The following is a 57,671-nucleotide window of genomic DNA, read 5'->3' on the forward strand; positions in this document are numbered from 1 at the left end:
ACAGCGCGCAGCCTTCTGTCACGGCGCGAGTCGCCACGACGCAACCGCCGAAGCGCCAAGCGCCGACGACAGTCGCGTCCATCGACAAACCCGCCGTCGCACAGAAAGCGGAAGCAAAAGAAACCCCGTCGCCAGCATTCGAGCGCACGCTCGCGGCGGCCGAGCAATCGCTGGCGGCGCGCGATCTGTCGTCCGCGCGTCGTCATATCCGCTCGTTGCGCGGCAGCGAAGCGCGCAGCACCGAAATCCAGCAAATCAATCGCCGCCGATCTGGCGAAGCAGGAACGCGCCCGCGATACGGCCATCGCCAGCGCGCGCGCCTGCAACCTGAAGCAGGAAGCATCGTGCGCGGTGCGTAACGCGCGTCGAGCCGTATCGCTCGATCCGCGCAATGCGCAAGCGCAGACGGTGCTGCGTCAGGCGATGGCCGTGCAGAACGACGCCAACGAGGACGTCTTCCGTCAGGCCAGCGCGATGCCCATGCCCGTCTCGCCCGCGATGACCTTCGACGGACGCTGGAGCGTCGGTCAGAAGCACAGCACATCGACGCGCGAACGCAGCGAGGGCAAGGCCTTCACGCTGTTCGGCCTGAGCGTGCCGATGGTCGCGAAGGGGCGCGGCGACGCGCATTGACGGCATCCGATACAAGCTGTCGGGAATGGCACCGGCATTGCCGCGACTTTGACGCGGAATAAGGGCACGAGCACATCCGTTTTGTGGTGACGATCGATCAGACGGCGCTGGCGCGTCGAGGAGACATCATCATGCAGAACGGATTGTTGAGCCGCGCGCGCTCGTGTGCCGCGATCGTCGTGGCGTTGACCGCGACCCTGACGGGCCTCGCGTCCTGTGGCGGTTCCGACGGCGGCATGCTGTCGCCGACGCGCTTCAAGGCCACGGCCGTCGTGTCCGATGGCGCGATCGCCGCGCCCCACACCGACCCGAATCTGAAGAACGCCTGGGGCGTCGCGTTCAATCCGCAGGGCTTCGTCTGGGTCGCGAATAACGGCTCGCAGACCGCGACGCTCTACGACGGCAACGGCGTCGTGCAGTCGCTCGTCGTGTCGATCCCCGCGACCGCGAGCGGCCCGGCGAATCCGACCGGCATCGTGTTCAACAACGGCGCGGACGTGACGATCGCGCGCAACGGCAAATCGGGCACGGCCGCGTTCATCTTCGCGGGCGAAGGCGGCTCGATCACGGCGTGGGCGCCGGCCGTCGACACGACGCACGCCTTCACCGTCGCCGATTCGAGCGCGTCCGGGGCGGTCTACAAGGGCCTCGCGATCGCCGCGACGGCAAGCGGCCATCGCTTCTACGCAAGCGATTTCCACAACAACAAGATCGACGTGTTCGACGCCACCTTCACGCCGATCACCGTATCCGGCGGTTTCCGCGATCCGCAGATCCCGGCCGGTTTCGCACCGTTCGGCATCCAGACGATCGGCGCGAAGATCTTCGTGACCTACGCGAAGCAGGACGCCGACATGCACGACGACGTGCCCGGCGCGGGCAACGGTTTCATCGACGTGTTCGATGTCGACGGCACGCTGCTGCAGCGCTTCGCGCAGAACGGCCAGCTGAACGCGTCGTGGGGCGTCGCGCTCGCGCCGGGCAACTTCGGCACCTTCAGCAACACGATTCTGGTCGGCAATTTCGGCGACGGCACCATCGACGCCTTCGATCCGACTACCGGCGCCTTCGTCGGCCAGCTGATGAACAGCGACGGCACGCCGCTCGTGCAGCGCGGGCTGTGGGGCATCGCCTTCGGCAACAACCTGAACGCGCAGCCGTCGAATACGCTGTTCTTCGCCGCCGGGCCGAATTTCGAGGCCGATGGCGTGTACGGCTGCATCGACATGCAATAGCGCATCCGCTTCCCCGGGCGATGATGCCGGCCACGGACGCCGTCTTGTCCGTAAGCGCATCGCCCGCTCGCGTCGTCCGCCTCGCGCGGACGGCGTTTTTTTGCCTGCATCGGATGGATCGGGACGACGCGTGCGGCTTGTTAAAATGCGCGCTTCACCTTCCGCTCATCCGATGGACCTCGAAACCCTCCTCTTCTCGCAAGGCTTCGGGTCGCGCCGCCAGTGCCGCGGCATCGTCGCCGAAGGCCGTGTGCGCATCGGCGGCATCGTGCGCGACGATCCGCATGCCGACGTCGATATCGCCGCGCCGCTCGACTTCGACGTCGACGGCCGGACGTGGACGTATCGCGAGAAAGCGTATCTCGCGCTGAACAAGCCGCCGGGCTACGAATGCTCGCGCGATCCGCAGCATCATCTGAGCGTGTTTCATCTGCCGCCGCCACTCGTCGAGCGCGGCGTGCAGGCGGTCGGGCGGCTCGATCAGGACACCACCGGCCTGCTGCTGCTGTCCGACGACGGCGCGTTCGTGCACGCCTTCACCTCGCCCAAGCGCAAGGTGCCGAAGGTCTATCTGGCGACGCTCAAACATCCGCTCGACGACGCGCAACTCGCCAAGCTCCGCGACGGCGTCCTGCTGCACGGCGAAAGCAAGCCGAGCGCGGCGCTCGGCGCCGAACGGCGCGATACGCATCTGCTCGAACTGACCGTGCTCGAAGGCAAATATCATCAGGTGAAGCGCATGGTCGCGGCGGCGGGCAACCGGGTGGAGAAACTGCATCGCAAGCGCGTCGGCGGTTATGCTTTGCCTGATACGCTCGCCGAAGGCGCATGGCGCTGGCTGGACGGCGACGACCTCGCGCTGCTGCGTCGGACATAGCGCGGGCATCGGCAACAGCGCGGCATCCGCGCGGCCGCATCGGATCAACGGGGACACCATGACCATTTCGACCAGACGGCGTTTGCTCGTGGCCGCCGGGCTCGTTGCGGGCGCGACGGCCATCGGCACGCTGCGCGTGCGCGCGAGCCTGAAAGACCAGCGCGCCGACGGCATTCCCTACGGCGATCACGCGCGCCAGGTGCTCGACGTCTACGCGCCCGAAGTCGACAGCGGCGGCGCGCGTCCGGTCGTCGTGTATCTGTACGGCGGCGGCTGGCAAGGCGGACAGCGCAAGGCGTCGCGGCCGATCGCGCAGACGCTGGCCGCGCACGGCATCGTGACGTTCGCGCCGGATTATCGCGTGTATCCGCAGACCGTTTTTCCGGGCTTTATCGAAGACGCGGCGGCCGCCGTTCGATGGACGCATCAGCATGCGCACGAATTCGGCGGCGATCCCGAGCGGATGATCATCATGGGCCATTCGGCGGGCGCGCATATCGCGGCGATGGTCGCGACCGCGCCGCAGTATCTTCAGGCCGACGGGTTGTCGAAGGCGTCGTTGCGCGGCATGGTCGGGCTGGCCGGGCCGTATTCGCAATTCACGACCGATCCGCACATGGCGGAAATTTTCCCCGCCGCGTCGCGCCCGCAGGCGATGCCGATCCGGATGTGCGCGAGCTGATCGATAACTTCATCGCAGAAGCGCCCGCGAGAAAGATGCAGGTGGAATGCCGCAAGTTTCCGCGCGTGGAAGCGGGGCTGAACGTGTCGAAGGTGCGGCGCAGTTTTCCGCGCATGACGCAGCAGTCGATGAGCACCGAGTAAGCCAATCAGCCGGGCGTCGTCGCTGTCAGTTGCGCATAGACGTCATGCGCGAGTTCCAGCATCGTCTTACGGTCGATGCCGCCCGACACCGCATAACCGAAATCCCCGTCGACCCAGTAGAACACGTTGACGGGGCCATCCTGATAGAGCTTGAACGCTGTCGTATTCGCGCTGACCTTGCGATGCGAAATGCACAAGGTCACGCGTTCGCCCTTCGCATCGCGATACATGAACTGCGCGACGGGACCGTCGTCGCCCGGCAGCAGACGGCCGCCCATCAGTTCGAAACCGTTCTTGTAGAGCATCGGCGGATGCACGTCGGTGCCGAGCCGATTGGTCAGAAAGCGCACGAAATCCTGCTCGCGATCGCGGCCGATATCCGCCGGACGATCGACTGCGGGCATATACACGACATGCGCGAGTGCGGCCTGTCGCACGAAGCCTTCAGTGACATCGTTCGCATCGCTGACAGATAGACCAGGCACGCGCGTGCCGATAACGCCGCCTGCACCGATGCCAATACCGATGCCCAGCACGAGCGCCGCCGCGATACCCGCAAACCGCGGCCAGCGCGTTTGCTTCACGACCCGCAGACGCTCGGGCACCGGCTCACTGAGCACGCGATCGTAGCGCTCATGGAACATATTGTTCAGCGAAAAATAATCGCTGACGCGCGCGGCCAGCGCCGGATTCATTTCGATCGCGCGTTCGACTTGCGCGCGACGTTCGCCGGACAACGCGCCATCGACATAGGCGTGAATTTCTTCCTCGCTGATCGGCAGCGGTCGCTCGTTCATCGCACCACCTTGAGTCTGGCGTGCGGCTGCGTGCCGGACATCAGCGTGCGCAGCCGTTCGCGTCCGCGCGACAGTCTCGACATCACCGTGCCGATCGGAATCTCCAGCGCCGATGCCACTTCGGCGTAACTCATATCCTCCAGCCCGATCAGCAGCACGACCTCGCGCTGATCGTCGGGCAGACGTTGCAGCGCGTAGTCGAGATCGAGCACTTCGAGCGAATGGCTCGAAGTGCTCGGGACCGCGAAATCGCTTTCGTTCATTTCATCGCTATCGACGGAAACGTGCTGCGCGCGGGCCGACGCGCGGCGCACCTGATTGACGAAGACGTTATGCATGATGGTGAAGAGCCACGCGCGCAGATCGCTGCCGAACTGGAACATCGCGGCGCGCGACAGGGCACGCTCGAGCGTGTCCTGCACGAGATCGTCGGCGAGCTCGCGATTGTTCAGCAGCGCGCGCGTAACGCCGCAGACGCGGCATATGCTCCATCAGTTGATCGCGAATGTCCATCGCATCCATCGCGCGTCAGGGCGACGTGAGCGCGTCGGCCGCGCGCATCAGGCCGTTCGTGCTCGCCTGGCCCGCTAGCACGTAGCGCTTGCCGTCGAGCGTCCAGGACAGCAGACGCAAGTCGCCCACGCGTCGCGCGCGCCAGTGCGGTGCATCGGCGGCGAGCGGATCGGGCGTGATCAGCAGCGCGATCGCATCGCCTTCGGCGTTCCGATACACGTATTCGTCGATACGCTCGAACGCGCCGGGGCGACGGCTGCGCGTATCGATCAATTCGAGACCGATCGGCGTGAGTTGCAGAAAATGCGGATCGTGCGCGATATTCGGCTTGTGTTCGGCCGTGCGCTGACGAGCCGTTTGCGTGAGCGCCATGACGGCCGCCGCGTCGAGCGTGTCGGCGGGGACGTGCGCCGCGTTCAGGCACGCGCCGAAGATCGCGAACAGCAATGCGCCGAGCTGCACCGTGCACCAGCCGCGCGGCGCGATGACCGTCGCGGGAGGCGGACGGCCAGGTGCCGCCGATGAGCGCGTCGAGCGCGTCGGGTGCATCGAGGGCATGGATATTTCGTCGGGCGAGGGTTTCACGCATGATGGGCGCATCGCTTTTTCAGGCTCTTGATGCGCTAACAGTTCCGGCACGCGATTTATTCCCACGCCGCTACGGAAAAAATCAATCGCCGATGGTATTCACGCGCGCCGGGTGATTGACTTGATCCACCGTCAGGCGAATCGCGTCGATCAGCACGCGCGCGGCCGGCGAGGGCGTGCCGCCCGCGCGCAAGGTCAGGCCGATATCGCGCCGCGTGTTCTGCATCGCGATATCGAGCACGACGATCTGTCCGGATTCGCATTCATAGTGCAATTGCTGCGCCGATACGGCGGCGAGCATGTCGGTATGCGTCAGCAGCCCGCGAATGACGGCGAGATCGGCGGTTTCGACGGTCGGCATCGGCGGCTTGAGCTTCCAGCGCTTGAACTGCGCTTCGAACATGCCGTGCGCGGGCGCGTGGCTGCGCGGCAAGACCCATTGCGCCGAACTCAACTCCTTAAGCGACAAGCCGCGCATTTGCGCCAGCGGATGATCGCGCCGCGCGATCACCACCATGTCTTCCGACATGAGCCGTTCGTTCGCGAGTCCGCTCGATGCATCGTTGGGGCGCAGCGCGCCGAGCACGAAATCGATATCGCCCGCGCGCAAACCGGCAACGAGCGTTTCATACGCGCTTTCATCGGTGACGATGCGCACGCCCGGATATTGCGCCGCGACCCGCGCGATCGCGCCGGGCAGGATCAGCGTGCGTCCGAGCGGCAAGGAGCCGACCGTCACGTCGCCCTGAATCGTGCCGCGCAGGGCCGCGAGATCGTCGGGAATATGCCGCAGCTCGTTCAGCGCGCGACGCACATGCAGCACGAAGGTTTCGCCTTCGCTGGTCAGCAACAGCCCGCGCGGGCTGCGATGAAACAACTGCATGCCCGCGCCCGTCTCCATGATGCGGATCGCGCTGCTGACGGCCGGTTGGCTCAGCCCGAGCGTCTGCGTGGCGCTCGGCATGTGCCGATGCCGCGCGAGCGCGGAGAACAGTTGCAGCCGGCGCGTGTTGAGCAGAAACGCGGGCAATGCGCCGCCGGTCGACGTGCGACGTCGCGACTGACGCGCGGCGCACCATTGGCCGAGTTCTTCCAGTTCCGCGAAGATGCGCTCGCAACGCTGCAAAACGGCGCGTCCGGCGGGCGTCGGCAGCATGCCGGACGGACGGCGCTCCAGCAGCGTTTCGCCGACCGCCGCTTCCAGTTCCTGCAACGATCGCGTGACGGCCGATTGCGCGCGAAACAGCGCGGCGGCGGCGCGCGTGGCGCTGCCGGTCTGCGCGACCAGACGGAAGGCGCGCAGATAGGCGAGATTGAGCAGTTCGCGAGGGTTCATGAAGTCGGGCGCGGAGAGGGCGGCGGTATCAGTTTAATTTATCGCGCGGCGCGTGCTCCGTGCTCACTCGCCGCTAATTCTTCGCGCGGATGATGCCTTCACTTACACAGCGCATCGTCGGAGGGAAAGATCATGATCAGGCATATTCTCGTCGCCGTCGGACCGAGTTTCAGCGAAGCGGCGTTGTCGGTCGCGATCAATCGCGCGCGGCGCGCGAAGGCGCGTCTGACCGTGCTGCATGTCATCGACGAAACGCCATGGTGGTCCGGCCCGTTCGCCGAAAGCGCCTGCGATACGCGCGCGATCACGCATCAGCTCGCGCTGGCGATTCGCGGCCATAGCGAAAAGATGCTTCGCGATGCCGGCATCGAAGCCGACTGGCGCACCCGCACGCGCGATGGCCGCAGCGTCGCGCGCGTGATCGCCGATATCGCGGCGCTGCTCGGCGCGGATCTGGTCGTGCTCGGCACACGGCGGCGCGGTTTGCTCGCGCTCGGCATTCATCATGTGCGCGCGATCGTGAGCCGCCATGCCCGATGCGATGTGTTGATCGCGACCGACCGCGCGCCGCAGAACGCACGCGTGATCGAGTGGCCGACGTCGGCGTGATCGCGCCTCAATCGTCGATGGTGCCGTGCACGCCTTGCTCGCCGCGTTTCCAGTACGCGGACGCGCGGATCCGCTTTTTATCGACGCCGCGCTCTTCGCACAGCAGCTGGCGTACCGCGCGCATCAGCGTGGCTTCGCCGGCGGCCCAGACATAGCCGTCGCCTTCGGGCACGAAGGTTTTGCGCAGCGCGAGCAGCAGTGCGCCGCCCGGATGGTCGCTTCCGTTCCAATAGCGCCATTGCGCGTAGAGATCGGCGCGCGTGTCGAACTCGATGCGCGCGTCGGCATCGGCGACTTCGATCAGCGTCGCCACGCGCGTCCCGGCGGGCAATTCCTCCAGACGACGGGCGATGGCGGGCAGCGCGGTTTCATCGCCGATCAGCAGATGCCAGTCGAATTGCGTCGGAATCACGAACGAGCCGCGCGGCCCGCCGATGCCGAGAAACTGGCCGGGCGCGGCCTGCATCGCCCATTCGGTGGCGGGGCCGGCGTCGTGCAGCGCGAAATCGAGGTCGAGTTCGCGGGCGGCGCGATCGAAGCGGCGCGGCGTGAAATCGCGCGCGATCGGACGCGGCTTGGCGGGATCGAAGACCGGGCCGTTGGGGCCGGCCGTCGGGACCGTGGGTTTCGTTTCGCCAGGCGCGGGGAAAAACACCTTTACGTGATCGTCGAACGAGGCGCTTTCGAAGTCGGAGAGCGCGTCGCCCGCGAGCGTCACCCGCACGAAATGCGGATTGAGCCGCTCGACGCGCGTCACTTCGAGCAGGCGGAACTTGAGCGCGTGACTTGGAGTTCGGGCCGGTCTTGCAGCACGGATGCGGTGGATTCGGTCATCGTCGTGTCGCTCCTGATGTCTTTAAGGCTTATTGTCTTTAAGGCTGTTTCGGATCGGCGTTCTGCTCGATCTCGGCGGTGGCGCGGGCGAGGATCGCGGCGATGCGGCGCTGCTCGTCCTGCGATGCATCGGTGCGCAGCAGCAGCGCGCGTTTCAGCGCACGGCGCGCGGCAATCAGCTCGGGCACCCAGCCGCCGTCGCCCGGTTGCTCCTCGACGTCCTCGCCCATATAGGCGCGGCGCACGAGGTCCATCTTGCGGGCGAAGTGCGTGAGCTTGGCGAGCATGATGTCGACGCGTTCGCGATTCGTCGCGAGGTACTCGCGGCCGGCATCGGACAGCGCATAACGCTTGCGATTGCCTTCGAGTTCGACGGTGGTATAGCCGAGTTCCTCGAGATAGGTCAGCGCCGGATACACCATGCCGGGACTGGGCGCGTAGAAACCGTTCGAGCGGTCTTCCAGCGCCTTGATCAGTTCGTAACCGTGACGCGGCGCTTCCGCGAGCATGGCGAGCAGCAGCAGTTGCAGATCGTCCGACGAAAACTTGCGGCCGCGCGGCATCATGCCGTCCTCGCCGAAACCGCCCATGCCACCCATGCCACCCATGCCACCCATGCCACCCATGCCGCCGGGGCCGCCAGGATCACCACCGAAGCGGCCACCGCCGCCGTGTCGATGACGGCCGATCATGCCCCAACGCTCGAAGGCGAATCGCTCGGCCCAGCGCGGTGCGTCGAAGGGAAAGTCGAAACCGAAGCGGCCGAACGTGTCGTCTCGGCCGCGGTGAAAGCATTTGGATCTCATGACAACACTCCTTTGGATATGTCGTAAAACATATCTAAAGATATGTATCGTAAGAGTGTCTGTCAAGGTGAATTTTGGGACGCGTGGGGCACACGCTGGTCCGGCGTCACGGCGCTTGTTAATTCAGGTCGAAACGCCTTATGTGCGACACCCCACATAAGGCTTTGTTGTGAGCATTTACTATCTGCGCGCCTGCCGCACCTTTTCAGATCTTTCCGGCTCTCGCGATTCGGGCAAACGTTTGCGGATCAACAAGCGACCAACAACAAATACTTATCTGGAGGGCTCATGCGCAGCCTGCACTCGCATTACGTTCGGCAATTTCGACGCTTCCCGTTGCGGCCTCTGTCCTTGCTCGTACCGCTCGTCGCGGGCATCTGCGCCACCGCCGCTCATGCAACGCCGGTCATTCCGCAAGGCGGACAGTTCGTAGCGGGAAGCGGAACGATCACGCCTTCGGGGCCGTCGGTTTCCGTGTATCAGTCGACGCCGCGCGGCATCATCGACTGGAAGAGTTTTTCGATCGGCAACGGCGCCACCGTGGTGATCAACAACGAGGGCGGTGCAACGCTGGCGCGCGTGACGGGCTCGGACATCTCGCGGATCGACGGCAGGCTCTCCGTCAACGGCAGCTTCTATCTCGTCAATCCGCAAGGCGTGGTGATCGGCACGAGCGGCGTGGTCACGACGGGCGGACGCTTCGTCGCCTCCGCGATCGATGTTAGCAACGCGAGCTTCATGCAGGGCGACACCATCGATTTCGCGGGCAGCGGAAAGGGGGCCGTCGTCAACCAGGGCAAGATCAGTTCGACCTTCGGCGACGTGCTGCTGATCTCGCGCACGCTCGCCGAGAACGACGGCACCATCAGCGCGCCGAACGGCTCCGCCGAACTCGCGACCGCCGACGAGGTGTATTTGCGCGATTCGACGTACTCGCCGCAACTCTATATCGAGCCTTCGACGAGCCACGGCGACGCCGTCAACAAAGGCAGCATCACGGCGGCGCAGATCGCGTTGCAGGCGGCGGACGGCAATGTGTTCGCGCTCGCGGGCAACAACTCGGCCATGCGGGCCACCGGCACGTCCTTGCGCGATGGCCATGTCTGGCTCGTCGCCAACAAGGGTACGGCGGGCGCACGTGCACGATGCGATCTACGCCAGGAACGCCGACGGCAGCGGCGGCACCGTGGAGACGATGGGCAACGCGCTCCATCTCGACAACGCGGACATCCATGCCGGAATGTGGGATATCACCACGCCGGTGTTCAACGTCGGTCCTTCCACGGCCGCGACGCTGCTGAAGCAGTTGAATCAGGGCACCTCGCTGATGCTCTACGGATCGAACGGCGACGTCACGCTCGAGCAGACGATGCGCTGGACCGGCGACGCATCGCTGTCCGTCAACTCCGGTTATTCGGTGATCGTCGGGCCGATGGCGACGATCGGCAACACGGGCGCGGGCAATCTCACCTTGCGCGCGGACCTGACCGGAGCCGACTACGGCAGCAGCGTGACCAACCGTGGCACGATCGACTGGTCCAAAAGCACGCCTTCGCACTCAGCGTTCGCGACGACCGGCATCACCGGCGTTTTCGCAAGGCGCTGATCGAGCACGTCAACGACCGCACCACGCGCGGCTTGCCGCTGATGTCCTTCGCCACGCCGCCGCTTCCCGATGACGGGCCGCTCAGCATCGTGAATCCCGGCCAGCCGCTTGCCATCGTCACGCTTTATACGCCGAATGTGGCGAGTTACGGGCGCATCGCCGAGGCCAATTTCAGGCGGTATTGCGAGCGTCATGGCTACACGCTTTATGTGCATCGCGAGATTCCCGCGCATCTGAACGACGGCAAGACCGCCGGCAACTGGCTCAAGCCCGCGTTGCTGCGCGAATACTTGCCGCATCACGAATGGACTTTCTGGGTCGATGCCGATGTGCTCTTCAACGACATGGACCGCAGACTCGAATCCATCGTCGACGGTCGCGATGCCGTCTTCGCGCGCGATGTCGGCAATTGGTGGTTCAACTCGGGCATCATGGGTTTCCGCCGCACGCAACCCAGCTACGACGCGTTCCATTATTTGCTGGACGACTGCGCCAAGCTCGACGACAAATCCTCCGTCTACGCGAACAAGGGCGATCAGTTCTATTTCGGCCGCCAGTTCAGTCAGCATCCGGATTGGGATCCCGCGCGCGTGTCGTCGTTCATCGAATGGAATACGCCGTGGATTTACCGGCGGCCGGATAGCTTCATGGTGCATTACATCGGCATGTGGGAAGATCACAAAGCCCTGCAAATGGATTACGACATCGGTCAATCCGCTTTGGAATAAAAGACTTAACGATCGTCAAAACACGGCCGCGTCAACACAAGTATGATGTTCGCGGCGTGTTTTCAAGCCCTTTTCTTCGCGGCATCGCGCTTGCTTCAAGGGCCACGCGCAATAAATGCCGCACGCACGCCGAACGTATTCGGCGCTTGCCAACAAAGCGCCACGAAGCTTTCCGATCATAGACATCTCACCGCGAATGCCACGACGCATTCGCCGCCGCACGCACGACGCTCGACCCATTCTCACTGCGCAAGGAGAAGCAATTGAACGACGACGTCCAAGGCACGATTCCGGCCGGCACGCCATTGAGCACCGAACTGCTCGCCGATATGCACGCGTACTGGCGCGCCTGCAATTACCTCTCGGTCGGCATGATTTACTTGCGCGCCAATCCGCTGTTGCGCGAACCGCTGCAGGCCGAGCACATCAAGCGGCGTCTGCTCGGACATTGTGGTTCCGATCCGGGGCAATCCTTCGTGTGGGTGCATCTGAACTGGCTGATCAAGCGCGACGATCTGAACGTGATGTTCGTCTCCGGTCCCGGCCACGGCGCGCCCGCGACGCTCTCCAATGCGTATCTCGAAGGCCATTACTCGGAAATCTATCCCGATCGCAGCGCCGACGAGCGCGGCATGCTGAAGCTGTTCCGCGCGTTTTCATCGCCTGGCAGGATCGGCTCGCACTGCACACCGGAGACGCCCGGATCGATCCACGAAGGCGGCGAACTCGGCTACAGCCTGTCGCATTCGTTCGGCGCGGCGTTCGACAATCCCGATCTGATCGTCGCGACGATGGTCGGCGACGGCGAAGCGGAAACCGGTCCGCTCGCGACCTCGTGGCATTCCAACAAGTTTCTCAATCCGGCGACGGACGGCGCGGTGTTGCCGATTCTGCATCTGAACGGCTACAAGATCGCCAACCCAACGATTCTCGCGCGCATTCCGCACGACGAACTCGAAGCGCTGATGAAGGGCTACGGCTACGCGCCGCATTTCGTCGAAGGCGACGAGCCCGAGGCGATGCATCAGCGCATGGCGGCCGTGCTGGAGCGCTGTATCGCCGATATCCGCGCGATTCAGACGCATGCGCGCGCGCATCCCGACGATATCGAACGTCCGCGCTGGCCGATGATCGTGCTGCGATCGCCGAAGGGTTGGACCGGTCCGAAGGAAGTCGACGGCCACAAGGTGGAAAATTTCTGGCGCTCGCATCAGGTGCCGATTGCGGACCCGGCGACCAATCGCAAAAATCTCGCGGTGCTCGAACAATGGATGCGCAGCTACAAGCCCGAAGAACTGTTCGATGAGAACGGCACGCTGATCGAAAAACTGCGCGCGCTCGCGCCCGATGGCACGCGTCGCATCAGCGCCAATCCGCATGCGAACGGCGGCGTGTTGCGTCAATCGCTCGATCTGCCGGATATCCGCGAGTACGCGTTCGAGTTCAGGCATGCCGCGAGCGAGTATCAATCGCCGACGGCCGTGCTCGCCACGTTCCTACGCGATGTGATCCGCCGCAACATGACGCGCTTTCGCCTGTTCGGCCCCGATGAAACCGCGAGCAATAAACTCGACGGCGTGTACGAAGCATCGGACAAGCGCTGGCTCGCCGAGACCTTGCCCGAAGATGCGGATGGCGGCGCGTTGTCCATCGACGGACGCGTGATGGAAATGCTCTCGGAACACACGCTCGAAGGCTGGTTCGAAGGCTACGTGCTGACCGGTCGTCACGGCCTGTTCGCGACGTACGAAGCCTTTGTGCATGTGATCGACTCGATGTTCAACCAGCATACCAAGTGGCTCGAAAAAGCCAAGAACGAACTGGACTGGCGACAGCCCGTGCCGTCGATCAACCTGCTGATCACCTCGCTCGTCTGGCGTCAGGATCACAACGGCTTCACGCATCAGGACCCCGGTTTCCTCGATGTCGTCACCAATAAAAGTCCCGGCGTGGTGCGCATCTATTTGCCGCCCGATGCGAACTGTCTGCTGAGCGTGGCGGATCACTGTCTGCGCACGCACGATTACGTGAATGTGATCGTCGCGGACAAGCAGCCGCATCTGCAATATCTGAGCATGCAGGATGCGATCGTGCATTGCGCGAAGGGCATCGGTATCTGGGATTGGGCATCGACGGATCAGGGACATGAGCCGGACGTCGTGATCGCCTCCGCCGGCGATATCGCGACGATGGAAGCGCTCGCCGCAGTCGAGATCCTCAAGCAGCATTGCGCCGACCTGAAGATTCGCTTCGTCAACGTGGTCGATCTGTTCCGGCTGATGCCCGATACCGATCATCCGCACGGTCTGTCCGATCGCGACTTCGATTCGATTTTCACGCGCGACAAACCGGTCATCTTCAACTTCCATTCGTATCCGTCGTTGGTGCATAAGCTTACGTACAACCGCACCAATCACGCGAATATGCATGTGCATGGCTATCGCGAGCGCGGCAATATCAACACGCCAGTTCGAACTGGCGATCATCAATGGCGTGGATCGTTATTCGCTCGCCATCGACGTGATCGATCGCGTTCCGCGCATCCGCAATAGCGCCGCGCATACCAAGGACTCGCTCAAGAATCAGCAGATCGAAGCCGTGCGATATGCGCATGAGGAAGGCATCGACCGCGAGGAAATCCGCGCCTGGACCTGGAAGGCCTGAGCCCATGAAACAAGGCATTTTGGTGTTGAATAGCGGATCGTCGTCGCTGAAGTTCGGCGTGTTTTTGCCGCGCGACGGCGACGAGCACGCGTGGCTGTCCGGCAGCGCGAAAGGTATCGGACGCGAGAACGGCACGCTCGCGATTCGCTCCGATGACGGCTCGATCGATATCGCGCAGAATCATCTGATGGAGTCGCAGCACGACGCCTTGCAGCGCATCGCCGATGTCCTGCGCGAGCACTTGCATGAACCGCTCGCGGCGGTCGGGCATCGCGTGGTGCATGGCGGGCCGCATCTGCGTGAGCATGGCGAAATCACGCCCGAGATCGAACAGACCTTGCGCGATGCGGTGCCGTTCGCGCCCTTGCATCTGCCGGCATCGCTTGCGCTGATCGACGAAGCGCGCGGGATGTTCAGCGACGCGCCGCATTATGCGTGCTTCGATACGGCGTTTCATCGCACGATGCCCGAAGTCGCCACGCATTATGCGTTGCCGGGCGAATACAAGGCGCGCGGCGTCATGCGATACGGCTTTCACGGGCTGTCGTATGAGTCCATCGTGAAGTCGCTCAGCGCGGAGCTGGCGCCGCGCACGGTGATCGCGCATCTGGGCAGCGGCGCGAGTCTGTGCGCGCTGAAGGACGGCCGCTCCGTCGATACCTCGATGGACATGACGCCGACCGGCGGCATTCCGATGGCCACGCGCAGCGGCGATCTCGATCCGGGCGTGATCATTCATCTGCTGCGCCACGAATCGCTCGATGCGGGCGCGGTCGAGGCGCTCGTCAACAAGCACTGCGGCCTCAAAGCGCTCTCCTCATCCGACGACGATATGCCCGCGCTGCTCGCCCGCCGCGATCGCGGCGACGCCGACGCGACGCTGGCCATCGACGTGTTCTGCATGGCGATTCGCAAGACCATCGGCGCGTATGCGGCCGCGTTGGGCGGGATCGATCTGATCGTGTTCAGCGGCGGCATCGGCGAACACAGCGAGGCGATTCGTGCGGACGTATTGCGCGGACTGGAGTTTCTCGGCGCGCGGCATCGCGTGGTGGCGACGGAAGAGGAAAGGCAGATTGCGCGGCATTGCCGAGCGATGATGACGGGCTGATACGTTTTACATTTTGCATGCAAAATTCCGCGTGCGCGGGATTGCATGCATTACACAAAATGCCAACGCCCGGCGGGATCGATTCCCGCCGGGCGTTTTTTTACGCTCAGACGCCGTGCTCCGAATGATCCCGCTGCTTGAGCGACTGCGGCAGTCCATATATCAGCAGCAACGCGCACAGCACGCTCATCGCGCCGATCGCGTAAAGCGCGGGCGTCGTGCTGCCGGTCACGTCGCGAATGCGCCCGACCATCACGGGACTGACGATGCCGCCCAATTGCCCGAGCGTGTTGATCAGCGCGATGCCGCCCGCCGCGCCCGCGCCGGTCAGCAGCTTCGGCGGCAGCGCCCAGAACGCCGGAATCGATGCGATCACGCCCGCGCCCATCACGCCCAGCGCAACGATCAGCAGCGTCGTCTGCTTGTCGAACACGCCTGCCGCGAAGAAGCCCGCCGCGGCCATCAACAGCAGCGCGCACACGAACTTGCGACGCTCGCCCGACGTATCCGACATGCGCCCCACCACGACCATGCAGATCGCGCCGCAGATATACGGCACCGCCGTCAGCAAGCCGATGATGGTCGGATTCGACGTGCCCGCCGCACGAATCAGATGCGGCGCCCAGACCCAGAAATTGAGGCCGTAGGATGCGACCTGAATCAGGAAATAGATCAGGCCGAGCATCAGGAAACCGGGGGTCTTGATCGCGCCGAACAGAGAGTGGCCGGTGTCCGTGTGCTGGCTTTGCGTCGCAATCTGGCTCTTCAGATAAGCCTTCTCGGAACTCGTGAGCCACGCGGCGTCATCGACGCGATCTTTCATCACCACCAGCACCACGATGCCCAGCACGATGCACGGCATGCCGCCGAGCAGGAACAGCCATTGCCATCCCGCGATGCCCGCTACGCCGTTCATATGCCCCAGCACGAGGCCCGACAGCGGCGCGCCGAACAGTCCCGAAAACGCCGACGCGAGAAACAGCAGCGACGTGATGCGTCCGCGATAGCTGGCCGGAAACCACAGCGTCAGGTAATACAGCACGCCGGGCGCGAAGCCCGCTTCCATCGGCGCCGATGATGAAGCGCAGCCCGTAGAACTGCCACTCCGTTTGCACGAAGACCATCAGCGCCGTCGCGATACCCCATGAAATCATGATCCGCGCGATCCACCGGCGCGCGCCGACCTTGTAGAGCAGCATATTGCTCGGCACTTCGAACAACACATAGCCGATCACGAACAGGCTCGCGCCGAGGCCGTATGCCGTATCGGACAGGCCCAGCGAACTCTGCATCTGAAACTTCGCGAAGCTGATATTGATGCGGTCGAAGAACGCGAAGAAATAGCACAGCATGATGAGCGGCATCAGCCGCCACGCTACCTTGCGGATGATCTCCGCCGTGTTCTCCAGCACTTGCGGCTTGTCGGCCGCGCCTACGCTTAGGTCGCTCATGGTTGTCTCCTGGTATTTTGTATTCGTTTGGTGATGTCAGATCGTCAGCACGTATTCCGGCACGGGATGCAGATCGCAGTTGCGTCCGGCTTTCGCCACTTGCCCCGACACCTCATGCCCGACGAGCGCGGGCAGCGTGCGTGACAACGCAATCAGCTTTTGCAGATCGACGCCGGTCGGAATGCCCATCTCGTCGCACATGTTCACGAGGTCTTCGGTGCAGATGTTTCCCGATGCGCCCGGCGCGAACGGACAGCCGCCGAGGCCGCCGAGCGCGGCATCGAAGCGGCGCGCGCCGGCATCGTAGGCAGCGAGCACGTTGGCGAGGCCGAGACCGCGCGTGTTATGGAAATGCAGCGTCAAATCGGCGGCGGAAACGTGTTCGAGCACGCGCGAAACGAGCCGCGCAACCTGACGCGGATTCGCCATGCCGGTCGTATCCGCGAGCGTGATGCCCGCAATGCCCATCTCGCGATACGCGCGCGCGATCGACACGACCCGATCCTCGTCGATGCGTCCTTCGAACGGGCAGCCGAATGCCGTCGCCACCGTGGCGTTTAGCGAGACTTTTGCATGCTGAATGCCATCGACGAGCCGCACAATGTCGCCGAAACCCGCCAGCGACAACTCGCAACTCATCCGCATATTGGCGCGGTTGTGCGTCTGACTCGCGGACATCACGAGGTTCAGCTCATCGGCGTTGGCGGCAAGCGCGCGTTCCGCGCCCTTCACTTTCGGCACGAGCGCGACGTAGATCACGCCTTCTCTGCGCGCGATGCCGTTGAATACGGCATCGCCGTCGCGCAAAGCGGGAATCGCTTTCGGCGATACGAACGAGCCCGCCTCGATACGCGTGAAGCCGCACGCCGATAAACCGTCGATCAGCGCGATTTTGTCGGCCGTCTCGACCCATTGCGTCTCGATCTGCAAACCGTCGCGCGACGCGACTTCCTGAACCAGCAGCGGTTCTTTGTATTCAAAATTCATTGCACCGCTCCTTCGGCGCGCAGACGCGCCACTTCGTCGGCATCGAAGCCGAGCGATTCGAGTACCGAATGCGTGTGCTCGCCGAGCGTCGGTCCTTGCCAGCGCACTTCGCCCGGCGTCTCCGAGAGCTTCGGCACGATGCCCGGCATCTTCACCGATGCGCCGCCGGGCAAGTCGGCGTCGAGCAACATCTCGCGCGCCTGATAATGCGCATCGCCGACGATATCCGCGACCGAATAGATGCGGCCCGACGGCACTTCGGCACGTTCGAGCGTCGCGAGCACGTCGTCCATCGAGTGATGCGAGGTCCAGGCGTCGATGGCGGCATCGAGCATCGCGCTCTGCTTCACGCGGCCGTCGTTTTGCGCGAGCGCGGGATCGTCGGCGAGATCGGGACGGCCGATCACCTGCATCAGACGCTTGTAGATCGGATCGCTATTGCCCGCGATCACGACAAAGCCGCCATCCTCCGTGCGATACATATTCGACGGCGCGATGCCCGGCAATGCGCCGCCGCTGCGTTCGCGCACATGGCCGAGCAGGTCGTATTCGGGGATCAAGCTTTCCATCAGATTGAAGACGCTCTCGACCAGCGACACATCGACGACCTGCCCGTCGCCCTGACCGGTCTTCACGCGCAACAGCGACATCAACGCGCCGATCACGCCGTGCAGCGACGCCAGCGAATCGCCGAGACTCACGCCGACGCGCGCGGGCAAACCTTCCGCGTCGCCGGTCGTGTAGCGGATGCCGCCCATCGCCTCGCCGATCGCGCCGAAGCCCGGACGATCGCGGTACGGACCCGTCTGGCCGTAGCCGAAGATCCGCACCATTGTCAGTTTCGGGTTGATTGCATGCAAAACGTCCCAGCCGAGGCCGAGCTTTTCGAGCGCGCCGGGACGCATGTTTTCGATGACGACGTCGGCATCTTTCGCGAGCCGCTTGATGACGTCGGCGCCTTCGGCCGACTTGAGGTTCACGCACACCGACTTCTTGTTGCGCGACTGGAGATACCACCAGAGTGAGGTGCCTTCGTGCAGCTTGCGCCACTTGCGAAGAGGATCGCCGCCATTGGGCGTTTCGATCTTGATGACTTCCGCGCCGAACTCGGCCATCATGCGCGCCGCAAACGGCGCGGCGATCAGCGTACCGATTTCGATCACGCGAATGCCCTTGAGAGGTCCGCTCATGCCACTTGTCTCCGTCTATATGAATCGTCGAGACAAGCTTATTGGCGAACGCTCGCACGCGTCCAACCGCATTTCGGCAAGGATCGTTCGCCAAACGCGAACGCTCAGCCCTCGCGCGCTTCCACGGAACGCAGGTGATCGAACAGCAAGCGACTCACCGGCGAGAGCGCATTCGAATCGCGCACGACGATGATCAGGCTGCGCGCCGCCCAGTCGTCTTCGAGCGGCACGGCGGCGAGGCCGAGCTGACGGCCCATCGCTTCGAACACTTGCAGCGGCAGCACGCCGACGCCCATGCCGGCCTGCACCATGCGGCACACGGCGTCGAAACCGGGCATGTGGATGCGCAAGCGCAGCGCGCGCCCTGCCTGACGCGCGGCCAGATGCGTGCGCATATTGATGGAACTGGCCGAATGCAGGCCGATGTGGTCGTAATCGAGAGTATCGGCGAAAGGCGCGCTCGCGCGGGCGGCGAGCGGATGATCGCCCGGCGTGACGATCGCGAGCCGGTCGTGGCGATAGTGCGCGGTTTCGAGGCCGCGCGTGTCGGCATCGCCGGAACAGATGCCCAGATCGACCACACCTTCGACAATGCCGCCGCTCGGCCGCTCTTCCAGGTCAATCTTGATCTGCTCGTGCTCGCAACTGAAGGCGCGCAGATCTTCCGGCAGAAATTCGACGATGGCGGACAGATTCGCCATCATCCGCACGTAGCCGCGCACGCCGCTCGCATGTTCCGCCAGTTCGATGCCGATATTCTCGACATCGCGCAACACGCGGCGCGCGTGATGCAGCAGCGTTTCGCCCGCGGGCGTCAGCTCCATGCCGCGCGCCCGGCGTTCGAACAGCGTTGCGCCGACCGCCTGTTCGAGTTCGAGCAGCCGCTTGCTCGCCGCCGACACGGCAATCGCCTCGCGCTCCGCCGCGCGTGTCAGCGTGCCTTCCTCGTACACGGCGAGAAACAGTTGCAGCGTGGTGAGATCGAGCCGGCGCAGCAGATTGCGGAGTGCCATGAACGACGATCAGCGCGCGTATTTGAAGGTGCCCTGGGCGCTCGCTATCATCACGCGATCGTCGACCCAGGCCTCGCCGCGCGCGAAATACACCGAGCGGCCCGCGCGCTCCAGAAAGCCCTTGGCCACCACCTTGTCGCCGATGCCGCGATCCAGATAATTCACCGTCAACGACAGCGTGAAGCCGTGCACCGGCTCCGTGCCCGACGTGAAAAGTCCCGCGTAGCCGTAAGCCGCGTCGAGCAGCGTGGCGATCGCGCCGCCTTGCAGGATGCGTTGCCGGTTCAAATGGCCGGCGTGAATCGGCATGGTGAATTCGGCGTAGCCCGCGCGCCATACGGTATGTGTCGCGCCGAGCGCTTCGAGAAACGGATTGTCGAGGTCCAATTGTGCCAACTCGGGTGGTCTCCCTTGCGTCGTCGTTGCGGGGCAATCGTGATTAATTGTGCCATCGCACGCTGCATGGCGTGTGAAAAAGCCCGCGCGAGGCGGGCTTGTCGGTCAGGAGCGGCGGGCTCAGCCGGGTTCGCGCAGCGGTAGCGGTTTCGACCCCGAACGCAGATAAAGCGCGAGCAACAGCAAAACCGCCAGCTTCGCGAAACATTCCACGCTCGACAGAAACGCCAGCCACGGCGCGCGATCGAACTCCGCCGGCAATTCCGGGCCGATCGCCAGCACGCTCGTCAGGCAGATGAAAAGCAACAGATAGCGCGCCCAGCGCCGTCCGCGCATCGACAGGGCCGCGATCAGCAGCAACATGGTTTTCGATGCGATGACGGCAGCGGTCTGCTCACGGCTGCTGCTGAGGTCGATTTCCCACGGCACTTCGAACAGCGACCACGCGACCATCACACACGTCGACACCGCGAGCGCGCGACGCAGCCGTGCGGCATCGGCCCGCAAGCGAGAAAAGGAACGGGCACGCTTCGACGCGAGCGCCGCGCGTTCGGGCGCGGGCGCATGCGCGCTATCGTGACGCACGGGCGCGACCACGGGCCGCCGGGCCGAATCGAGTACGGCGGGTTCGTCGGCACGCGTCATACGCACCCCCGTCCGGCGCGCACGGATTCGCAATCCATATCGATATCTCCATTCACATTGGCCAGCGTAGGCGATCAAAAAAACGCCCACCACGGCGCGTCGTCGCCATACGGCATCGGCGATTTAGTTTTTCTTGCGATGGAAATATCTTTCCAGTTTCACGACAGTAAAACGCGCAAGTCAATCGCGGACGCGGCGTTAATCTGAGCATTAACGATACCCAAAGCCACCGCGCATCGCGAATTGCCTTTCGCTATCGTGCGTTACCGCGCGCAGCGTCTGAAAATGCGTTTCCGGCACGCAACGAATCGACTTGCAAAATGCCTAGTTATATCCACGAATGACGCAGGGCTTACGTTCCTCTTCACCTTTTTCACCGGCGAAACGATCGCAGATTTCCGCCACGTATTCGTGGTTCCCCCGATACCTGCGTGCTGCGATGACAAACCGGTGCTTCAGCACCGGCGGGCATTTAGCCGTCGTCCATCCAGGCGTAGTAATGCATATCGGTTTTGGCGTCCATTTTTATGTCTCCATTCAATCATGCGGTCACGCATGCGTTCATCCGAACGATAGTTCCAGAATGCTCCTGTTGCAGCGAACTGGCCCTAGTGGATTTCATTAATGGACGGCACCGTTTGATGAACGCATGATGAAAAAAATGTGCATTTTCAACGCGGTCATTCTTTCCACCATCCGGTTATCGCGTTTCATATAGTCTTTGCGGCAAACAAAAAGCCCGGCATCGCGCCGGGCATTTTTGTTTGTGCTTAGCGCTTCAATAAGCAAGGCTTAAGTCAACAATTCTTCATACCACGTTTTTTTCGACGATCGGCCGCCCTTCCAGCACGCGGCTCCAGCCGAGCGGGGAAAGATCGAGCGTGGTGTAGCGGCCGTGCAGGATCAGTTCGCTCACGCCGCGCCCCGTCGCCGGGCCTTGTTGCAGTCCGTGGCCGCTGAAACCGTTCGCGAACAGGCAATTGTCGATGTCCGGATGCGCGCCGATGATCGCGTTCTGATCGAGCACGTTGTATTCGTAGTAGCCGGACCAGCATCGCTCGACGCGCAGCGCCTCGAATTGCGGCACGCGATGCGCGAGCGTCGGCCAGATCACGTCGTCGAACAGCGCGTGGTCCACTTCGTCGAGCGGCAAGTCGTCGGGATCGTTATCGGCCGATGGCGACGTGCCGCAAATCCAGCCGCGCCCTTCGGGACGAAAATACATGCCGGTCGGGTCGATCAGCAGCGGACAACCGTCGAGCCGCGCCGGCGACGACACGTTGAAAATGCTGCGCCGCCGCGCGTGCACGGGCAGATCGATGCCGAGCATCGCCGCGACCGGACGCGACCAGGCGCCCGCCGCGTTGACGACGACGTCGCATGGATATGTCGTGCCGTTGGCCGCGCGCACGCCGCTCACGCGCCGTCCGTCGCGCTCGATATCCACCGCGTCCGACGCCACATACCGCGCGCCCAGCGATTGCGCCTTGCGCCGCAGCGCCTGCACCAGACCGTAGCCGTCGAACCAGCCTTCGCCGCTTTCGCCGAACACGCCCGAGGCGAGATCGTCGGCGTTGAGCCACGGAAAACGCGCGCGCAACCCGGATGTATCGAGCAGCGTGACGTCCGCGCCGAGGCTGCGCTGCATCGCGTGGTTCTCGCGCAGCGTCGAGTCGCCGCGCGGCGTCGCGAGAAACAGATAGCCGCCTTCGTGCAGATCGATCGACGGACGCTCGCCGTCGACTTCCAGCCGTTCGCCGATCGAACGCAGGAAGTCGATGCCGTACAGCGACATCAACACGGACAGCGGCGTGGAAAACTGCTGCCGGATCGATGCCGCCGACAGCGCCGACGACGAGCGCGCGTAAGTCGGATCGCGCTCGATCACCGTGACCTGCACGGACGGATCAGCCGCGCGCAGAAAGTACGCCACCGAACTGCCGATCACCCCGCCGCCCACGATCACCACGTTAGAAGCCACGCCGCCCCCGTCATTCGTTATGCAATCGAAGTTCAGCCGAGATTGAAGTCGATGCCCTACGCCAGCGGCAACGCCGACGAGTAGTTGATCGTGTTGGTCGCGCGTCGCATATAGCCTTTCCATGCGTCCGATCCGGATTCGCGGCCGCCGCCGGTTTCCTTCTCGCCGCCGAACGCGCCGCCGATTTCCGCGCCGCTCGGCCCGATATTCACGTTCGCGATGCCGCAATCGCTGCCCGACGCCGACAGGAAGCGCTCGGCTTCGCGCAAATCGGTGGTGAACGCGCACGACGACAATCCGTGCGCGGAGGCGTTGTTCGCGGCGATGGCGGCGTCGAAATCGGTGTAGCGCATCAAGTAGAGAATCGGCGCGAAGGTTTCCTTGAGCACGACGTCGCTTTGCGCGGACATTTCGACCAGCGCCGGACGCACGTAATAGCCGTTTTCGAAGCCGCTCACGGTCACGCGTTCGCCACCCGTCACCGTGCCGCCTTCGCCCTTCGCCTGCTCGAGCGCGTCCTGCATGCGCGCGAACGCTTGCACGTCGATCAGCGGACCCATCAGCGTACCTTGTTCGAGCGGATTGCCGACCGGCACCTTCGCGTAAAGCTCCTTCAGACGCGCGACAGTTTCATCGTAGATGCTGTCGTGCACGAACAGGCGGCGCAGCGACGTGCAGCGCTGCCCCGCCGTGCCGACCGCCGAGAACAGGATGCCGCGCAGCGCGAGATCGCGATTGGCCGTCTGCGAGACGATGCCCGCGTTATTGCCGCCGAGTTCGAGAATCGAGCGGCCGAAACGCCGCGCCACTTCGACGCCCACCGTGCGGCCCATTTCCGAGCTGCCGGTCGCGCTGACGATATCCGAGCGCTTGTCCGCGACCAGCTGCGCACCGATCTCGCGTCCGCCGATGACGACCGATGCGAGTCCGTCGGGCGCATCGCCGAATTCGGCCAGCGCGTCCTGCAGAATGCGATCGACGGCGAGCGCGGTGAGCGGCGTCTTTTCCGACGGCTTCCAGACCACCGCGTTGCCGCAGACGAGCGCGAGCGCCGCGTTCCACGACCACACAGCGACCGGGAAATTGAACGCCGAGATCACCGTGCACACGCCGACCGGATGCCACGTCTCCGCCATGCCGTGTCCGGGGCGCTCGGAGGCAATCGTCAGGCCGTAAAGCTGGCGCGACAGGCCGACCGCGAAGTCGCAAATGTCGATCATTTCCTGCACTTCGCCGAGGCCTTCCTGCACGATCTTGCCCGCTTCGAGCGAGACGAGCCGGCCGAGCGCGGCTTTCTTTTCGCGCAGCTTCTGGCCGAGCAGGCGCACCAGTTCGCCACGGCGCGGCGCTGGCACGTCGCGCCATTGCGTGAAGGCGCTGCGGGCGCGGGCGAGCGTGGCGTCGACATCGGCGGCGGTGTGCTGTTTCACGCGGCCGATGACCGCGCCGCTGATGGGCGAATTGACCGTCATGTCGCCGGCGTCCGCGAGGCTCGCGATGCCGAGGTCGGAGAGAATCGATTTTGCGTCCACGGTGGAATCCTTGTCAGTGCTTCGGCGGGTTCGCCGATGTTTCCAATCAGAAACTTTGAGCGGTCCGGCCACTATACGCGCGGATGCCGATGCCCACAACGGTGATCAATATCGGAGTTGTCACTAACGCGGGAGTTTGATCCGATGGCGCTACACTGCGCGGACGGACCGATCCGGTGGCCCGCACAGCCGATGTTATGATCGGAAACAAAAACCCACGACGCATCTCATGAGCAGCCCACGCTTAAGCCCGGCGACCGAGCAATCCGCGACCGATCTCGGCCGTCGCGTCAGGCACGCGCGCGTGTCGAACGATCTGACGCTCGAAACCGCGAGCCGCCTGTGCGGCGTGTCGCGTTCGGCCTTATCGAAAATCGAAAACGGTCTGATGTCGCCGACTTTCGACGTGTTGCAGAAAATCGTGCGCGGCTTGCGGATCGATCTCGCCGAACTGTTCGGCACGTCGCCCGCGCCGAGCGCGAACGGGCGACGCGCGCTCACGCGACGCGACGAAGGTCAGCGTCACGCGTATCGCGGCTATCAGATGGAAGTGCTCGCGACCGAACTCGCGCACAAGGCAATGCTGCCGTTCCGCATCCGCATTTCCGCGCACACGCTCGACGCCTTCGACGACTGGGGCCGTCACGAAGGCGAAGAGTTTCTGTATGTAATCAGCGGCAGCGTCTGCCTGTATTCGGAACTCTACGCGCCGACGCATCTCGACGCCGGCGACAGTCTGTATTTCGACAGCCGCACCGGCCACGCGGCTATTTCCACCAGCAAGGAAGACGCCGAAGTGCTGTGGATGGCGACCGGCGGCGGCGCTCTGCCTAATACCTAATGCGTAACGCGTCCGACGTCGCGTAATTTCAGACGCATCGGGATGGCGTTCGGGCCGGTCGCGAAGGTGCAGACTTCGTGGACATCGGCGGGATCGATCATCAGCGTCGACTCGAAATTCGCCGCCAGCATCGACATGACGAGGCGCATTTCGACCACAGCGAGATGACGTCCCGGGCAGACGCGCGGCCCCGCGCCGAACTGCATGTAGGCGCGTCCGTCGTGCGTGCCCTTCGTTTCGCGATTGTCGTGCAGCCAGCGGTCGGGATCGTAGCGCGACGGATCGGCGAAATGCCGCGCATCGATCATGCCGGGGCGGTTGAGGAAAAACATCTTCGTGCCGGCCGGCAGACGCACGCCGTTCAGACGCACCTCTTCCAGCGGTTCGAACGACAGATACGGCGCCACCGCATGCAGCCGGCTCGCTTCCGTGCAGACGGCTTCGCACAGATCGAGCTCGCGCATCGCGGCATAGCTCGGACACACGGATGCATCGCCCAACACGCCGCGCGCATGTGCCGCGACGCGCGTTTGCAAGGCCTGATCGCTGCCGAGATACAACAATCCCCACGCAATGGCCATCGCCGTGGTGTCTTCGCCCGCGACCAGCATCGTGAGGATATTCGCGGCGACTTCGTCATCGGTGATGCCGGAGCCGGGCGCGTCGCGCTGAATCAGCATCGCTTCGATCAGATTGCGCGGCGGCTCCGCTTCGCCGTCCTGCGCCGCCGATTTGCCGACGCGCGCCGCTTCCGCGCGCAGCCGTTCGCGCGCCCGCGCCATCAGCCCGCGCACATAACGATGCACCTCGGCGATCGCGTGATCGAAACGCCGGTCGCGCGGAAAGCGCACATAGTGCCAGTACGCGAACGGCGCATTGAGACGGAACATCAGCATCGGCATGAGCAGCGAGACGTGCTCCTGAATCAGATCGCGCTCTTTTTCCAGCGTGTTCGGATCTTCGCCGAAGACCAGCGCGCTGGTCACGTCGACGGTGAACAGCCTCAGTTCGTCGATCATATTGACGACGCGGCCCGCGCGCGCGGCGCTTGCCCATCGGCTGCGCAGTCTTTCGGTGATGCCCGCGAGCGTCGGATAGAACGCCTTGATGTGATTGATCGACAGCGCCTGCATGACGAGCCGCCGTTGCGATTCCCACGCGCGGCCTTCGACGGAAAAGAGCCCGTTGCTGCCGACTTCATCGAGAATCGATTCGATGCGCTCGAAGCGTCGATAACGATGCGGCCGTTCGCGCATCACCGTATGCGCGAGTTCGGTGTCGGCCCACACCGTGATGGGCGTGCGTCCGAGGCGAAACACATACGGCGTGCCGAGTTCGGCGGCCCAGCGTTCGAGCACCAGATGATGCCGCGTCGGTGGCGACAATTGCAGCATATGTCCGATGATCGGCAACGCGCCGCGCGGTCGCGGCAAGGTATCGACTTCGCGCAGCGATGCGCTCATGGGCACGGCATTCATGATCAGCCTCCGGCGCGGGCTTGATCACGGAAGGATAGGACACCTGCGGGGAATGGGGATGGGTGTTTGGGCGGGGATGTGCGGTGGGACGCTGATGCGCGTCTCGCTTCACCGCCGCTATTTCGGATACTGCTGCCTGGAGTGCAACACGCCCAGCACCTGAATGAAATCGTCGACGATTTCGTAAACGACGACATAGTTCGGATGCGCGACGATCTCAAACGTATCCGGCACGCGTCCCCTTCGAAAAAGGTGCGGATGCGTCGTGGCAGGCGTAATGCAATTCTGAATCAGCTCGAATATTTCGATTGCCGAACGCGCGTTGTCCTCAGCAATGTAGTCGGTCAGGGTATCGAGGTCATCGAGCGCTTGGGTAGTCCATCGAATCTTCAGCATCAGGCTTGCTTGCGTTCCTGTTCCTTCAGCTTGGCCTGAAGCTTGCCGCGAATGCGCGCCATTGCTTCGTCATGGGCAATCAAGGGGCCGGGGCGATCGCGCGCGTCCTGAATTTTCGCCCGATACCACGCCTCATAAGCCTCGGCATCCTCGACAGTAGCAAATTCCGACACAATCGGATCGAGCGGCGTAGTCATCTTAATGTCTCGTTTCATGATGAAAACGATCATAGCGCAGGGCATCGCCGCCCGTCACTTCGTCCGTTCGGCGTAGGCAAAATCGCATCAGGCCGCTTTGACGCGCTTGGGCCGCCCCTTCGCCGGCGCGGTTTCGACTTGCGTCTGCGCTACCGCCGCCGGCCGCTTGAAATAAGGCGAGCTCAAGGTCGCCGCGCCCATGTCCGACGCCGCTTCGAGCAAGGCCGGCGCAAGCTCCTTCAGCCGCGCGTCCGGCAGACGGCTGGTCGGCCCCGCGAGACTCACCACGCCGACGACGCGCCCCGTCACCGGATGATGAATCGGCGCGGCCATCGACGTCATGCCCGCCTCGTAGGTCTCGCTGGCGATGCCGTAGCCACGCTTGCGCGCGGCTTGCAGATCGGCGAGAAACTGCTGGATGGTCTTCGGCGCTTTCGGCCCGCCCGAACCCGGCTTGCCGAGTCCGCCCTGTTTCGACACAAGCGCCAGCGCTTCCTCGTCCGATAAGGACGACAACCACGCCTGCCCGCTCGCCGTGCAATGCAGCGGCGGCTGGCCCATGTCGGGGTCGTAACGCAAGCCCGATTTCGCGCCCTGCGCCTTGCCGACGAACGTAATGTGATCGTCCTCCACCACGCCCACCCGAGCCAGTTCGCCCGATGCCGCCGCGAGCCGGTCGAGCACCGGTTGCGACACATCGAGCACGCCGCCCGTCGACAGATAAATCAGCGCCAGCGACACCAGTTTCAGCGCCAGCATGTACTCGCCGTGATCCTCGTCCTGACGAACGTAGCCTTCGTCGATCAGCATCGCGAGCAGCCGATGCGTGCCGCTGCGCGGAATATTCAGCGTATCGGCGATGGTCGCGAGCGGCATGCGTCCGCCGTTCTTCGCCAGCAGTTCGATGATCGACAGCGCGCGCTCAAGATTTCCAGCCATCTTCAACCTCTCGAAGTTCCAATTCGGAATTGGAACATGGTTCCGCTTCGGAATTCAACTGCCTTGCTTAGTCTTCAAGATGTGTACGCGGCGTCGAGCACGGCGAGCGTCGCTTCGCGAAGGCGGCGGGCGCGCGTCAAAGCGTCGGCGGTTTTGGCCCACGGCTCCAGCGGACATTCGATCGAAAGCGGCAAATCGTCCGGCAGCGCGCGCAGAATCGCCGCCAGGTCGATGCCGCCTTCGCCCGGAATCGCGCGTTCGCAGCGCGCCTGATACAGCAGCGTCGCGAGATCGGCCGGACGCTCGGCTGGGGCATCGCAAAATTGCAGATAGCCGAACCATTCGCGCGGCAAGTCGCGCAACGCGGCGGGCGAATCGCCGGCGCGGTCGAAGTGGATCGGATCGACGATCAGCCCCGTATTCGCACGCCGCGCCGCCTGCACGATGCGCGCGCCCTGCGCGAGATTTTTCACGTCGGTCCACGGCATCGGCTCGATCGACGGCGACAGGCCGTAAGGCTGCGCCAGATCGCACAACTGCGCGAGCCGTTCGGCCATGCGCGACTCGTCGGGATCGTTGCCCGCGACGAGCACGTAACGCGCGCCGAACTCGGCGGCGGTCACGAGCATCGGCTCGTAATCGGCGACGGTCGTGCCCGGCTTCAGACGCAGGATTTCCGCATCCAGCACGCCGATGCCGGTATCTTTCAGCACCGCGAGCGTTTCGCGCACCAACGGCGTCTTGCCGACGATATCGTGCCGAACCTCGGTTTCCGTCGCCGGCAGCAGGCGCAGCCCGACGAAGTCGTAACCGGCCTGCGCCGCGCACGCCACCATCTGCGGCGGCGTCAGTTCCAGCACCGTCAGCGCGGAGAGAGACAGTTTGCGTCGTGACATAGCGGCGCTCCTCAACGCAGCGGCAAAAACGGCGCGGGCACGTAGATGGTCGATTCCATCGTCGTCAGATGCGCGGGTCCGCCCTTCGGCGGCCAGATGCCGTCTTTCACCGCTTCGGCGCGAATCCGCGAACGCTCGTCGACGCTCTTGTACGGCCAGATATTCAGAAAGCGCGGCACGGTGCCGTCGAGCGCGTACATCGCGCCGATCAGCGGCGAGCGCTTGGTGCGCTCCGGCACGGCGTTGTCCCAGGCGTCGATCGTATGTCGCAGGCTCGCGAGCTTCGTGCCGTAGACGCGCATCTCGTAGATGCCGCCGTGCACGGCTGGTTCGATCGGCGGCAGAAACGGAAACAGCGCGTAACTGTTCACTTCGACATCGAGAATAAATTCGCCGCAGCCGAACGGATTGCCTTCGAGCAGCAGACGCTGGCGCTCCTTCACCAGCGCCGCCTCCGATTCGAAGCCGCGCAGCACCATGATCTTGCCGAGCGCGCCGATATCGGAATACCAGCAGCCGAGCAGTGTCGAGCCGGGCTGATTGCCGCTCGCCTCGATATTCTGGAAAACCTGCGCGTTGGTGCCGAATTTGACGGTGAGTGTGACGATGTCGTACAGAGTCATTGCAGCGTCCTTGCCTGTGTGGATGATGAGAAATCGTCTGCGTCCGCGCGCGCCGGTTCGGCGAGCGTGAGGCCGGCGAGATAGCCGAAAGTCATCGCGGGTCCGAGCGTGATGCCGCCCGCGGGATAGTGTCCGCCCATCATGCTGGCGGCATCGTTGCCGACGGCGTAAAGGCCGGGAATCGTGCGATGCGCGTCGTCGAGCACGCGGGCGCGCGCATCGGTGGCGAGTCCGGTGAAGGTGCCGAGGCTGCCGGGCACGAGCTTGACCGCGTGAAACGGGCCATCGACGATCGGCGCGAGACACGGGTTCGGTCCGTGCGATGCATCGCCCTGCACGCGGTTGTACGGCGTCGAGCCTTTGTGAAATTGCGGATCGAAGCCGTCTTTCGCGTAGGCGTTGTAGGCCGCGACGGTATCGCTCAGACCGCGCGCGTCGATGCCGCAAAGCGCGGCGAGCGCGTCCAGCGTCGGCGCGCTCTTCAGATACCCCGAGCGCTCGTGACTGCCCAACGGAAAGGGAAACGGCTTCGCGCAACCCAGCCCGTAGCGCCGCTGAAAACGATGATCGCAGACGAGCCACGCGCACGCTTCCTCGCCCGGTTTCGTGGTGCCGAGCAGCGCGGAAACAAAGTCGTAATACGACGATGCCTCGTTCGCGAAGCGCCTGCCCGCGCGCGTCACCGCGATCACACCGGGCTTGCCGCGCTCGATCAGATGCGGAAACGCGACCTCGCCGCCCGCCGCCTTCGGCACGAGCGAAACGGGCGCCCACGCCGCAGCCGCTTCGAGCGTGCCGTCGAAGTGCGCGCCGATCGCCTCGCCAATGCCGATGCCATCGCCGGTATTGGTTTTAGGCGCGGCGGACCAGTGCGGCGTGTAGGCGAACGTCGCGGCCTGACGCGCCGGATCATGCGGATAACCGCCGCACGCGAGCACCACACCGCGACGCGCGTCGATCGCGTGCATCGCGCCGTCGATCTCGACGCGCGCGCCGCTCACGCGCTCGCCATCGCGAATCAGCGCGACGGCGTTCGCGCGCGTTTTCAACTGCACGCCGCGATCGGCGGCCGACTTGAGCAAGCGCGCGACCAGCGCATTGCCGTTGACGAGATGCATCGACCGGCCATGACGCAGCGCATGCCACGCGAACGCGGCCAAGCGCTTCGTGACATGCCACGCCGAGCGAGCGCTGCGCGTCGCGTTCAGAAAATGCGCGAGATCCTGTCCCGATGCGATCGCCATGCCCTTGATCGTCATCTCGTCCAGCGGCGCGCGCAGCTTGTCGATAAGCGCGCCGAGTTCGCGTCCGTCGAACGGCATCGCGCAGACGGAGCGGCCGCCGGTCGCCGCGCCCTGCGTTGTATGAAAATCCGGAATGCGATTGCCGTCGATAAAACGCATCGCCGTATGACGCTCGAAAAACTCGATCATGCGCGGACCGTGTTCGATCAGCGCGTCGGCTTTGGCCGCGTCGAAATGCGCGCCGAGCTAGCTTTGCAGATATGTCCGCGGCGCTTCCGTATCCTCGACGATGCCCGCGCGCGTCGCGAGCGGATTGCGCGGAATCCACATCCAGCCGCCGGACCACGCGGTCGTGCCGCCGAACACGTCCGCTTTCTCGCAGACGATTACGGACAGGCCGCACGTCGCGGCGGTGACGGCCGTCGACAAGCCGCCCGCGCCGGACCCGAGCACCAGAACATCGCATTCGAGTTTCATTTGTGGCTCGCGTACGTGAGTTCGTCCAGCTTGACGGGCGCGGTCGTCGCGGCAGGCTTGACGCGCGAGCGCGCCGTCGCGTGCCGCGCCGCGAGATACGCGAAGGCCAGTCCCGGCCCGAGCGTGATGCCCGGCCTCGGATAGACGCCACCCATCACCGATTGCATGTCGTTGCCGCAGGCGTAAAGACCGCCGATGGGCCGGTCGTCGTGATTCAGCACGCTCGCGTTCGTATCGGTGACGAGGCCGGTTGCCGCGCCGATATCGCCAGGATAGAGGCGGATCGCGTAGAACGGCGCGCGGCCGATCGGGCCGAGGCACTTGTTCGGGCCGCGCCAGTTGGCATCGCCGTTGGCGTTTTGATAGGCCGTCGTGCCTCGCTGGAAGTCTTCGTCGACGCCGGTCTGCGCAAAGCGTCATGCGCGCGACGCTATCCGCGAGTCCCGTCTTGTCGATGCCGAGTTGTTCCGCGAGCTGATCAAGCGTGTCGGCGCGCGTGAGATAGCCATCGGCGAGAAACGGCGCGAGGCCTTTTCCGCCCGGACGCACCATGCCGAGTCCGTACTTACGCAATCCTTCGGAGTCCGTTACAAGATACGTGGCCTCTTCCGCCTTTCGCATCGCGATACCGAACAGGTGATACGACGTGTTTTCGTTGAGAAAGCGCTTGCCGGTTTTATCGACGGTGATCATGCCCGGCTTGCCGCGATCCATGATGAAGTGCGGAAACACGGCGGTCGTGCCGTCGGCTCGCTTGCGGATCGACACCGGCGCCCAGAACGCATTCGACATCGCGCCCGAACCGAAACGCGCGCCCACGGCAAGCGCGAGATCCTGCGCGCCGCCCGTATGCCCGGGCGCGCCGGGACACCACATCGGATCGGCGCCCGGCAACATATCCTTGCGACGTTGCGGATGCCGGTTGAAGCCGCCGCTCGCGAGAATCACGCCGCCCGTCATCGCGATGCGCCGCGTCTCGTTGATCTGCCGCAGCGTCACGGCGTCGATGCCGCTCGCGCCCGCATGCAACGCCTCGACGCGCGTGCTCGTCAGCACGGTCACGCCCTTGTCGAGCAGCGAATACAGCAGCCGGCCGATCAACGCGTTGCCCATCACGAGACGCGTGCCGCGCGACGAACTCAGGCGATCGCGTGCGTGCCGCGCGAGCAACTTCGCCGCATGCGCGAACGACGCCGCCGACTTCGTCATGTTGAGCAGATGATTCACGTCGTCGCGATCGACCATCATGCCGCCAAGCACGGTGAATTCGGGAATCGGCGGACGAATCAGCGCGAATGCAAGGCCGAGTTTGCGGCCATCGAAAGGCAAGGGTTCGAGCGCGCGGCCGCATCAGGTCGAGCCTTCCACTTCGGACAGATAGTCGGGATGAAACGGGCGCGCGCGATATTTCACGTCCGAATTCGCTTCGATATGCGCGATGGCTTTCGGCCCGGCATCGAGGAACGCGCGACGCATCGCCGCGCTGCTGCGCTCGCCGATGGCGCGCGTCAGAAAGGCTTCCGCGTTCGCGGCAGTATCCTCGTGATTGACGCTCGGCGCGTGCTTCGACGCCGGAATCCACGTCGTGTCCGCCGAGTAGGCCGTCGTGCCGCCGACGTATTCCGTGCTTTCGACCAGCAGCACACGCGCGTCGTCGATGGCCGCAAACAGCGCCGCCGACATGCCCGCGCCGCCCGCGCCGACGACCACTACATCGAATGTCTCGTTCTGACCGAGACTGCCCAGCGTCTCCACCATGCTTTTCGCTCCATCGGCTTCGTAGCGGTTGCTGCGAAACGCGTCGTTGAATTAGAACGTTCTTTGATATTGGAATGATATTCCACAAATACTGCGCTTGCCAAGCGGTTTATTGGAATCGCACGCGCGTTTCCGAAACGCCAATTCACCATGAAAGTCAGCTTTGCCCGTTAGTTGCCCACGTATTTGTTGAACACTATTCCATTTTCAACTAGCATTCATACACAGGATTTTTGAGACTACAACGGAGACATAAGAGGCATGGACACAGCTTTTTCCGCTTCCCTCGATGCGGGCCTGAGCGGCGCGACGCGCGTCTATCACATCGTCGGCGATCCGATCGCGCAGGTGAAATCGCCGGCCGGCGTCACGGCGGCGATGCGCGCGCGAGGCAGCGACGCCATCGTGATTCCCGCGCACGTCGCGCCTGCGGATCTCGCGACCTATTTCGCGGGCGCGACGGCTACACGGAACGTCGACGGCGTGATCGTCACGGTGCCGCACAAGTTCGCGGCGACCGAATTTTGCAAATCGCTCACCGACGAAGCCGCGTTCCTCGGCGCGGCCAATATGCTCAAGCGCAACGCGGACGGCTCGTGGCACGGCGGCACATCGGACGGCGTCGGCATGGTCGCGGCGTTGCGCGCGGCCGGATGCCGGCCCGAAGGCAAACGCGCGTCGTTGATCGGCGCGGGCGGCGCGGGATCGGCGATCGGGTTTTCGCTCGTGGAAGCAGGCGTGGCGTCGCTCGCGATCCGCGACTTCGACGCCGCCCGCACCGGCGCCCTCGCCTCGCGCCTCGCCGGATTGGGACACGGCGCAGTCACCGTCTCCGACGATACGGACCCGCAAAGCTACGACATCGTCGTGAACGCGTCGCCGGCCGGCATGCGACCGGGCGATCCCTTGCCGCTCGACGTTTCCACGCTCGCGCCGACGACCTTCGTCGGCGACGTGGTGACCAAGCCGCCGCTCACGCCGTTTATCGAAGCGGCCCGCGCGCGCGGTTGTCAGACCGTCACCGGCACGCAGATGTTCGAGCGCGTGTGCGAGGCCATCGTCGAGTTTTTGCTGGAAGACTGAACGCCGCCGTTCGTCGCCATGTGAATCGGATTGTTCTGGTTCAATCCGCGACCGCCTTCCTTCACCATTGCCCCGCGCGTTCGGCTCCCTCGAATGCGCACGACGCGTGCCGATGCACGGCTCGCGCAATCAGAGGCATATGAAGGCTGCAATGAATTCGGACAAGAACTTACTGAAGCGTGCTGCGCGCGCGATCGTCGCGGCAAGCGCGTTTTCCTTGCTGGCGGCCTGCGCCAGCGCGCCGGGCGCATCCACGGCCGTGCCGGGCGACGCAAAACTCGCGAACGGCCGCATCAACGGCAAGCAATATCTGACGACGGTCACGACCAGCGCGAACGGCTCGTCCGGCCCGACGCTCGGCGTGGGCGGCGGCGGTTTCGGCGGCAGCGGCTGGAGTGGCGGCGGCGCGGGCGCGGGCCTGAGCTTCGACCTGACCAGCCTGTTCCAGAAGAATCCGGAACAAAGCACGAAGGTGTATCGCTACACGGTGAAGCTGAACGACGGCTCGAAGCGCGACGTCGACAGCACGCTCGATCTGCTGGACGGCGCGTGCGTCACGACGATCGATTCGGCGCAGCCCGGTTATCCGCGCCTGACGCCGTCCAACGAATGCTGATGCCGTTCAGCGACGTTTGATTGCCGCGCGTTGCGCCAGATCGGCCGCGACGCGCGCCACCACCGGCGTCCAGTCGCCGGCTTTTTGCTGACGGACGAGCCGCACCGAGTCGTACCACGGCTGCGTTTCGCCCGTGCCCCAGCACCAGTGCGACGCGCGATCGATCATCGCCAAAACGGGCCGGCCGAGCGCGCCGCCGAGATGCAGCGGCGAACTGTCGATGGTCACCAGCGCATCGAGCGCCGTGACGAGCGCGGCGGAATCGTGAAAATGCTCGCGATAGTGCTGCGTGACATCCACGATATCCGCGCCTGCCGCGCGCATGCGCGCGATATCGGCATCGCGGCCGGGCGCGACGGGGTAGAACGTCACGCCGGAAAGTTGCCACAGCGGGGCGAGCGCATCCACGGGAATGCTGCGTTGGGAATCGCGCCGATGCGTCGGACTGCCCGCCCAGACGATACCCACGCGCAGCCTCTCGCGACCATCGTCCGCAAGACGATCGCGCCACGTCTGCACGAGCGACGGCTCGGCATCGAGATACGGACGGCCGTCGATCTCCGCTGGCGACAGGCCGAGCCAGTACGGCATGCTCATCATGCCGATCGTAAAGTCGATGGCATCGAAATCGTGCGTCTCGACCGTGACGCAATCCGGCACGAAGCGCTCGATCAGCGGCTGCAACGGCGCACGCACCGCGAGCAGCGGCTGAGCGCCCAACTGCTTAACCGCCGCCGCGAAGCGCGGATAAAGCCGCACGAACTGAAGATCGTCGCCGAGACCGAGTTCGCTATACACGACAATGCGTTTGCCCGCGAGCGGCTCGCCACGCCAGCGCGGCGCCAGCGCTTCCATGACGCGCACGACGCTCGACGTGTCGCGCGTCCGATCCAGACGACGCAGAAAGCGCGTCCAGCCATCGCGCCATGCGCCGCGACGCAATTCGAGATCGGCGAGATCGAGCGCGACGCCCATTTGCTCGGGATCGAGCGCCGACGACTCGCGATACATCGCTTCCGCTTCGTTGTAACGCGCCTGCTCGAGCAAATAGAACGCGATGGCATGCTTGACTTGCGCGCTCTCCGGATGATGTGCGAGGCACGCGCGCATGACCGCTTCCGACGCTGCGCCGTCGTATCGCAGCCAGTGACAATGACTGAGTTGCCAGCTCAGTTCGATATCGTGCGGAAAGTGCTGCAAGGCGTCGATACAGAAACGCTCGAGCGCGGACCAGTCGCCGGACTCGCGAATGCGAAGCGCGGCCGCGAGGGCATCGGCGGCGGAAGTGTAAGCAGTGGGATGAAACGAAGACATGAACGAACGGCAGAATGACGCAGCCGAAAGTCTAGCCGAAACAAGGCGCGTAAAAGTAGCGATTTGCCCGCGAATAGTCCCAAAATGCAACGTTTCGTCGCACTGTTCCGGTTCGGATTACTGACGGTTACGGACAGTTGAGTCATAAGCCGCCTGAAATACACTGCTTCGCTTTGAAGATTGAGCGCGATCCGGAGCTTTGCGATACTGCCTTCGTTGCCTTGTCTCCTCAGTGTCCGTCCCCGACCGGGAAGTCTCGCAACCGGACGCACTCTCGCCGCCCACTCCCCTCGGGCGGTTTTTTTTTGCCGAGGCTGGTAACGCGATGGCGCATCATACGGACTTCGCACGCTCGTCACGACGGAGACCGGCCATGCAAGACCTACTGAAATCGCATTTCGACATGTTCGCGCGCTACAATACCTGGGCGAACGCGCGCCTTTACGACGCGGCAGGTGCGCTGCCCGATGCCGACTATCGGGCGGATCGCGGTGCGTTCTTCAAGTCCGTGCACGGCACGCTGAATCATCTGCTCGTGACGGATCGCGTCTGGATGCATCGTTGTACGGGCGAAGGCACGCCGCCCGAACGCCTCGACACGATCGTCTTCGATACCTTCGCCGAGCTGGATGCCGAGCGCCGCGAGGAGGACTCACGCATCGAACGATACGTCACGGCGCTCACGCCGCAAGCGCTGGCAGGCACCATCAGCTACAAGCGCGTAACGACACCCGAGCTGTTCACGCAACCGCTGATGCCCGCGCTCGCGCACTGGTTCAATCATCAGACGCACCATCGCGGGCAAGCGCATGCATTGCTGACGTCCCTGACGGGCCGTGCGCCGGAACTCGATCTGCTGTTTTTTCAGCGGCTGGCGCTGACTGGCGGCGCGTGAATCGACGCCTCAATCCTGCAACGCCGCCCACATGTCCTTATCGCGTTCGGCCGTCCAGATACGCGGATGCGCGATGCCGCTCGCCTCGTCATACGCGCGCGATACGTCGAACGGCAAGCAATGCTCGTAGATGAACACATGGCCGAACTTCGGATCCATCGATTTGCGGGTGAGCGCCATCGCGCCTTTCAGATCGAGCTTTTGCGCGACGGCCTCGCGGCCGGCCTGCAGCAGCGTCGTGACGAAATCTTTCGTGTAATCGAGGCCACGGTTGACGTCGGCCGGATTCAGCAGCGCGGGGCCGCGTCCCGGCACGAGCTTTTGCGCGTCGAGCGCGCGCAGGGCTTCCAGCGTCGCGGGCCATTGTTCGAGCTGCGCGTCGCCGCAATAACAGGCGGCTTCGTATTCGACCAGATCGCCGGAGAACAGCACTTTTTGCGATGGCAACCAGACGACCGTGTCGCCCTTCGTATGACCCGCGCCGAGATGCGCGATCCTGACTTCGAGCTTGCCGAGCCATAGCGTGATCTCGCGCTCGAACACGAGCGTCGGCCGGTCAGGCCCGGCACGGTTTCGACGCCCGCGAACAGGCGCGGAAAGCGCTCGATTTCCGACTTCATGTCGGCCTCGCCGCGCTCGACGATCATCTCATACGTGCCGCGGCTCGCGATGATCTGCTGCGCGCTTTCCGCGAAATACGCCGACGCGCCGAGCACGCGCACCGCGTGATAGTGCGAGAGCACGACGTATTTGATCGGTTTGTCGGTGACGCTGCGGATTTTCGCGATGAGGTCCTGCGCCATCGCGGGCGTCGCGGTGGTATCGACGATCAGCACGCCGTCGTCGCCGATGATCACGCCCGAGTTGGGATCGCCTTCCGTCGTGTAGGCGTAGGCGTTCTCGGAGAGTTGCGTGAACGTGACCTGCTTCTCTTCGAGGTCCGCCTGCGATGCGAATGCCTTGGCCATGTCGGTGTCTCACCCATGTTTTTTCGAATGAAACGATGATCGACGCGGACCCTCCGTTTGTCAACAGCGAACGGATTTGCTAATTACAAACAAACGGAACGCGTTACCGGCGCTTCTCGGTCTCGACGCCCATGACCCGAATAGCGGGAAATCGGTCCGTCGGCTTGGCGATCTCGTCCTGCGACGCGACGATTTCGAGTTCGTAGCGACCGGCTTCATAAGTCGCCTTGACGACCGCATTGACGGCGGCGAGCGTATGTTCGAGCGCGTTGCGCAGGGAATCGCCCAGCAGCGTGCGCGCGACGAACACCGCGCTCGTCAGATCGCCGACGCCCACCGGCTGACGCGCGAACGGATACAACGGACGCTGCGCGAACCACGCCTCGCTCGGGCTGACGGCCAGCATGTTGAAGGTATCGGCGCGACTGTTGCGATCCAGCAGATGCTTGACGAGAATCGTGCGCGGCCCGCGCGCGATGATCTCGCGGCACGCATCGACGGCTTCTTCCACCGTTTCGATCGGACGCCCGGCCAGCTTTTCCAGCTCGATGTGATTGGGCATCATCGCGTCGGCGACTTCGGGCATGGTCGTCACGAGGAAATCCTCGATGCCGGGCGCGACGATGCAACCGCCGGTCGTGCCCATCACCGGATCGCAGAAAAACAGCGCGCGCGGATTCACCGCCTTCACCGTCCTGACGATTTCGACGACCGCCCGGCCCTGCTCCGGCGCGCCGAGATAGCCCGACAGCACCGCGTTGCAGCGCGCCAGCACGCCGATCGCCCCGATTCCGTCGATGATGTCTTCCAGTTCCGAGGAAGCGAACACCTCGCCGGTCCAGCGCCCGTACTGCGTGTGATTGGAAAACTGCACGGTGTTCAGCGGCCACACGTTGACGCCGAGACGGCGTATGGGAAACACGGCCGCGCTGTTACCCGCGTGGCCGAACACCACATGGGACTGGATACTCAGGACGTTGTTCATGTTTTGATTCTCTGTGGCGAAGCGTTCGGTCTGATCAATCGCTCGTCCTGCAAGGCGCTTTTCACCCGTGCGCGCGTTTGCGACAAAGCGGGCGCCTGTCTGCCCGCTGCCCGCCAGGAGCCGCGAAACAGCGTTCTCGTATTGTGCCGCGCTTCGACGCAGTGCGGCATGGCAGTGGGTCGTTATAAATTGCCGATGCGCGTTTTGTCGAGCGACGAAATTCGTCGGGATGCAAAACGTCGCTAAAACGTGGCTAAAAGGTCTCACATATGCAACACGATGCATCGTTCGGCACAGGGTTTGCTCGATCTGGCCGAGCGTTTCGCGCGTACATTTCAGAAACTTCGGGCCGCGCACGCACGCAAACGCTCTCGCAAAAAAACCGCCGTCTTGCTCGAACGAATCTCACACTAAAAAGAGCGCGCGCCGGATAATGCTTCCACGTACTTAATTGAATCCAACATCGAGGACGAATCACACTAAAACGTAAGCAGAACATCAACCGTCGCAGGTCAAATCAGGAGGCTGAGCATGGAGACGCTTAAGAATCGCACCGATTTGCAGAAGTCGACCCTCGCAATCGTCCTCGCCGGCGGGCGCGGCACCCGGCTCGAGCCGCTCACCGACAAGCGCGTCAAACCCGCCGTGCACTTCGGCGGCAAGTATCGAATCATCGATTTCGCGCTGTCCAACTGCCTGAATTCGGGCATCCGGCGCATCGCCGTCGTCACGCAATACAAGGCTCATTCGCCACTTGCAGCGCGGCTGGGGTTTCCTGCGCGGCGAGTTCAACGAGTTCATCGATATCTGGCCGACGCAGCAGCGCGTCGATTCGAGCTGGTATCGCGGCACGGCCGACGCTGTTTATCAGAATCTCGATATCGTGCGCTCGATCGGCGCGGAATTCGTCGTGGTGCTGGCGGGCGATCACATCTACAAGCAGGATTACACGCGCATGGTGCTCGACCATGTGGAAAGCGGCGCGGATTGCACCGTGGGCTGCATCGAGGTGCCGCGCATGGATGCCGTCGCGTTCGGCGTGATGCATGTCGATGAAAACCGCGTCGTCACCGATTTTCTGGAGAAGCCCGCCGATCCGCCCGCAATGCCCGGCAAGCCGGATGTCGCGCTGGCGAGCATGGGCATTTACGTGTTCAGCGCCAAGTATCTGTACCAGATACTGGAAGAGAACATCATGTCGACGAATACGGATCACGACTTCGGCAAGGACATCATTCCGCGCATCGTCACGATGGGCAAGGCGATCGCGCATCCGTTCAGCATGTCGTGCGTGACTTCGAGCAGCGATCCCGAAGCGCCCGCGTACTGGCGCGACGTCGGTACCGTCGATGCCTACTGGTCCGCGAATCTCGACCTCGCCTCGACCATCCCCGAACTCGATCTGTACGACCGCAAGTGGCCGATCTGGACCAATCAGGAACAGTTGCCGCCGGGCAAGTTCGTGCGCGACCTGAACGGGCAGCAAGGCGCGATCACCAATCTGTTGGTTTGCGGCGGCTGCGTGATCTCCGGATCACAGGTTTCGAAGTCGGTGTTTTCGTCGGTAGTGCGGGTGCACTCGTTCTGTAACATCAATGAGGCAGTCTTGTTGCCGCAAGTGACCGTCGGGCCGAGTTGCCGATTGCAGCGCGTGGTCATCGACCGCGGCTGCACGATTCCCGAAGGTCTCGTGATCGGCGAGGATCCGGAAGAAGACGCCGCGCGATTCTTCCGCACGGATTCGGGCGTCGTGCTCGTTACGCGCGATGCATTGCAGCGGCTGCAGACGTAGCCGACGCCCGCCGCTCGCCACGTTTCATAACACGTAGTCAAACAGATCGACGGGAGCGCCGATGACCGTATGCGTGCTGCATGCCGCAGCAGAGATGTTTCCGCTGTTGAAAACCGGCGGTCTCGCCGATGTCGTGGGCGCGCTGCCGCCCGCGCAATCGCAACTCGGCACGCACGCACGCGTCGTACTGCCGGGTTTTCCCGCCGTGCTCGACGGGCTGAAGAGTCTGGAGACCGTTACCGATCTCGGTCCGGCCTTCGGATTGGGCAACATCACGCTCGAGCGCGGCGTGCTGGAACCGCACGGCGTCGTCGTGTACGTCGTGCGGGCGGATGCGTTCTACGATCGCCCGGGCAATCCGTACCTCGACGCGACGCATCGTCCGTACGCGGATAACGACCGCCGCTTCGCGCTGCTCGGTTGGAGCGCGGCGCGCATCGCGACGGGCGCGGATCCGCGCTGGAAGCCGCATATCGTGCACGCGCACGACTGGCATGCGGGTCTTGCGCCGGCGTATTTGCGGGCGTTTTCGCGCAGCAGCGCGCCGCGCGTCGCCAGCGTGATGACGGTGCACAACCTTGCGTATCAGGGCACGTTTCCGGCGTCGGAGTTCGGCGCGCTGCAATTGCCGGGCGATTTCTTCGCGGTCGAGGGCGTCGAGTTCTATGGACACGTGTCGTTCCTGAAGGCCGGTCTGTATTACGCGGACCGCATCACCACGGTCAGCCCGACCTACGCGCGAGAAATTCAGACGGCGGCTCAAGGCGCGGGCCTGCACGGTCTCCTGCAGACGCGCACGCACGACATCACCGGCATTCTCAACGGCGTCGATTATTCGATCTGGAGTCCGTCCATCGACGATGCCATCGCCGCGAAGTACACGGTCGCGAAACCATCGGCGAAGTCGAAGTGCAAGGCCGCGTTGCAGGAGCGCATGGGCCTCGCCCAAGACGACGGCGCGCTGCTGTTCGGCGTCGTCAGCCGACTGACGGAGCAGAAAGGGCTCGATCTGCTGCTGTCCGCCGTGCCGGATATCGTCCAGCGCGGCGGTCAGCTGGCCGTCCTCGGCACCGGCGATCCGGCGCTCGAAACCGGCATGAAGAACGCGGCGGCGGCGCATCCGGGCGCGGTGGCCGTGGAGCTCGGTTTCGACGAAACGCTGTCGCATTCGATCATCGCGGGCAGCGACGTGGTGATGGTGCCGTCGCGCTTCGAACCGTGCGGGCTGACGCAGCTCTATGCGCTCGCGTATGGCTCGCCGCCGTTGGTGCATCGCGTGGGCGGGCTGGCGGATACGGTCGTCGACAGTTCGCTCGAAAATCTCGCCGACGATATCGCCACCGGCTTCGTGTTCGATACCTTCGACCGCGCGGGCATCGTCGCGTCGATCCGGCGCGCGTTCGCACTGAAGGCGCGCCGCGCGGAGTGGAAAGCCGTCGTCAAACGCGGGATGTCGCAGAACTTCGGCTGGGAAGCGGCGGCGCTGAGTTACGCCGAGGTGTATCAGACGCTGCTGCGCTGATCGGCGGCGGGCGCGCGCCTTGCTTGGCGCATGAGTCGAATCCCCGAGGAACGCTCATGCACCAACCGCTGCAAGGCCAGATCGCGCTCGTGACGGGCGCGAGTTCCGGTATCGGCGAAGGCGTCGCGCAGGCGCTTGCCGTTGCCGGCGCGCACGTCGCCATCAACTATCACTCGCACGCGGAGCCGGCCGAACAGCTCGCGGCGAAAATCGTCGCGCTCGGCGGCGATGCCTTCGCGGTCGGCGCGGACGTCGCCGACGAAGCGCAGGTCGACGCCATGTTCGACGCCGTGATCCAGCGTTACGGCACGGTCGATATCGTCGTCGCGAATTCGGGCCTGCAACAGGACGCCGCGTTTCGCACGATGACGCTCGATCAATGGCGCAAGGTCATCGACACCAATCTCACCGGCCAGTTTCTGACGGCGCAGCGCGCGGTGCGCGAATTCGAGCGACGCAGGCCGCGTCCTGTGTCGAAGGCGCTCGGCAAGATCATCTGCATGAGTTCGGTCCACGAAGTCATTCCGTGGGCGGAACATGTGAACTACGCTGCATCGAAAGGCGGCATCCAGATGATGATGAAGTCGCTCGCGCAGGAAGTCGCGCCGCAGCGCATTCGCGTGAATTCGATTGCGCCGGGCGCGACGCACGCTGATCAACAAGGACGCGTGGGACACGCAGGACGCGCTCGACAAGCTGCTGACGCTGATTCCGTACGGACGCGTCGGCGAAGTCGAGGACATCGGCCGCGCGGCGGTCTGGCTCGCGTCCGACGACAGCGATTACGTGGTCGGCACGACGCTGTTCGTCGATGGAGGCATGACGCTTTATCCGGGCTTCGCGGATAACGGCTGAACGCGCATCGATACATAAAAAATCAACGGGGAAGGCAATGAAAGCAATCACTGTGGATGTGGCCGTGATCGGCGCGGGCACGGCGGGCATGGCCGCTTATCGCGCGGCCTGCGATGCGGGCGCGAAAACCGTGCTGATCGAAAGCGGCGAGTTCGGCACGACCTGCGCGCGCGTCGGCTGCATGCCGTCGAAGCTGCTGCTCGCCGCCGCCAACGGCCTGCACGATGCACGCGCGCTCGCGCCACGCGGCATCGAAGGCACGCATGCGCTCGAAGCGGATATCCGCCGCGTGCTCGACTATGTGCGACGCGAACGCGATTACTTCGTCAACGGCGTGGTGAAGGAAGTGCGGTCGATGGCCGAAGGCGATATCGTGCGCGGACAGGCGCGTTTCGAATTGCCGACCACGCTTGTCATCGACGACCAGACGCGCGTGACGGCCGGGCGCATCGTGATCGCGGTCGGCGCGGCGCCGTTCGTTCCCGACAAGCTTAAAGTGTTCAGCGACAAGCTCATCACGAGCGACCAATTATTCGAATTGCGGACCTTGCCGCGACGCATCGCGGTGTTCGGCGCGGGACCGATCGCGCTGGAACTCGGGCAGGCGCTGGCGCGGCTCGATATCGACGTCTTCATGTTTGCCAAGGGCGGCAGCGTCGCGGCCCTCACCGATACGCCCGTGCGCGACGCGCTTGCCGCGATTCTCGCCGACGAGTTCTATTTCGATCCCGACGCGAAGTTCGACGAGATAAATCTGCGCGACGGCAAGCCGTATATGCACTTCACATCGCCCGATGGCCGCGCGCGTCGCGAGAGCTTCGATCTCGTGCTCGCGGCGACGGGACGCGCGCCGAATCTGAAATCGCTTGCGCTGGAACAGGCGGGCATCGAACTGAACGACAAAGGCGTGCCGATCTTCGACGAAACGACCATGCGATGCGGCGACAGCGCGATCTTTATCGCCGGCGATTGCGACGGCACGCGTCCATGGCTGCACGACGCCGCCGACGAAGGCAAGCTTGCCGGCGACAACGCCGCGCGTTATCCCGACGTGCAGCCGGTCAAACGCAAGGTGTCCTTCTCGATCGTTTTCTGCGAGCCGCAAGCGACGATGGTCGGCGCGTCCTACGACGATCTCGACAAGCAGATGACGGTGACGGGCGAAGTATCGTTCGAATCGCAGGGACGCAGCCGCGTGATGCGTCAGAACCAAGGCCTGCTGCACGTCTACGCCGACGCGAAGACCGGCAAGCTGCGCGGCGCGCAAGGCTGCGGCCCGGCGATGGAACATATCGGCCATTTAATCGCGTGGGCGCTGCAACTCGATTTGACGCTCGATGAAATGCTGAAGCTGCCGTTTTATCATCCGGTGATTGAGGAAGGTTTGCGTAGTGCGCTTAATGATGCGGATAGGAAGTGCTATGAGGAACGTTCGGAAAAGCCGCCTGCGCTTCCGAATGCAGCAGGCTATTAAAAGATCGCTTTTGCAGAGCAATAAAAAAACCGGTGCAGGCTTCGCACCGGTTTTTGATTTCTTAGCGAATAGTCAAACTATTCGCTAAAACAATCCTAAGAAAAAAATCAGCTTCCGCTCAGACCATGTTGCAATGCAAGGTCAAAGCCGAGTACAACCATCGAGCAAAAAAGACCCAAGGTCAAATTGGCCAGTCGATGGCCCACATCCTTGTGCTTGGTCAATACCGCACCGGCGAGGAACGCGATTTCCACGATTACCTGCATGCAGAACACGGCGACCATCAACGCGAACTCGTAGCCCATGGCGTTGAAGTTCATGAAGTTGAAGCCATTCACCGCGACCCAGGATCCTACACGCCAGACTTCGTATGCCAAGAGCAGCAACGGGAAGAAGTAGCTGGCTACATAAGTCGGCACCGTGGCGTGCCGCAATTCCATATTTAAGTGTCGTGTTACTTGCATCGCGTACTCCTCATCTGATTGCCCTAAAGCGCCGGGCGTTTAACTGCACGGTGGCGCGCTAGTGCGTTCGACTTTGAACGGCACACGTGCGTCGTGCTTTAAAAATAGGACAATTTTAGGGAAAGCGAATCATCGTTATCCCGATGATTCCGCCTGTTAAGGAATACGCGAACGCGTTGTGCAATGCAGCTTAATAAGGCGATTAATTCTTTAGACTCGATTCGGCACGCGCGTGCGTGCCGAATTAATTTATCGCTTAGTTTGATTCTCGTTGGGTGTACATCTTGATGATGCCCGAAAAATCAATTCCGCCCAATCCTTGCTGACTCATCGACTGATACAACTGTTGTGCCAGCGCGCCCATCATCACCGGCTGTCTGACGCTGCGGGCCGCGTCGACGGCGAGACCGAGGTCCTTCAGCATGAGGTCCGCGCCGAACCCGCCGCTATATCCGCGCGATACAGGCGCAGTCTCGACAATACCGGGATAGGGATTACACGTATCCGAGCTCCAGCAGCGCCCCGTCGACGTATTGATGATGCTCGCGAGTTTGGCCGGATCGATGCCGAGGTTCTCGCCGAGTTGCATTGCTTCGGCGACGCCGATCATGGAAATCCCCAGCAGCAGGTTGTTGCACAGTTTGGCGATTTGACCCGTTCCGGTCTCGCCGCATCGCACCATGTTTTTACCCATGCCAGCGAATACCGGACGAAGCGTTTCGAACAGCGATTCGTCCGCGCCGACCATGAACGTCAGCGTGCCCGCCTGCGCGCCGACGCCGCCGCCGGACACCGGCCCATCCGCGAAGGGATTGCCCTGCTTGCGCGCCACGTCGCCCACCAGCCGCGCGGTGGCGGGATCGATCGTGCTGCTGTCGATCAGCGGCACGCCTTTGGCCACGCCCGCGAGCACGCCGTCGTCGTTCAGATACACCGCTTTGACGTGCGCGGCGGCGGGCAGCATCGTGATGACGACTTCCGCGCCTTCCACCGCCGCGCGCGGCGATGCGGCGAGCGTCGCGCCGGCCGCTTTCGCGGCATCGAGCGCGAAGGGAACGAGATCGAATGCCGTCACCTGATGACCGGCCTTCAACAGATTCGCCGCCATCGGGCCGCCCATGTGGCCCAGGCCGATAAAACCGATCTGCATGTTCTTCTCCTTATCAGCGCAGTGCGATGGTCGTGTTCACGCCGTCGTTCACCGTGGCGTCGTCGAACCAGCGCGCGGTCACGGTCTTGGTCTGCGTATAGAACTGCACGGCCTGCTTGCCATACGGCCCGAGATCGCCGAGCTTCGAACCACGCGAGCCGGTAAAGCTGAACGCCGGCACGGGCACCGGAATCGGAATGTTGATGCCGACCTGACCGATATCGATTTCGCTCTGGAACTTGCGCGCCGCCGCGCCGCTTTGCGTGAAGAGGCCGACGCCGTTGCCCATCGGATTGCGATTGACCAGCGCGATGGCATCATCGAGCGTATCGGTTTCGACGCAACACAACACCGGCCCGAAAATCTCCGTCTTGTAGATGCTCATGTCGGTATCGACGCCGGTGAAAATCGTCGGGCCGATGAAGTTCCCCTGCTCGTAACCCTTCACGTCGATCCCGCGGCCGTCGAGCGTGAGCGTCGCGCCTTCTTCCACGCCCTTGCCGATCAGCCCGAGAATGCGCTCCTTCGCCGCCTTCGAGACCACCGGGCCGACGTCCGTGTTCGGCTCCGTGCCCGCGTTCACCTTGAGCGATTTCGCGCGCTCGACGAGTTCCGGAATCCAGTCCTTCGACGCGCCGACGAACACCGCCACCGATGTCGCCATGCAGCGCTGGCCCGCCGCGCCGAAACCCGCGCCCGCGAGCGCGTTGAGCGTCTGCTCCTTGTTGGCATCGGGCAGCACGACGGCGTGATTCTTCGCGCCCATCATCGATTGCACGCGCTTGCCGTGCTGGCTCGCGAGGTTGTAGACGTGCGTGCCGACGGCCGTCGAACCGACGAAGGAAATCGCCTTGATATCGGGATGCGTGCAGATCGCGTCCTCCACGTCCTTGCCGCCGTGCACGACATTGAGCACGCCCGCCGGGACGCCGGCCTCGAGCGCGAGTTCGACGAGTTCCATCGTCGACAGCGGATCCTGTTCGGACGGCTTCAGCACGAAGGTATTGCCGCAGACGATCGCCATCGGAAACATCCACAACGGGATCATCGCCGGGAAATTGAACGGCGTGATGCCCGCGCAAACACCGATCGGCTGACGCAGCGTGTACGTATCGACACCGCCCGCGACGTTCTCGGAGAACTCGCCCTGCTGCAGCGTGCTGATCGAGCAGGCGTGCTCGACCACTTCGAGGCCGCGAAAGATATCGCCTTCGGCATCGGCGAGCGTCTTGCCCTGCTCGGCGGTCAGCGTCTGCGCGACGCGCTTCATGTTCTGGCGCACGAGATCCTGAAACTTGAGCATCAGACGCATGCGCACGCCCAGCGGCGTCGTCTTCCAGGTCTGAAATGCCTTCTGCGCGGCGGCCACGGCGGCGTTCACTTCGTCCATCGTCGCGAACGGCACGCGGCCGACGACTTCCTGCGTCGCCGGATTGACGATGTCGCGCCACTCCCGGCTCGCGGATTCGACGAATCGGCCGTCGATCAGCAGTTTGGCGGTGCGGACGGACGCGGACTGCGCCGGATGTTCAGCAGCGATATTCACTGATGTCTCCTGGTTGGAAGGTCATGCGGACGGAAAAAGCGAAGACGCGCCCGGACAGCGGCGGGAAGGAAGGCATGTCGTCTCCGTTATAGGTATCGGCCCCATCTTTTAGAGGCTCGTATCGTCAGTATAGTTATGCAAAAGTCCATGACGGCACTAGAAAAACACCAGATCGATATGCAAAAAGACTCGAAACCGGATCTCGGCAAGATCAACTGGGACGACCTGCGCTATTTCCTCGAAGTCGCCCGCACACAGCGCGCGAGCGGCGCGGCCAAGCGGCTCGGCGTGGATTACACGACCGTCGCACGACGCGTGCGCGCGCTGGAGGATGCGCTCGGCACCCTGCTGTTCGACAAGTCGCGCAGCGGCGGATTCCTGCTGACGGCCGAAGGCCAGCGCCTGCTCGGCTTCGTCGATTCGATGGAAACGACGGTGCAATCCGCGACCGAGCAGATCGGCAACACGGGGCACGCGCTGTCGGGCCACGTGCGGGTCGGATCGACCGAAGGATTCGGCTGCTTTTTTCTCGCGCCGCAACTGGCGCGCTTTCAGGACGCGCATCCGAATATTTCCGTCGATCTGCTGCCGGTGCCGCATTTCGTCTCGCTGTCCAAGCGCGAGGCGGATATCGCGGTGACGTTGGAGCGGCCCGAGCAAGGCCAGTATGTCTATACGAAACTCTGCGATTACCGTCTTCAGCTGTACGCGACGCGCGCCTATCTGGACGCGCATCCCGCGATCCGCTCGAAGGAGGATTTGCGCGGGCATCGCTTCGCCAGTTATATCGACGATCTCGCGTTCAGCTACGAACTGCTGTATCTCGATCGCGCGGTGCCGGGCGCGGTGTCGAACTGGCGCAGCACGAGCGTGATCGCGCAATATTTCGCGACGCTGCAAGGACGCGCGCTCGCGATTCTGCCGTGCTTCATGGCCTCGCCCGACGCGCGGCTCGTGCCCGTGTTGCCCGACGAGATCGTCGTGACGCGCGCGTTCTTTTTGTCGTGTCGCGAGGACTTGCGCAAGCTCAGGCGCATCACGGCCGTGTGGGACTATTTGCGCGCGGCGGCGGAAGGCAATCAGCGCTTTCTGATGGGCGATGCAAACGACATGTCGTGGGTCGATATCGCGTCCGGGTGATATTTCAACGTGACTGACCACGCCCCGATGTTTCGCGCGATCGCTTGCCACAAACGCATTAGCACACCGCAACAAAATTCTACGCAGCCGAATTCGTATAATTTTGTTTCGACATCCCGATGAAACATCATTGCAGGATGAAGCCTGCGGCATAATCGCCGGTCGGTTTCCTTGATCGCCGTTCACACGGCGCATGCATCCCTGTAATTTTTCTTAGTTTTTCCCGTCATCCATCGCGTCCGGCCTTGCGCGCCGGCTCAACCCGCGTCGCACGCTGATGGCCTTCGTCATCTGGTCACGGCGCTCGATGTCGAGCCAGCGCATTCGCTTCGTCGAGGCGCGCACGGCGCGCGTCATCGCGATCATTGCGCTGATCGCGCTGCTCATCGCGGCGCTGGCGCTCGGCATCGCCATCGGCACGACATTCGCGCGCAGTCATCTCGGCGAAGAACAGCAGCTCGCCACGCGCCGTACGTTCGAGATCGAGCAGCTAGGGCGCATCAACGCCGCGCTGATCGAACTCGCGCCGCGCGTAGATCAGCTTTCCGCGCAGGTCGGCGAATTGCGCGGCTTCGATGCACGTCTGAAGAGCGCGAACGGCGTCGGCACGACACCCAACGTACACGACGTGCCGCCTTTGCCCGATGGCGAAGATCCCGCCGCGCTCGATGGCGCGGGCGGCCCCGAACTGCCGCCGCGCACCTGCGATCGCGATCGCACTCGCGAAGGCTCGCCGCGTCAGCGCATGAAGGCGACGGAGAAAGTGCTCGACTGCCTCGATCAACAGGTGTCGATGCTGCAATCCGCCACGCTCGCGCAGTACACCGTATACATGGCGTTCCCCGGCCGCGATCCGGCGCCCGGTTCGCGCTACGGCAATCGCTACGATCCGTTCACCGGGCATCTCAGTTTTCATCCGGGCATGGACCTGGTCGCGCCGACCGGCACGCCGATTCTCGCCAGCGCTGGCGGCCGCGTGATTCAGTCGGGCGAGCGCAACGGCTACGGCAACGCGGTGGATATCCGTCACAGCAACGGCATCGTGACGCGTTACGGCCATGCGTCGAAGCTACTCGTGCATCTCGGCGATTACGTGATGCCGGGGCAGGAAATCGCCGAAGTCGGATCGACGGGCCGCTCCACCGGGCCGCATCTGCACTTCGAAGTGATCGTCGATGGCGCGCAGATCAATCCGAAGCCGTATCTCATGCTCTTTCCGCGAGGTTCGCATGCGCAAGGCTGACGACAAGCGGCTCTCGCTCAAGCTCACGCAACACACCTATTCGCTGACGCCCAAGCGCAGCGCCGCGTACCTGCCCGGCGTGATCGCCGCGGTGTGCGCCGTCGGCGCGCTCGTGGCCGCCGGTCTCGCGCTGAAGAACTCGCGCGAACAGGCCCGCAAACTCGACGTCATGTGCGCGCCGCCGACCTCCGAACAGACGCTGCGCGATCAGTTACAGCACGCGCAGTACGCGCTGGCGCAGGAAGTCGCCACGCGCGAGGCGCTTGAAGCGCGCACGGCGGGCAACGCCGCGCAGATCGAGCAACTGCAAACCGATCTCGCCTTCTACAAGAAGCAGCAGAAACCCAACTGAACCCACCGATCCGTCTGATGCGATCGGGCGCGTCAAACGCAAAGCGCCCACGGTTGCATCGCACACATTTACCGTATCGCAAGGACACGACATGTTTTCATCATCGAAGAAGGAATCGCAAACCGTCAAGCCGGCCAAGCTGTCGACGCTCATCGCGCAGAACGTCCATATCTCGGGCAATCTCGAATTCAGCGAAGGACTGCGCATGGACGGCCAGGTGACCGGCAACGTCTCGGGCCGTCCCGGCGATGAATCGCTGCTCGTCATCAGCGATCAAGGCGCGATCCACGGCAACGTCAGCGCGCACGATGTGATCATCAATGGCCGCGTGGTCGGCAACGTGCACGTCTCGCACTTCGTCGAACTTCAGTCCAACGCGCATGTGCACGGCAACATCTACTATCAGAAGCTGCGCATGGACGTGGGCGCGACCGTCGAAGGCAAGCTGACCAAGAGCGAAGCGATGAAAGCTGCTCAGTCCGTCACGCCCGCGCTCGACTATTCGTCGAGCCTGACGTTGCCGAGTCCCGAGGCAAGCTGAGTACATTAGAGGCTGCCGTGCCTAGCGGCAGCCGTGCGTAAGCAAGCAGGAAAACCGGTCATCCGGATGACGAAGCGCAGGCAACGCATGTCAAATCCGTTAAGATTTAAGGATGAGACAGATGCCATGCGCTCGCGCCTTTCGTCTGCGTTCCGCAATTTGCGTAGCGACAAGCGCCCCTCGACGCGTGGTCCACACACCGACAATACAAAAGGGGCTTCCATGCTGGTCAATTGCGCGGCGTATCAGAACGGACGCAAGCTCGCGGACGTCCATATCGACGATATCAACGCTTATCGCGATCTCCCCGACTCTTTCATTTGGGTTGCGCTGAAAGAGCCCGGCTCCGGCGAACTCGCCCACATGACGCAACAGTTCGGCCTGCACGAACTGGCCGTCGAAGATGCGATGCACGGTCATCAGCGGCCGAAGATCGAGGAATACGGCGACTCGTTGTTCGCGGTGTTTCATACCGTCGAATTCGACGACGAAGACAACGTGCTCGTCGGCGAGATGAACGTGTTCGTCGGCAAGAACTATGTGCTCTCCGTGCGCAACAAGACCACCGAAGGCTTCCAGGAAGTGCGCAAGCGCTGCGAGCGCGAACCGCATCTGCTGAAGCACGGTCCGGCTTTCGTGATGTACGCGGTGCTCGATGCCGTCGTCGACCGCTATTTTCCGGTGCTCGAAGCGCTGGGCGCGGAACTCGACAAGGTCGAGGAGCGCATCTTCGAGCAGAACGGCTCGGCGGCATCGCGCGAGATCATCGAGGATCTGTACTCGCTCAAACGTCAGTTGACGATCCTTCAGCATCACACGGCGCCGCTGCTCGAATCCGTCAGCAAACTGTATGGCGGACGCTCGCCGGGCGTGTGCGCGGGCATGCAGGAATATTTCCGCGACGTGTACGACCATCTGCTGCGCATCGTCAAGACCATCGAGGGACGGCGCGAAATGATCGTCACCGCGATTCAGGTGAATCTCGGTCTGATCGCGCTGGCGGAAAGCGAAGTGACCAAGCGGCTCGGCTCGTTCGCGGCGCTGTTCGCGGTGCCGACGATGATCGCAGGCATCTACGGGATGAACTTCCACGACATACCGGAATTGCAGCTTCCCTACGGCTATCCGCTTTGCATCGCCGTAATGTTTCTGGTCGATCTCGTGCTTTATTACCGCTTTCGAAAGGCAGGTTGGCTATAATGCATGCTGCAGCGCCGTTTTCCGTAGGCGGCGCGCAGTGGCAGGAACTATCGAGCAGCGGAATCGTATAGGAACTTTTTTGCGATTTCGACGGTCTAAAGGGCATGTTGTGCTCCTTAGTTGTCCTACCGAACGAGAGCTTCGAATCGCCGCTGAGCCTTGCAAACAAAGGGTTTGGCCTTATTTGAGGCTTACGGGGTCAAACCCGCGGTTCGAACGGCAGCACACGCTCACCTGACAGCACCGCAAGCAGTATCGCTTCAATCAGCACGTCGGCTTCCTTGCGCGGACCTTTCAATAAGACTCCACTCGCGTATTCGCCGATGTCGCAGTCCCGGCTGTGCCGGAGCCGGAACACCCCGCGCCCGCGGACCGTTCCGCCCGTTCGCGCACGGCCGTCAAGCTCACTTTCGAGCCTGAAAAGTAGTGGCGCGCTCGCCGATCGATACGCGCCCGGTCACGCCTTCGCGTCTTCCTTGCAGCAGGAACAGGACGATGCCTCGGCGAGGCGTCCATTACACCTACTACAAGGAGCCTGTATGGCGAAAGAAGAACTCATCGAACTCGACGGCATCGTTGACGAAGTGCTTCCCGACAGCCGCTATCGCGTGACGCTGGACAACGGCGTCGTCGTGGGCGCGTATGCATCGGGACGCATGCGCAAGAACCACATCCGCATTCTGGCGGGCGATCGCGTTACGCTGGAATTGTCGGTCTATGACCTGACGAAGGGACGCATCAACTTCCGTCACAAGGACGAGCGTTCGGGCGGCGGTGCAGCACGTGCGCCGATGCGTCGTCGTTAAGCTTTCCGGCTTGACAAGCAGCACGAGCAGTAAAGAAGCGCGCCCGGTCCGCGGCATACGCTTCTGATTCATCCACAGCGGATCACCTGAACTTCGACGCGGCCGTAAGCCTGCTTCAGGCCCATACAGCCCGCGTCGACGTCCACTCTCTTCAGCGCCTTCAGCCTTTGCGCAGCGTCAGCAGCGCTTCGATCGCCACCGCGAAACCGTCGTCGTCGTTGCTCGATGACACCAGACTCGCGCCGCGCTGAACCTTTTCCGCCGCCTGCCCCATCGCGATCGATACACCCGCGACGTCGAACATCGCCATATCGTTGCCCATGTCGCCCAACACGGCGATGCGCTCGAGCGACACGTTCGCGCGCTTCGACAGCTCGCGCACCGCCGTGCCCTTGTTCGCATCGATGTGGGTGACGTCGAGGTAATAGGTCTGCGAACGCGCGGCGTGTCCGCGGCCTTCGAGCTGCTTCTCCAGCACGCCTTCGACGCGCTCCATCAGCGCCGTATCCGCATTCGAGCCGACGATCTTGTCCACGGCGTCCAGATCGATATCGTCGAAGCGCTTGACCAGCACGCCGTCATAGCCGACGGTGCGCGTTTCCAGCGGCACGTAAGTGCCGTCCGGATTGGTCAGATACCAGTTGTCGTCGATGAACACCCATGCATCGACGCCATTGGCGGCCAGCGTTTCGAGCGAGGTCTGCACGACATCGCGCGGCAGCTTGTGCGCGGACAACACTTCCCACGTGGCCGGCATCACGAGACTGCCACCGTTATACGAGCCGTAGGGCAGCGTCACCTTCAGCGGATTCACGATATGACGCATGCCCTTGCCCGGCCGGCTGCTCGCCACCGTGAACTGCACGCCGGCGGCGTGCAGGCCCATCACGGCCGCGATCGCGCGATCGCCGAGCGTCTTGTCGGTATAGAGCAGCGTGCCGTCGCAATCGGTGACGACGAGTTCGACTTGCGCGAGCTTTTCGAGCGCGGCGTCGGTATCGCCCGAGACGCTATGCAATCCGTATTTGGCGTCCATCAATGCGAGCCCTCACGCTGATTGAAATGCGGCAATTGCCGCGTCTCGCGCACCGAGTGCGCATGCCACAACCGCGCGCCGCCTTCGATGCCCTTCGAGTTATCCACGACCTCGACATTCGACGGCAGATCGAACTTGAGATGCGCCGAGTTGCCGCCGCCGATCCACAGCTTGTCGAAATTCACGACGACCGTCAGCACCTCGAGCACGCGCTCGACACGCTTGTTCCAGCGCTTCTTGCCGATCTTCTCCTTCGCCGCGTTGCCGATGTATTCGTCGTAGTTCTTGTCCTTGGTGATCGGATGATGCGATAGCTCCAGATGCGGCATCAGCTCGCCGTCGCGGAACAGCGCCGTGCCCGCGCCAGTGCCGAGCGTCAGCACCATCTCGATGCCGCGTCCCTCGATGGCCGCGAGCCCTTGCATCTCGGCGTCGTTGATCATGCGCGCGGGCACGTTGCCAATGCTCTCGGAGATCGTCTGCGCGAGCGGCACGCCCTTCCAGAACTGGTTGCCGAGATTCGGCGCGGTCAGCACGACGTTGTCGCGCACCACGCCCGGAAAGCCGATCGAAATATGCGACGGCTGCTGCTGCGCGACCAGCGGCTTGACGAGCTCGATCAGCGTCTTGATGACGATATCCGGCTTGGTGGGATGCGGCGTATCCACGCGCGCGCGTTCGGTCAGCATCTCGCCGGTGCCCGAGATGACGGCGGCCTTCAGGCCGGTGCCGCCCACATCGATGGCGAGAATGCGATCCGCCTTGACCGCGTCTTTCGACTCGGCCGTGACGTGAGTTTTCTGCTTGGTCTTCGAATCGGTGTGCACGCTTGTCGTCCTTTTTATCGGTGGATTCAGTCTTTCTTTTGCGTTTGCGTATCGGTCAGCGGACGCCATGCGCGGCCATCGGCGGCGAGCAGATCGTCGGCGGCTTGCGGGCCGGCGCTGCCCGATGCATAGCCATGCACGTCGAGCGGCGTATCGGGATGCAGGACTTGATCCACCGCCGCCCACGCCGTCTCGATGCTGTCCGCGCGCTGGAACAGCGTCTCGTCGCCGAGCATGCAGTCGTAGAGCAGCGTTTCATAGCCGACGTTCGCGCGTTCGGCGAAGAAATCGGCGTAATCGAACTTCGAGCGCACCGGCCCGATCTGCATGATCGGTCCCGGCACCTTCACGTTGAAATCGAAGCTCGTGCCGTGCGCGGGATCGATGCGGATCGTGAACACGTTCGGCGTGAGCGACTCGACGGGCGTATCGCGGAACATCAGGAACGGCACGCGTTTCAACTGGATGCTGATCTCCGTGCGCCGCTCCGTCAGCCGCTTGCCGGTACGCAGATAGAACGGCACGCCCGCCCAGCGCCAGTTGTCGATATGCACGCGCGCCGCCGCGTAGGTTTCCGTGCGGCTGTCCTTCGCCACGCCGTCTTCGTCCTTGTAGGCGGGTCCCGGCGGGCCGGCTTCGTACTGACCGAACACGACATCCTTCGCCGACAAGGGCTGGATGGCATCGAAGATATCGGCTTTCTTGTCGCGCACGGCTTCGGCATCGAAGGAATTTGGCGGCTCCATCGCGATCATGCCGAGCAGCTGGAACAGATGGTTCGGCACCATGTCGCGGAATGCGCCGGTCTGCTCGTAGAAGCTGCCGCGCCCTTCCACGCCGATGGTTTCGGCCGCCGTGATCTGCACGTTGTCGATGTACTCGCGGCGCATGATCGGCTCGAACATCGCATTGGCGAAGCGCACGGCGAGAATGCTCTGCACCGTATCCTTGCCGAGAAAATGGTCGATGCGATACACCTGCGTTTCCTGCGCGTACTTGAGGATGCGCTCGTTCAGATCCTTCGCCGAGGCGAGGTCGGTGCCGAACGGCTTTTCGATCACCAGTCGGCGGAAATCGTCGTCCTTTTCCTCGAGCAGGCCGGCTTTCCCAAGATGCTCGACGATCGGCGCGAAGAAGCGCGCGCTCACCGCGAGATAGAACACCACGTTCTGGGTCTTCGCTTTGGACAGACGGTCCTTGAGACGCGCGAAGGTTTCGTCTTCTTCAAACTCGCCGGGAAAATACTCGAGCCGCTGCTCGACCCAGCCCCACGCCTTTTCGTTCAATTGGGACGTGTGGAAGGTGCTCGCCTTGTCGGCGGCGAACTTCTTGAGCGACTGCGTGAGTTCGTCGCGCCAGGCCGACGTCTCACGCTCGCCATGATTCACGCCGATGATTTCCATGCCGTCGTCGAGCAGGCCATCGGCGGACAGGTTGTAGAGCGCGGGCATCAGCAGGCGCTTGGTGAGATCGCCACCGGCGCCGAAGATCACCAGCGTGCACGGCGGCGCGGGATGCTTGCCGGCGCGCGGCTGGTTCGCTTGATCCGCTTGCTTCGATTGCTTCGATTGGTCGGGCTGCTTTGCTTCACTTGCTTGATTCGGCATGACGTGTCGTCCTTTGATCCGTTGCGGTGGCTTCTGGAAAGACCCGCGTCAATGGGGCACAGTTCAATCGAGCCGTGCGCGTCCAGGCGCGTGAAATCGAACGTATGCTTTTTGTAATTATTTTACTTTCGTGTCGTAAAATATGCGCGCCGTTCGGGCTTTCATGGCGCGGCTTCGCAAACCGGGACCTCTCAATGAACGCACAGGACACCTCCATCGATCTTTCCGCGTACTTCGAACGCATCGGCTTTCAGGCCGATGACCGCCCCGCGCCCACGCTCGATACCCTGCGCGCGCTGCATCTGCTGCATCCTCAGACGATTCCCTTCGAGAATCTCGACGTGCTGCTGGGCCGGCCGGTTCGCATCGATCTGGCGTCGGTGCAGCGCAAGCTCGTCGCCAACGGTCACGGCGGCTACTGCTACGAGCACAACCTGCTTTTCCGCAGCGTACTCGAAGCGCTGGGTTTTCGCGTAAAGAGCTACGCGGGCCGCGTGCTGTGGGGCCGCGACGGCGCGAGCATGCCGCCGCGCACGCACATGATGCTGCTGGTCGAACTGGATCACCTGCGCTATCTCGCCGATGTCGGTTTCGGCGGCATGACGCTTTCCGCGCCGATCGTCCTGCAAAGCAATCTGGAGCAGATCACGCCCCACGGCGTATTCCGTCTGCTCGACGGCGAAACCGATGCCGCCGCGCTGCCAGCCTACGTGCTTCAGGCGCGCGTGGACGGCCAGTGGACGTCGATTTATCGCTTCGATCTCGATCCGCAGTATCAGGCCGACTACGAGATGTCGAACCATTACGTGTCGACGTATCGCGAGTCGATTTTCGTGCACAACCTCCTCGCCGCGCGGCTGGCGCCGGGCAAGCGCATCGGCCTGTTCAACCGCGCGATGAGCGTGCACGACGAACGCGAAGGCACGCAGAAACGCGAGCTCGCGGACGTGGAGACGCTGCGTCGCGTGCTGGCCGAGGATATCGGCATTCGTCTGCCGGAAGCGTCCGCCGAACTCGACGCGGCGCTCGGACGATTGCCCTAAGCGAAA

Annotated in this window: 49 protein-coding genes and 9 pseudogenes; 27 read left to right on the forward strand and 31 right to left on the reverse strand. The window is 63.4% G+C overall.

Annotated features, from left to right (window positions below):
• From BVER_RS32290 to BVER_RS31125, 6 genes and pseudogenes are all read left to right on the forward strand, one after another.
• Positions 1-359 (forward strand): annotated as a pseudogene (locus BVER_RS32290) (hypothetical protein); the annotation flags it as partial.
• Positions 352-633 carry a hypothetical protein gene (locus BVER_RS02950; protein ID WP_050452016.1) on the forward strand — a complete coding sequence of 94 codons (282 nt, stop codon included), beginning with the start codon at positions 352-354 and terminating at the stop codon, positions 631-633. The pseudogene BVER_RS32290 and the gene BVER_RS02950, both read left to right, overlap by 8 nt.
• Before the next feature lie 131 nt (positions 634-764).
• Entirely contained in the window at positions 765-1,868 is a 1,104-nt protein-coding gene (locus BVER_RS02955) for a TIGR03118 family protein (RefSeq protein WP_050452071.1), read from the forward strand.
• Positions 1,869-2,040: 172 nt separating this feature from the next.
• Complete coding sequence (locus BVER_RS02960) at positions 2,041-2,745, forward strand: pseudouridine synthase (RefSeq protein WP_050452017.1); 705 nt, start codon at positions 2,041-2,043, stop codon at positions 2,743-2,745.
• Positions 2,746-2,803: 58 nt separating this feature from the next.
• Entirely contained in the window at positions 2,804-3,427 is a 624-nt protein-coding gene (locus BVER_RS02965; RefSeq protein WP_050452018.1) for an alpha/beta hydrolase, read from the forward strand.
• A complete protein-coding gene (locus BVER_RS31125) occupies positions 3,415-3,570 on the forward strand; it encodes a hypothetical protein (protein WP_157055905.1) in 156 nt (51 codons plus the stop codon). The genes BVER_RS02965 and BVER_RS31125 overlap by 13 nt, the downstream gene beginning before the upstream one ends.
• Before the next feature lie 5 nt (positions 3,571-3,575).
• On the opposite strand, the gene BVER_RS02970 is transcribed toward BVER_RS31125, so the two are convergent.
• From BVER_RS02970 to BVER_RS02985, 4 genes and pseudogenes are all read right to left on the reverse strand, one after another.
• Complete coding sequence (locus tag BVER_RS02970) at positions 3,576-4,367, reverse strand: anti-sigma factor family protein (protein ID WP_050452019.1); 792 nt, start codon at positions 4,365-4,367, stop codon at positions 3,576-3,578.
• Positions 4,364-4,880, reverse strand: a pseudogene (locus BVER_RS02975) (RNA polymerase sigma factor). The gene BVER_RS02970 and the pseudogene BVER_RS02975 overlap by 4 nt, the downstream one beginning before the upstream one ends.
• Positions 4,881-4,895: 15 nt before the next feature.
• Positions 4,896-5,438, reverse strand: coding sequence for a hypothetical protein (locus tag BVER_RS02980; RefSeq protein WP_050452020.1), 543 nt, complete (start codon positions 5,436-5,438; stop codon positions 4,896-4,898).
• 112 nt (positions 5,439-5,550) lie between these two features.
• Positions 5,551-6,804 (reverse strand): LysR family transcriptional regulator, encoded by a 1,254-nt coding sequence (locus tag BVER_RS02985; protein ID WP_050452021.1) that lies wholly within the window; start codon positions 6,802-6,804, stop codon positions 5,551-5,553.
• A gap of 132 nt (positions 6,805-6,936) precedes the next feature.
• On the opposite strand from BVER_RS02985, the gene BVER_RS02990 reads away from it, so the two are divergent.
• On the forward strand, positions 6,937-7,413 hold the full coding sequence (locus BVER_RS02990) for a universal stress protein (protein WP_050452022.1): 477 nt from the start codon (positions 6,937-6,939) through the stop codon (positions 7,411-7,413).
• Between the two features lie 7 nt (positions 7,414-7,420).
• On the opposite strand, the gene BVER_RS02995 is transcribed toward BVER_RS02990, so the two are convergent.
• Together BVER_RS02995 and BVER_RS03000 are read right to left on the reverse strand one after the other, a co-directional pair.
• Entirely contained in the window at positions 7,421-8,230 is an 810-nt protein-coding gene (locus BVER_RS02995) for a siderophore-interacting protein (protein ID WP_370444175.1), read from the reverse strand.
• Between the two features lie 55 nt (positions 8,231-8,285).
• Positions 8,286-9,053 (reverse strand): PadR family transcriptional regulator, encoded by a 768-nt coding sequence (locus BVER_RS03000; RefSeq protein WP_198155143.1) that lies wholly within the window; start codon positions 9,051-9,053, stop codon positions 8,286-8,288.
• Positions 9,054-9,341: 288 nt separating this feature from the next.
• Between BVER_RS03000 and BVER_RS29775 the strand changes: the two genes are divergently transcribed.
• The 3 genes and pseudogenes from BVER_RS29775 (at position 9,342) to BVER_RS03025 (ending at position 15,162) form a co-directional block, all read left to right on the forward strand.
• Positions 9,342-11,387: a two-partner secretion domain-containing protein gene (locus BVER_RS29775; protein ID WP_198155144.1), complete on the forward strand. Its 2,046-nt coding sequence runs from the start codon at positions 9,342-9,344 to the stop codon at positions 11,385-11,387.
• Between the two features lie 329 nt (positions 11,388-11,716).
• Positions 11,717-14,051, forward strand: a pseudogene (locus tag BVER_RS03020) (phosphoketolase family protein).
• 4 nt (positions 14,052-14,055) lie between these two features.
• Positions 14,056-15,162 (forward strand): acetate/propionate family kinase, encoded by a 1,107-nt coding sequence (locus BVER_RS03025; RefSeq protein ID WP_050452027.1) that lies wholly within the window; start codon positions 14,056-14,058, stop codon positions 15,160-15,162.
• 106 nt (positions 15,163-15,268) lie between these two features.
• Here the strand turns inward: BVER_RS03025 and BVER_RS03030 are convergent.
• The 6 genes and pseudogenes from BVER_RS03030 to BVER_RS03055 all read right to left on the reverse strand — a co-directional run bounded on the left by BVER_RS03030 (position 15,269) and on the right by BVER_RS03055 (position 20,844).
• Positions 15,269-16,613 (reverse strand): annotated as a pseudogene (locus BVER_RS03030) (MFS transporter).
• Positions 16,614-16,649: 36 nt separating this feature from the next.
• On the reverse strand, positions 16,650-17,600 hold the full coding sequence (locus BVER_RS03035; protein ID WP_050452028.1) for a hydroxymethylglutaryl-CoA lyase: 951 nt from the start codon (positions 17,598-17,600) through the stop codon (positions 16,650-16,652).
• Entirely contained in the window at positions 17,597-18,790 is a 1,194-nt protein-coding gene (locus BVER_RS03040; protein ID WP_050452029.1) for a CaiB/BaiF CoA transferase family protein, read from the reverse strand. The genes BVER_RS03035 and BVER_RS03040 overlap by 4 nt, the downstream gene beginning before the upstream one ends.
• A 104-nt stretch (positions 18,791-18,894) precedes the next feature.
• A complete protein-coding gene (locus BVER_RS03045; RefSeq protein ID WP_050452030.1) occupies positions 18,895-19,803 on the reverse strand; it encodes a LysR family transcriptional regulator in 909 nt (302 codons plus the stop codon).
• 9 nt (positions 19,804-19,812) lie between these two features.
• Entirely contained in the window at positions 19,813-20,199 is a 387-nt protein-coding gene (locus BVER_RS03050) for a PaaI family thioesterase (protein WP_050452031.1), read from the reverse strand.
• A 120-nt stretch (positions 20,200-20,319) separates the two neighbouring features.
• Positions 20,320-20,844, reverse strand: coding sequence for a hypothetical protein (locus BVER_RS03055; protein WP_157055906.1), 525 nt, complete (start codon positions 20,842-20,844; stop codon positions 20,320-20,322).
• 57 nt (positions 20,845-20,901) lie between these two features.
• Here BVER_RS03055 and BVER_RS32295 point away from each other — a divergent pair, with 57 nt between their 5' ends.
• Positions 20,902-21,051 carry a hypothetical protein gene (locus BVER_RS32295; RefSeq protein WP_198155145.1) on the forward strand — a complete coding sequence of 50 codons (150 nt, stop codon included), beginning with the start codon at positions 20,902-20,904 and terminating at the stop codon, positions 21,049-21,051.
• A 601-nt stretch (positions 21,052-21,652) separates the two neighbouring features.
• On the opposite strand, the gene BVER_RS03060 is transcribed toward BVER_RS32295, so the two are convergent.
• Together BVER_RS03060 and amaB are read right to left on the reverse strand one after the other, a co-directional pair.
• A complete protein-coding gene (locus tag BVER_RS03060) occupies positions 21,653-22,825 on the reverse strand; it encodes an NAD(P)/FAD-dependent oxidoreductase (RefSeq protein ID WP_050452033.1) in 1,173 nt (390 codons plus the stop codon).
• Positions 22,826-22,881: 56 nt separating this feature from the next.
• A complete protein-coding gene (gene amaB, locus BVER_RS03065; RefSeq protein ID WP_050452034.1) occupies positions 22,882-24,357 on the reverse strand; it encodes an L-piperidine-6-carboxylate dehydrogenase in 1,476 nt (491 codons plus the stop codon).
• A 229-nt stretch (positions 24,358-24,586) separates the two neighbouring features.
• Here amaB and BVER_RS03070 point away from each other — a divergent pair, with 229 nt between their 5' ends.
• Complete coding sequence (locus BVER_RS03070; RefSeq protein WP_050452035.1) at positions 24,587-25,198, forward strand: helix-turn-helix domain-containing protein; 612 nt, start codon at positions 24,587-24,589, stop codon at positions 25,196-25,198.
• Here the strand turns inward: BVER_RS03070 and BVER_RS03075 are convergent.
• The 8 genes and pseudogenes from BVER_RS03075 to BVER_RS03110 form a co-directional block, all read right to left on the reverse strand.
• Positions 25,195-26,676 (reverse strand): cytochrome P450, encoded by a 1,482-nt coding sequence (locus BVER_RS03075; protein ID WP_050452036.1) that lies wholly within the window; start codon positions 26,674-26,676, stop codon positions 25,195-25,197. The two genes, BVER_RS03070 and BVER_RS03075, sit on opposite strands and share 4 nt — an antisense overlap.
• 117 nt (positions 26,677-26,793) lie before the next feature.
• Positions 26,794-27,072, reverse strand: a complete 279-nt coding sequence (locus tag BVER_RS03080) for a type II toxin-antitoxin system RelE/ParE family toxin (protein ID WP_050452037.1) — start codon at positions 27,070-27,072, stop codon at positions 26,794-26,796.
• Positions 27,072-27,269: a type II toxin-antitoxin system RelB family antitoxin gene (relB, locus tag BVER_RS03085; RefSeq protein WP_050452073.1), complete on the reverse strand. Its 198-nt coding sequence runs from the start codon at positions 27,267-27,269 to the stop codon at positions 27,072-27,074. Before relB ends, BVER_RS03080 begins: the two co-directional genes overlap by 1 nt.
• Before the next feature lie 87 nt (positions 27,270-27,356).
• A complete protein-coding gene (locus BVER_RS03090) occupies positions 27,357-28,208 on the reverse strand; it encodes an IclR family transcriptional regulator (RefSeq protein WP_050452038.1) in 852 nt (283 codons plus the stop codon).
• Positions 28,209-28,282: 74 nt separating this feature from the next.
• The gene (locus tag BVER_RS03095; RefSeq protein ID WP_050452039.1) at positions 28,283-29,104 is read right to left on the reverse strand and encodes a sugar phosphate isomerase/epimerase family protein; all 822 of its coding nucleotides are present in this window, start codon (positions 29,102-29,104) and stop codon (positions 28,283-28,285) included.
• An 11-nt stretch (positions 29,105-29,115) separates the two neighbouring features.
• A complete protein-coding gene (locus BVER_RS03100) occupies positions 29,116-29,727 on the reverse strand; it encodes an NIPSNAP family protein (RefSeq protein ID WP_050452040.1) in 612 nt (203 codons plus the stop codon).
• Positions 29,724-31,448: pseudogene (locus BVER_RS03105) on the reverse strand (FAD-dependent oxidoreductase). Before BVER_RS03105 ends, BVER_RS03100 begins: the two are co-directional and overlap by 4 nt.
• A pseudogene (locus BVER_RS03110) lies at positions 31,445-33,206 on the reverse strand (FAD-dependent oxidoreductase). The pseudogenes BVER_RS03105 and BVER_RS03110 overlap by 4 nt, the downstream one beginning before the upstream one ends.
• Before the next feature lie 261 nt (positions 33,207-33,467).
• Here BVER_RS03110 and BVER_RS03115 point away from each other — a divergent pair.
• Positions 33,468-34,289: a shikimate dehydrogenase family protein gene (locus tag BVER_RS03115; RefSeq protein ID WP_050452041.1), complete on the forward strand. Its 822-nt coding sequence runs from the start codon at positions 33,468-33,470 to the stop codon at positions 34,287-34,289.
• A gap of 151 nt (positions 34,290-34,440) precedes the next feature.
• On the forward strand, positions 34,441-34,905 hold the full coding sequence (locus tag BVER_RS03120; RefSeq protein WP_050452074.1) for a hypothetical protein: 465 nt from the start codon (positions 34,441-34,443) through the stop codon (positions 34,903-34,905).
• A gap of 6 nt (positions 34,906-34,911) precedes the next feature.
• On the opposite strand, the gene BVER_RS03125 is transcribed toward BVER_RS03120, so the two are convergent.
• Complete coding sequence (locus tag BVER_RS03125; protein WP_050452042.1) at positions 34,912-36,219, reverse strand: glycosyltransferase family protein; 1,308 nt, start codon at positions 36,217-36,219, stop codon at positions 34,912-34,914.
• Positions 36,220-36,592: 373 nt separating this feature from the next.
• Between BVER_RS03125 and BVER_RS03130 the strand changes: the two genes are divergently transcribed.
• Entirely contained in the window at positions 36,593-37,114 is a 522-nt protein-coding gene (locus tag BVER_RS03130; RefSeq protein ID WP_050452043.1) for a DinB family protein, read from the forward strand.
• Between the two features lie 9 nt (positions 37,115-37,123).
• On the opposite strand, the pseudogene BVER_RS03135 reads toward BVER_RS03130, so the two are convergent.
• Both BVER_RS03135 and pdxY read right to left on the reverse strand, forming a co-directional pair.
• Positions 37,124-38,082: pseudogene (locus BVER_RS03135) on the reverse strand (MBL fold metallo-hydrolase).
• Between the two features lie 103 nt (positions 38,083-38,185).
• On the reverse strand, positions 38,186-39,067 hold the full coding sequence (pdxY, locus tag BVER_RS03140) for a pyridoxal kinase PdxY (RefSeq protein WP_050452044.1): 882 nt from the start codon (positions 39,065-39,067) through the stop codon (positions 38,186-38,188).
• Between pdxY and BVER_RS31130 the strand changes: the two genes are divergently transcribed.
• The 5 genes and pseudogenes from BVER_RS31130 to BVER_RS03160 all read left to right on the forward strand — a co-directional run bounded on the left by BVER_RS31130 (position 39,038) and on the right by BVER_RS03160 (position 44,710).
• Positions 39,038-39,313 carry a hypothetical protein gene (locus BVER_RS31130; RefSeq protein WP_157055907.1) on the forward strand — a complete coding sequence of 92 codons (276 nt, stop codon included), beginning with the start codon at positions 39,038-39,040 and terminating at the stop codon, positions 39,311-39,313. The genes pdxY and BVER_RS31130 overlap by 30 nt on opposite strands.
• 285 nt (positions 39,314-39,598) lie before the next feature.
• Positions 39,599-40,859: pseudogene (glgC, locus tag BVER_RS03145) on the forward strand (glucose-1-phosphate adenylyltransferase).
• Between the two features lie 61 nt (positions 40,860-40,920).
• Positions 40,921-42,381 (forward strand): glycogen synthase GlgA, encoded by a 1,461-nt coding sequence (gene glgA, locus BVER_RS03150; protein ID WP_050452045.1) that lies wholly within the window; start codon positions 40,921-40,923, stop codon positions 42,379-42,381.
• A gap of 56 nt (positions 42,382-42,437) precedes the next feature.
• Positions 42,438-43,236 (forward strand): annotated as a pseudogene (locus BVER_RS03155) (glucose 1-dehydrogenase).
• Between the two features lie 37 nt (positions 43,237-43,273).
• A complete protein-coding gene (locus BVER_RS03160) occupies positions 43,274-44,710 on the forward strand; it encodes a dihydrolipoyl dehydrogenase (protein ID WP_050452046.1) in 1,437 nt (478 codons plus the stop codon).
• A 107-nt stretch (positions 44,711-44,817) separates the two neighbouring features.
• Here the strand turns inward: BVER_RS03160 and BVER_RS03165 are convergent, their stop codons facing one another.
• The 3 genes from BVER_RS03165 to BVER_RS03175 all read right to left on the reverse strand — a co-directional run bounded on the left by BVER_RS03165 (position 44,818) and on the right by BVER_RS03175 (position 47,870).
• Positions 44,818-45,174 (reverse strand): hypothetical protein, encoded by a 357-nt coding sequence (locus tag BVER_RS03165; protein WP_050452047.1) that lies wholly within the window; start codon positions 45,172-45,174, stop codon positions 44,818-44,820.
• 256 nt (positions 45,175-45,430) lie between these two features.
• Positions 45,431-46,324: a 3-hydroxyisobutyrate dehydrogenase gene (gene mmsB / locus BVER_RS03170; protein WP_050452048.1), complete on the reverse strand. Its 894-nt coding sequence runs from the start codon at positions 46,322-46,324 to the stop codon at positions 45,431-45,433.
• A 13-nt stretch (positions 46,325-46,337) separates the two neighbouring features.
• Positions 46,338-47,870: a CoA-acylating methylmalonate-semialdehyde dehydrogenase gene (locus tag BVER_RS03175; protein ID WP_050452049.1), complete on the reverse strand. Its 1,533-nt coding sequence runs from the start codon at positions 47,868-47,870 to the stop codon at positions 46,338-46,340.
• Between the two features lie 177 nt (positions 47,871-48,047).
• On the opposite strand from BVER_RS03175, the gene BVER_RS03180 reads away from it, so the two are divergent.
• The 6 genes from BVER_RS03180 (at position 48,048) to infA (ending at position 53,152) form a co-directional block, all read left to right on the forward strand.
• Complete coding sequence (locus BVER_RS03180; RefSeq protein WP_050452050.1) at positions 48,048-49,010, forward strand: LysR family transcriptional regulator; 963 nt, start codon at positions 48,048-48,050, stop codon at positions 49,008-49,010.
• A gap of 277 nt (positions 49,011-49,287) precedes the next feature.
• Entirely contained in the window at positions 49,288-50,253 is a 966-nt protein-coding gene (locus BVER_RS03185) for a M23 family metallopeptidase (RefSeq protein WP_050452051.1), read from the forward strand.
• A complete protein-coding gene (locus tag BVER_RS03190; protein WP_050452052.1) occupies positions 50,240-50,605 on the forward strand; it encodes a hypothetical protein in 366 nt (121 codons plus the stop codon). Before BVER_RS03185 ends, BVER_RS03190 begins: the two co-directional genes overlap by 14 nt.
• Before the next feature lie 91 nt (positions 50,606-50,696).
• Positions 50,697-51,146 (forward strand): bactofilin family protein, encoded by a 450-nt coding sequence (locus BVER_RS03195; RefSeq protein ID WP_050452053.1) that lies wholly within the window; start codon positions 50,697-50,699, stop codon positions 51,144-51,146.
• A 222-nt stretch (positions 51,147-51,368) separates the two neighbouring features.
• The gene (gene corA / locus BVER_RS03200; RefSeq protein ID WP_050452054.1) at positions 51,369-52,346 is read left to right on the forward strand and encodes a magnesium/cobalt transporter CorA; all 978 of its coding nucleotides are present in this window, start codon (positions 51,369-51,371) and stop codon (positions 52,344-52,346) included.
• Positions 52,347-52,885: 539 nt separating this feature from the next.
• Positions 52,886-53,152, forward strand: coding sequence for a translation initiation factor IF-1 (gene infA / locus BVER_RS03205; protein ID WP_050452055.1), 267 nt, complete (start codon positions 52,886-52,888; stop codon positions 53,150-53,152).
• A gap of 160 nt (positions 53,153-53,312) precedes the next feature.
• Here the strand turns inward: infA and BVER_RS03210 are convergent, their stop codons facing one another.
• From BVER_RS03210 to zwf, 3 genes are read right to left on the reverse strand one after another with little or no spacing between them, the layout of a single operon-like run.
• Positions 53,313-54,188, reverse strand: a complete 876-nt coding sequence (locus BVER_RS03210) for a Cof-type HAD-IIB family hydrolase (RefSeq protein ID WP_050452056.1) — start codon at positions 54,186-54,188, stop codon at positions 53,313-53,315.
• On the reverse strand, positions 54,188-55,015 hold the full coding sequence (locus tag BVER_RS03215) for an ROK family protein (protein WP_232316355.1): 828 nt from the start codon (positions 55,013-55,015) through the stop codon (positions 54,188-54,190). Before BVER_RS03215 ends, BVER_RS03210 begins: the two co-directional genes overlap by 1 nt.
• A gap of 26 nt (positions 55,016-55,041) precedes the next feature.
• Positions 55,042-56,622 carry a glucose-6-phosphate dehydrogenase gene (gene zwf, locus BVER_RS03220; RefSeq protein ID WP_050452057.1) on the reverse strand — a complete coding sequence of 527 codons (1,581 nt, stop codon included), beginning with the start codon at positions 56,620-56,622 and terminating at the stop codon, positions 55,042-55,044.
• 194 nt (positions 56,623-56,816) lie between these two features.
• Here zwf and BVER_RS03225 point away from each other — a divergent pair, with 194 nt between their 5' ends.
• Positions 56,817-57,665, forward strand: coding sequence for an arylamine N-acetyltransferase family protein (locus BVER_RS03225; RefSeq protein ID WP_050452058.1), 849 nt, complete (start codon positions 56,817-56,819; stop codon positions 57,663-57,665).
• The last annotated feature ends 6 nt before the right edge of the window (positions 57,666-57,671 follow it).

Source organism: Candidatus Burkholderia verschuerenii (genome assembly GCF_001189365.1).
GTDB lineage: Bacteria > Pseudomonadota > Gammaproteobacteria > Burkholderiales > Burkholderiaceae > Caballeronia > Caballeronia verschuerenii.

What these genes read in the sequence shown, in the direction of transcription:
- BVER_RS02955 (WP_050452071.1), top strand. Translation starts at nt 765, where the DNA reads ATGCAGAACGGATTGTTGAGCCGCGCGCGCTCGTGTGCCGCGATCGTC.
- BVER_RS02960 (WP_050452017.1), top strand. Translation starts at nt 2,041, where the DNA reads ATGGACCTCGAAACCCTCCTCTTCTCGCAAGGCTTCGGGTCGCGCCGC.
- BVER_RS02965 (WP_050452018.1), top strand. Translation starts at nt 2,804, where the DNA reads ATGACCATTTCGACCAGACGGCGTTTGCTCGTGGCCGCCGGGCTCGTT.
- BVER_RS02970 (WP_050452019.1), bottom strand. Translation starts at nt 4,367, where the DNA reads ATGAACGAGCGACCGCTGCCGATCAGCGAGGAAGAAATTCACGCCTAT.
- BVER_RS02980 (WP_050452020.1), bottom strand. Translation starts at nt 5,438, where the DNA reads ATGCCCTCGATGCACCCGACGCGCTCGACGCGCTCATCGGCGGCACCT.
- BVER_RS02985 (WP_050452021.1), bottom strand. Translation starts at nt 6,804, where the DNA reads ATGAACCCTCGCGAACTGCTCAATCTCGCCTATCTGCGCGCCTTCCGT.
- BVER_RS02990 (WP_050452022.1), top strand. Translation starts at nt 6,937, where the DNA reads ATGATCAGGCATATTCTCGTCGCCGTCGGACCGAGTTTCAGCGAAGCG.
- BVER_RS03000 (WP_198155143.1), bottom strand. Translation starts at nt 9,053, where the DNA reads ATGAGATCCAAATGCTTTCACCGCGGCCGAGACGACACGTTCGGCCGC.
- BVER_RS29775 (WP_198155144.1), top strand. Translation starts at nt 9,342, where the DNA reads ATGCGCAGCCTGCACTCGCATTACGTTCGGCAATTTCGACGCTTCCCG.
- BVER_RS03025 (WP_050452027.1), top strand. Translation starts at nt 14,056, where the DNA reads ATGAAACAAGGCATTTTGGTGTTGAATAGCGGATCGTCGTCGCTGAAG.
- BVER_RS03035 (WP_050452028.1), bottom strand. Translation starts at nt 17,600, where the DNA reads ATGAATTTTGAATACAAAGAACCGCTGCTGGTTCAGGAAGTCGCGTCG.
- BVER_RS03040 (WP_050452029.1), bottom strand. Translation starts at nt 18,790, where the DNA reads ATGAGCGGACCTCTCAAGGGCATTCGCGTGATCGAAATCGGTACGCTG.
- BVER_RS03045 (WP_050452030.1), bottom strand. Translation starts at nt 19,803, where the DNA reads ATGGCACTCCGCAATCTGCTGCGCCGGCTCGATCTCACCACGCTGCAA.
- BVER_RS03055 (WP_157055906.1), bottom strand. Translation starts at nt 20,844, where the DNA reads ATGACGCGTGCCGACGAACCCGCCGTACTCGATTCGGCCCGGCGGCCC.
- BVER_RS03070 (WP_050452035.1), top strand. Translation starts at nt 24,587, where the DNA reads ATGAGCAGCCCACGCTTAAGCCCGGCGACCGAGCAATCCGCGACCGAT.
- BVER_RS03075 (WP_050452036.1), bottom strand. Translation starts at nt 26,676, where the DNA reads ATGAATGCCGTGCCCATGAGCGCATCGCTGCGCGAAGTCGATACCTTG.
- BVER_RS03080 (WP_050452037.1), bottom strand. Translation starts at nt 27,072, where the DNA reads ATGCTGAAGATTCGATGGACTACCCAAGCGCTCGATGACCTCGATACC.
- relB (WP_050452073.1), bottom strand. Translation starts at nt 27,269, where the DNA reads ATGACTACGCCGCTCGATCCGATTGTGTCGGAATTTGCTACTGTCGAG.
- BVER_RS03090 (WP_050452038.1), bottom strand. Translation starts at nt 28,208, where the DNA reads ATGGCTGGAAATCTTGAGCGCGCGCTGTCGATCATCGAACTGCTGGCG.
- BVER_RS03095 (WP_050452039.1), bottom strand. Translation starts at nt 29,104, where the DNA reads ATGTCACGACGCAAACTGTCTCTCTCCGCGCTGACGGTGCTGGAACTG.
- BVER_RS03100 (WP_050452040.1), bottom strand. Translation starts at nt 29,727, where the DNA reads ATGACTCTGTACGACATCGTCACACTCACCGTCAAATTCGGCACCAAC.
- BVER_RS03115 (WP_050452041.1), top strand. Translation starts at nt 33,468, where the DNA reads ATGGACACAGCTTTTTCCGCTTCCCTCGATGCGGGCCTGAGCGGCGCG.
- BVER_RS03120 (WP_050452074.1), top strand. Translation starts at nt 34,441, where the DNA reads ATGAATTCGGACAAGAACTTACTGAAGCGTGCTGCGCGCGCGATCGTC.
- BVER_RS03125 (WP_050452042.1), bottom strand. Translation starts at nt 36,219, where the DNA reads ATGTCTTCGTTTCATCCCACTGCTTACACTTCCGCCGCCGATGCCCTC.
- BVER_RS03130 (WP_050452043.1), top strand. Translation starts at nt 36,593, where the DNA reads ATGCAAGACCTACTGAAATCGCATTTCGACATGTTCGCGCGCTACAAT.
- BVER_RS31130 (WP_157055907.1), top strand. Translation starts at nt 39,038, where the DNA reads ATGGGACTGGATACTCAGGACGTTGTTCATGTTTTGATTCTCTGTGGC.
- pdxY (WP_050452044.1), bottom strand. Translation starts at nt 39,067, where the DNA reads ATGAACAACGTCCTGAGTATCCAGTCCCATGTGGTGTTCGGCCACGCG.
- glgA (WP_050452045.1), top strand. Translation starts at nt 40,921, where the DNA reads ATGACCGTATGCGTGCTGCATGCCGCAGCAGAGATGTTTCCGCTGTTG.
- BVER_RS03160 (WP_050452046.1), top strand. Translation starts at nt 43,274, where the DNA reads ATGAAAGCAATCACTGTGGATGTGGCCGTGATCGGCGCGGGCACGGCG.
- BVER_RS03165 (WP_050452047.1), bottom strand. Translation starts at nt 45,174, where the DNA reads ATGCAAGTAACACGACACTTAAATATGGAATTGCGGCACGCCACGGTG.
- mmsB (WP_050452048.1), bottom strand. Translation starts at nt 46,324, where the DNA reads ATGCAGATCGGTTTTATCGGCCTGGGCCACATGGGCGGCCCGATGGCG.
- BVER_RS03180 (WP_050452050.1), top strand. Translation starts at nt 48,048, where the DNA reads ATGCAAAAAGACTCGAAACCGGATCTCGGCAAGATCAACTGGGACGAC.
- BVER_RS03185 (WP_050452051.1), top strand. Translation starts at nt 49,288, where the DNA reads ATGGCCTTCGTCATCTGGTCACGGCGCTCGATGTCGAGCCAGCGCATT.
- BVER_RS03190 (WP_050452052.1), top strand. Translation starts at nt 50,240, where the DNA reads ATGCGCAAGGCTGACGACAAGCGGCTCTCGCTCAAGCTCACGCAACAC.
- BVER_RS03195 (WP_050452053.1), top strand. Translation starts at nt 50,697, where the DNA reads ATGTTTTCATCATCGAAGAAGGAATCGCAAACCGTCAAGCCGGCCAAG.
- corA (WP_050452054.1), top strand. Translation starts at nt 51,369, where the DNA reads ATGCTGGTCAATTGCGCGGCGTATCAGAACGGACGCAAGCTCGCGGAC.
- infA (WP_050452055.1), top strand. Translation starts at nt 52,886, where the DNA reads ATGGCGAAAGAAGAACTCATCGAACTCGACGGCATCGTTGACGAAGTG.
- BVER_RS03210 (WP_050452056.1), bottom strand. Translation starts at nt 54,188, where the DNA reads ATGGACGCCAAATACGGATTGCATAGCGTCTCGGGCGATACCGACGCC.
- zwf (WP_050452057.1), bottom strand. Translation starts at nt 56,622, where the DNA reads ATGCCGAATCAAGCAAGTGAAGCAAAGCAGCCCGACCAATCGAAGCAA.
- BVER_RS03225 (WP_050452058.1), top strand. Translation starts at nt 56,817, where the DNA reads ATGAACGCACAGGACACCTCCATCGATCTTTCCGCGTACTTCGAACGC.